The organism is Shewanella gaetbuli (assembly GCF_023284065.1).
Lineage (GTDB): Bacteria > Pseudomonadota > Gammaproteobacteria > Enterobacterales > Shewanellaceae > Shewanella > Shewanella gaetbuli.
Genome location: NZ_JAKIKP010000011.1, coordinates 57,672 through 115,342 on the forward strand (window position 1 = coordinate 57,672; position 57,671 = coordinate 115,342).

At 40.5% G+C, this 57,671-nt stretch carries 61 protein-coding genes (1 of these 61 only partly in view); 30 read left to right on the plus strand and 31 right to left on the minus strand.

The window, feature by feature from the left end; translation table 11 throughout:
- Positions 1–718 carry the 5' portion of a phosphoribosylamine--glycine ligase gene (purD, locus tag L2672_RS13645; RefSeq protein ID WP_248996392.1) on the minus strand. 584 nt of this gene lie to the left of the window's left edge, so the window shows 718 of its 1,302 coding nt (coding positions 1–718); its start codon is at positions 716–718; the stop codon falls past the left edge of the window.
- An 85-nt stretch (positions 719–803) separates the two neighbouring features.
- Positions 804–2,393 carry a bifunctional phosphoribosylaminoimidazolecarboxamide formyltransferase/IMP cyclohydrolase gene (gene purH / locus L2672_RS13650; protein WP_248996393.1) on the minus strand — a complete coding sequence of 530 codons (1,590 nt, stop codon included), beginning with the start codon at positions 2,391–2,393 and terminating at the stop codon, positions 804–806.
- 350 nt (positions 2,394–2,743) lie between these two features.
- Here purH and zntR point away from each other — a divergent pair, with 350 nt between their 5' ends.
- The 4 genes from zntR to L2672_RS13670 all read left to right on the plus strand — a co-directional run bounded on the left by zntR (position 2,744) and on the right by L2672_RS13670 (position 11,446).
- Positions 2,744–3,229, plus strand: coding sequence for a Zn(2+)-responsive transcriptional regulator (gene zntR, locus L2672_RS13655; RefSeq protein WP_248996394.1), 486 nt, complete (start codon positions 2,744–2,746; stop codon positions 3,227–3,229).
- Between the two features lie 18 nt (positions 3,230–3,247).
- Positions 3,248–4,642 carry an SO_0444 family Cu/Zn efflux transporter gene (locus tag L2672_RS13660; RefSeq protein WP_248996395.1) on the plus strand — a complete coding sequence of 465 codons (1,395 nt, stop codon included), beginning with the start codon at positions 3,248–3,250 and terminating at the stop codon, positions 4,640–4,642.
- Positions 4,643–4,996: 354 nt separating this feature from the next.
- Positions 4,997–6,961, plus strand: a complete 1,965-nt coding sequence (locus L2672_RS13665; RefSeq protein ID WP_248996396.1) for a multiheme c-type cytochrome — start codon at positions 4,997–4,999, stop codon at positions 6,959–6,961.
- Positions 6,962–7,384: 423 nt separating this feature from the next.
- Entirely contained in the window at positions 7,385–11,446 is a 4,062-nt protein-coding gene (locus L2672_RS13670; RefSeq protein ID WP_248996397.1) for a beta-prism lectin domain-containing protein, read from the plus strand.
- 121 nt (positions 11,447–11,567) lie between these two features.
- Here L2672_RS13670 and L2672_RS17330 read toward each other — a convergent pair whose 3' ends face one another.
- Entirely contained in the window at positions 11,568–11,693 is a 126-nt protein-coding gene (locus tag L2672_RS17330) for a hypothetical protein (RefSeq protein ID WP_275975048.1), read from the minus strand.
- Positions 11,694–11,948: 255 nt separating this feature from the next.
- On the opposite strand from L2672_RS17330, the gene L2672_RS13675 reads away from it, so the two are divergent.
- The gene (locus L2672_RS13675; protein ID WP_248996398.1) at positions 11,949–12,404 is read left to right on the plus strand and encodes a GNAT family N-acetyltransferase; all 456 of its coding nucleotides are present in this window, start codon (positions 11,949–11,951) and stop codon (positions 12,402–12,404) included.
- A gap of 32 nt (positions 12,405–12,436) precedes the next feature.
- A complete protein-coding gene (locus tag L2672_RS13680) occupies positions 12,437–12,754 on the plus strand; it encodes a putative quinol monooxygenase (RefSeq protein ID WP_248996399.1) in 318 nt (105 codons plus the stop codon).
- Positions 12,755–12,849: 95 nt separating this feature from the next.
- Here L2672_RS13680 and L2672_RS13685 read toward each other — a convergent pair whose 3' ends face one another.
- The gene (locus L2672_RS13685) at positions 12,850–13,101 is read right to left on the minus strand and encodes a hypothetical protein (RefSeq protein ID WP_248996400.1); all 252 of its coding nucleotides are present in this window, start codon (positions 13,099–13,101) and stop codon (positions 12,850–12,852) included.
- Between the two features lie 203 nt (positions 13,102–13,304).
- On the opposite strand from L2672_RS13685, the gene L2672_RS13690 reads away from it, so the two are divergent.
- Both L2672_RS13690 and L2672_RS13695 read left to right on the plus strand, forming a co-directional pair.
- Entirely contained in the window at positions 13,305–14,183 is an 879-nt protein-coding gene (locus tag L2672_RS13690; RefSeq protein ID WP_248996401.1) for a radical SAM protein, read from the plus strand.
- A 134-nt stretch (positions 14,184–14,317) separates the two neighbouring features.
- Positions 14,318–14,821 carry a hypothetical protein gene (locus L2672_RS13695; protein WP_248996456.1) on the plus strand — a complete coding sequence of 168 codons (504 nt, stop codon included), beginning with the start codon at positions 14,318–14,320 and terminating at the stop codon, positions 14,819–14,821.
- Positions 14,822–14,945: 124 nt separating this feature from the next.
- Here the strand turns inward: L2672_RS13695 and L2672_RS13700 are convergent, their stop codons facing one another.
- From L2672_RS13700 to L2672_RS13710, 3 genes are all read right to left on the minus strand, one after another.
- Complete coding sequence (locus L2672_RS13700; RefSeq protein ID WP_248996402.1) at positions 14,946–15,143, minus strand: helix-turn-helix transcriptional regulator; 198 nt, start codon at positions 15,141–15,143, stop codon at positions 14,946–14,948.
- Positions 15,140–15,562, minus strand: a complete 423-nt coding sequence (locus tag L2672_RS13705; protein ID WP_248996403.1) for a hypothetical protein — start codon at positions 15,560–15,562, stop codon at positions 15,140–15,142. The genes L2672_RS13700 and L2672_RS13705 overlap by 4 nt, the downstream gene beginning before the upstream one ends.
- A 226-nt stretch (positions 15,563–15,788) precedes the next feature.
- The gene (locus L2672_RS13710) at positions 15,789–16,622 is read right to left on the minus strand and encodes a mechanosensitive ion channel family protein (RefSeq protein ID WP_248996404.1); all 834 of its coding nucleotides are present in this window, start codon (positions 16,620–16,622) and stop codon (positions 15,789–15,791) included.
- A 182-nt stretch (positions 16,623–16,804) separates the two neighbouring features.
- On the opposite strand from L2672_RS13710, the gene L2672_RS13715 reads away from it, so the two are divergent.
- Complete coding sequence (locus L2672_RS13715; protein ID WP_248996405.1) at positions 16,805–17,278, plus strand: hypothetical protein; 474 nt, start codon at positions 16,805–16,807, stop codon at positions 17,276–17,278.
- A gap of 340 nt (positions 17,279–17,618) precedes the next feature.
- The gene (locus L2672_RS13720; RefSeq protein ID WP_248996406.1) at positions 17,619–18,794 is read left to right on the plus strand and encodes a type III PLP-dependent enzyme; all 1,176 of its coding nucleotides are present in this window, start codon (positions 17,619–17,621) and stop codon (positions 18,792–18,794) included.
- 77 nt (positions 18,795–18,871) lie between these two features.
- Here L2672_RS13720 and L2672_RS13725 read toward each other — a convergent pair whose 3' ends face one another.
- Positions 18,872–19,090, minus strand: coding sequence for an HP1242/YdcH family protein (locus L2672_RS13725; protein ID WP_248996407.1), 219 nt, complete (start codon positions 19,088–19,090; stop codon positions 18,872–18,874).
- 382 nt (positions 19,091–19,472) lie between these two features.
- On the opposite strand from L2672_RS13725, the gene udp reads away from it, so the two are divergent.
- The 4 genes from udp (at position 19,473) to L2672_RS13745 (ending at position 22,777) form a co-directional block, all read left to right on the plus strand.
- Positions 19,473–20,231: a uridine phosphorylase gene (gene udp / locus L2672_RS13730; protein WP_248996408.1), complete on the plus strand. Its 759-nt coding sequence runs from the start codon at positions 19,473–19,475 to the stop codon at positions 20,229–20,231.
- A 185-nt stretch (positions 20,232–20,416) separates the two neighbouring features.
- A complete protein-coding gene (locus tag L2672_RS13735; protein WP_248996409.1) occupies positions 20,417–20,872 on the plus strand; it encodes an NfeD family protein in 456 nt (151 codons plus the stop codon).
- 22 nt (positions 20,873–20,894) lie between these two features.
- Complete coding sequence (locus tag L2672_RS13740) at positions 20,895–21,842, plus strand: SPFH domain-containing protein (protein ID WP_248996410.1); 948 nt, start codon at positions 20,895–20,897, stop codon at positions 21,840–21,842.
- Positions 21,842–22,777, plus strand: a complete 936-nt coding sequence (locus L2672_RS13745; RefSeq protein ID WP_248996411.1) for an SPFH domain-containing protein — start codon at positions 21,842–21,844, stop codon at positions 22,775–22,777. Before L2672_RS13740 ends, L2672_RS13745 begins: the two co-directional genes overlap by 1 nt.
- Positions 22,778–22,947: 170 nt before the next feature.
- Here the strand turns inward: L2672_RS13745 and L2672_RS13750 are convergent, their stop codons facing one another.
- Positions 22,948–23,820 (minus strand): LysR family transcriptional regulator, encoded by an 873-nt coding sequence (locus tag L2672_RS13750; RefSeq protein WP_248996412.1) that lies wholly within the window; start codon positions 23,818–23,820, stop codon positions 22,948–22,950.
- A gap of 216 nt (positions 23,821–24,036) precedes the next feature.
- Between L2672_RS13750 and uvrD the strand changes: the two genes are divergently transcribed.
- The gene (uvrD, locus tag L2672_RS13755; protein WP_248996413.1) at positions 24,037–26,220 is read left to right on the plus strand and encodes a DNA helicase II; all 2,184 of its coding nucleotides are present in this window, start codon (positions 24,037–24,039) and stop codon (positions 26,218–26,220) included.
- An 8-nt stretch (positions 26,221–26,228) separates the two neighbouring features.
- Positions 26,229–27,095 carry a 4-hydroxybenzoate octaprenyltransferase gene (gene ubiA, locus L2672_RS13760; protein WP_248996457.1) on the plus strand — a complete coding sequence of 289 codons (867 nt, stop codon included), beginning with the start codon at positions 26,229–26,231 and terminating at the stop codon, positions 27,093–27,095.
- A gap of 304 nt (positions 27,096–27,399) precedes the next feature.
- On the opposite strand, the gene L2672_RS13765 is transcribed toward ubiA, so the two are convergent.
- Positions 27,400–27,612, minus strand: a complete 213-nt coding sequence (locus L2672_RS13765; protein WP_248996414.1) for a hypothetical protein — start codon at positions 27,610–27,612, stop codon at positions 27,400–27,402.
- 761 nt (positions 27,613–28,373) lie between these two features.
- Between L2672_RS13765 and L2672_RS13770 the strand changes: the two genes are divergently transcribed.
- Positions 28,374–28,796 carry a hypothetical protein gene (locus tag L2672_RS13770; RefSeq protein ID WP_248996415.1) on the plus strand — a complete coding sequence of 141 codons (423 nt, stop codon included), beginning with the start codon at positions 28,374–28,376 and terminating at the stop codon, positions 28,794–28,796.
- 67 nt (positions 28,797–28,863) lie between these two features.
- On the opposite strand, the gene L2672_RS13775 is transcribed toward L2672_RS13770, so the two are convergent.
- The 4 genes from L2672_RS13775 to ubiD all read right to left on the minus strand — a co-directional run bounded on the left by L2672_RS13775 (position 28,864) and on the right by ubiD (position 33,466).
- Positions 28,864–29,442 carry a nucleoside triphosphate pyrophosphohydrolase family protein gene (locus L2672_RS13775; protein ID WP_248996416.1) on the minus strand — a complete coding sequence of 193 codons (579 nt, stop codon included), beginning with the start codon at positions 29,440–29,442 and terminating at the stop codon, positions 28,864–28,866.
- A 59-nt stretch (positions 29,443–29,501) separates the two neighbouring features.
- A complete protein-coding gene (locus L2672_RS13780) occupies positions 29,502–31,040 on the minus strand; it encodes a methyl-accepting chemotaxis protein (RefSeq protein WP_248996417.1) in 1,539 nt (512 codons plus the stop codon).
- Between the two features lie 169 nt (positions 31,041–31,209).
- Positions 31,210–31,908, minus strand: a complete 699-nt coding sequence (gene fre / locus L2672_RS13785) for an NAD(P)H-flavin reductase (protein WP_248996418.1) — start codon at positions 31,906–31,908, stop codon at positions 31,210–31,212.
- Between the two features lie 76 nt (positions 31,909–31,984).
- A complete protein-coding gene (ubiD, locus tag L2672_RS13790; RefSeq protein ID WP_248996419.1) occupies positions 31,985–33,466 on the minus strand; it encodes a 4-hydroxy-3-polyprenylbenzoate decarboxylase in 1,482 nt (493 codons plus the stop codon).
- A gap of 139 nt (positions 33,467–33,605) precedes the next feature.
- On the opposite strand from ubiD, the gene L2672_RS13795 reads away from it, so the two are divergent.
- Entirely contained in the window at positions 33,606–34,169 is a 564-nt protein-coding gene (locus tag L2672_RS13795; protein ID WP_248996420.1) for a hypothetical protein, read from the plus strand.
- A 30-nt stretch (positions 34,170–34,199) separates the two neighbouring features.
- Here L2672_RS13795 and L2672_RS13800 read toward each other — a convergent pair whose 3' ends face one another.
- The 15 genes from L2672_RS13800 to L2672_RS13870 all read right to left on the minus strand — a co-directional run bounded on the left by L2672_RS13800 (position 34,200) and on the right by L2672_RS13870 (position 45,819).
- The gene (locus L2672_RS13800) at positions 34,200–35,498 is read right to left on the minus strand and encodes a diguanylate cyclase domain-containing protein (RefSeq protein WP_248996421.1); all 1,299 of its coding nucleotides are present in this window, start codon (positions 35,496–35,498) and stop codon (positions 34,200–34,202) included.
- Complete coding sequence (locus tag L2672_RS13805; RefSeq protein WP_248996422.1) at positions 35,498–36,487, minus strand: ABC transporter substrate-binding protein; 990 nt, start codon at positions 36,485–36,487, stop codon at positions 35,498–35,500. The genes L2672_RS13800 and L2672_RS13805 overlap by 1 nt, the downstream gene beginning before the upstream one ends.
- A gap of 676 nt (positions 36,488–37,163) precedes the next feature.
- On the minus strand, positions 37,164–37,412 hold the full coding sequence (locus L2672_RS13810; protein ID WP_248996423.1) for a transposase: 249 nt from the start codon (positions 37,410–37,412) through the stop codon (positions 37,164–37,166).
- Positions 37,413–37,456: 44 nt separating this feature from the next.
- Positions 37,457–37,606: a hypothetical protein gene (locus L2672_RS13815; RefSeq protein ID WP_248996424.1), complete on the minus strand. Its 150-nt coding sequence runs from the start codon at positions 37,604–37,606 to the stop codon at positions 37,457–37,459.
- 272 nt (positions 37,607–37,878) lie between these two features.
- On the minus strand, positions 37,879–38,154 hold the full coding sequence (locus tag L2672_RS13820; protein WP_248996425.1) for an HPr family phosphocarrier protein: 276 nt from the start codon (positions 38,152–38,154) through the stop codon (positions 37,879–37,881).
- 23 nt (positions 38,155–38,177) lie between these two features.
- Positions 38,178–39,029: an RNase adapter RapZ gene (rapZ, locus tag L2672_RS13825; protein ID WP_248996426.1), complete on the minus strand. Its 852-nt coding sequence runs from the start codon at positions 39,027–39,029 to the stop codon at positions 38,178–38,180.
- The gene (ptsN, locus tag L2672_RS13830; RefSeq protein ID WP_248996427.1) at positions 39,026–39,469 is read right to left on the minus strand and encodes a PTS IIA-like nitrogen regulatory protein PtsN; all 444 of its coding nucleotides are present in this window, start codon (positions 39,467–39,469) and stop codon (positions 39,026–39,028) included. Before ptsN ends, rapZ begins: the two co-directional genes overlap by 4 nt.
- Positions 39,470–39,471: 2 nt before the next feature.
- Entirely contained in the window at positions 39,472–39,759 is a 288-nt protein-coding gene (gene hpf / locus L2672_RS13835; RefSeq protein WP_248996428.1) for a ribosome hibernation promoting factor, read from the minus strand.
- A gap of 26 nt (positions 39,760–39,785) precedes the next feature.
- The gene (locus L2672_RS13840) at positions 39,786–41,273 is read right to left on the minus strand and encodes an RNA polymerase factor sigma-54 (protein ID WP_248996429.1); all 1,488 of its coding nucleotides are present in this window, start codon (positions 41,271–41,273) and stop codon (positions 39,786–39,788) included.
- A gap of 149 nt (positions 41,274–41,422) precedes the next feature.
- Positions 41,423–42,157, minus strand: coding sequence for an LPS export ABC transporter ATP-binding protein (gene lptB, locus L2672_RS13845; RefSeq protein WP_248996430.1), 735 nt, complete (start codon positions 42,155–42,157; stop codon positions 41,423–41,425).
- Positions 42,154–42,738: a lipopolysaccharide transport periplasmic protein LptA gene (gene lptA, locus L2672_RS13850; protein ID WP_248996431.1), complete on the minus strand. Its 585-nt coding sequence runs from the start codon at positions 42,736–42,738 to the stop codon at positions 42,154–42,156. Before lptA ends, lptB begins: the two co-directional genes overlap by 4 nt.
- A complete protein-coding gene (gene lptC, locus L2672_RS13855) occupies positions 42,725–43,285 on the minus strand; it encodes an LPS export ABC transporter periplasmic protein LptC (protein WP_248996432.1) in 561 nt (186 codons plus the stop codon). The genes lptA and lptC overlap by 14 nt, the downstream gene beginning before the upstream one ends.
- Positions 43,282–43,845, minus strand: coding sequence for a 3-deoxy-manno-octulosonate-8-phosphatase KdsC (kdsC, locus tag L2672_RS13860; RefSeq protein WP_248996433.1), 564 nt, complete (start codon positions 43,843–43,845; stop codon positions 43,282–43,284). The genes lptC and kdsC overlap by 4 nt, the downstream gene beginning before the upstream one ends.
- On the minus strand, positions 43,846–44,823 hold the full coding sequence (locus L2672_RS13865) for a KpsF/GutQ family sugar-phosphate isomerase (protein ID WP_248996434.1): 978 nt from the start codon (positions 44,821–44,823) through the stop codon (positions 43,846–43,848).
- A 33-nt stretch (positions 44,824–44,856) separates the two neighbouring features.
- Entirely contained in the window at positions 44,857–45,819 is a 963-nt protein-coding gene (locus tag L2672_RS13870; RefSeq protein WP_248996435.1) for a calcium/sodium antiporter, read from the minus strand.
- Between the two features lie 248 nt (positions 45,820–46,067).
- Between L2672_RS13870 and L2672_RS13875 the strand changes: the two genes are divergently transcribed.
- The 7 genes from L2672_RS13875 to murA are packed head-to-tail and all read left to right on the plus strand — an operon-like array spanning position 46,068 to position 50,698.
- Positions 46,068–46,874 carry an ATP-binding cassette domain-containing protein gene (locus L2672_RS13875; RefSeq protein WP_248996436.1) on the plus strand — a complete coding sequence of 269 codons (807 nt, stop codon included), beginning with the start codon at positions 46,068–46,070 and terminating at the stop codon, positions 46,872–46,874.
- Positions 46,861–47,646 (plus strand): lipid asymmetry maintenance ABC transporter permease subunit MlaE, encoded by a 786-nt coding sequence (gene mlaE, locus L2672_RS13880; protein ID WP_248996437.1) that lies wholly within the window; start codon positions 46,861–46,863, stop codon positions 47,644–47,646. The genes L2672_RS13875 and mlaE overlap by 14 nt, the downstream gene beginning before the upstream one ends.
- A gap of 37 nt (positions 47,647–47,683) precedes the next feature.
- On the plus strand, positions 47,684–48,157 hold the full coding sequence (gene mlaD / locus L2672_RS13885) for an outer membrane lipid asymmetry maintenance protein MlaD (protein ID WP_248996438.1): 474 nt from the start codon (positions 47,684–47,686) through the stop codon (positions 48,155–48,157).
- A 10-nt stretch (positions 48,158–48,167) separates the two neighbouring features.
- Positions 48,168–48,809, plus strand: a complete 642-nt coding sequence (locus tag L2672_RS13890) for an MlaC/ttg2D family ABC transporter substrate-binding protein (RefSeq protein ID WP_420833166.1) — start codon at positions 48,168–48,170, stop codon at positions 48,807–48,809.
- Positions 48,806–49,126, plus strand: coding sequence for an STAS domain-containing protein (locus tag L2672_RS13895; protein WP_248996439.1), 321 nt, complete (start codon positions 48,806–48,808; stop codon positions 49,124–49,126). Before L2672_RS13890 ends, L2672_RS13895 begins: the two co-directional genes overlap by 4 nt.
- A gap of 47 nt (positions 49,127–49,173) precedes the next feature.
- The gene (locus tag L2672_RS13900; RefSeq protein ID WP_248996440.1) at positions 49,174–49,425 is read left to right on the plus strand and encodes a BolA family protein; all 252 of its coding nucleotides are present in this window, start codon (positions 49,174–49,176) and stop codon (positions 49,423–49,425) included.
- A gap of 13 nt (positions 49,426–49,438) precedes the next feature.
- On the plus strand, positions 49,439–50,698 hold the full coding sequence (murA, locus tag L2672_RS13905; RefSeq protein WP_248996441.1) for a UDP-N-acetylglucosamine 1-carboxyvinyltransferase: 1,260 nt from the start codon (positions 49,439–49,441) through the stop codon (positions 50,696–50,698).
- 53 nt (positions 50,699–50,751) lie between these two features.
- Here murA and degS read toward each other — a convergent pair whose 3' ends face one another.
- The gene (gene degS / locus L2672_RS13910; protein ID WP_248996442.1) at positions 50,752–51,825 is read right to left on the minus strand and encodes an outer membrane-stress sensor serine endopeptidase DegS; all 1,074 of its coding nucleotides are present in this window, start codon (positions 51,823–51,825) and stop codon (positions 50,752–50,754) included.
- A gap of 126 nt (positions 51,826–51,951) precedes the next feature.
- A complete protein-coding gene (gene degQ / locus L2672_RS13915; protein ID WP_248996443.1) occupies positions 51,952–53,301 on the minus strand; it encodes a Do family serine endopeptidase DegQ in 1,350 nt (449 codons plus the stop codon).
- Positions 53,302–53,589: 288 nt separating this feature from the next.
- Here degQ and zapE point away from each other — a divergent pair, with 288 nt between their 5' ends.
- The 5 genes from zapE to L2672_RS13940 all read left to right on the plus strand — a co-directional run bounded on the left by zapE (position 53,590) and on the right by L2672_RS13940 (position 57,557).
- The gene (gene zapE / locus L2672_RS13920; protein WP_248996444.1) at positions 53,590–54,699 is read left to right on the plus strand and encodes a cell division protein ZapE; all 1,110 of its coding nucleotides are present in this window, start codon (positions 53,590–53,592) and stop codon (positions 54,697–54,699) included.
- Between the two features lie 271 nt (positions 54,700–54,970).
- Positions 54,971–55,402: a 50S ribosomal protein L13 gene (gene rplM / locus L2672_RS13925; protein WP_248996445.1), complete on the plus strand. Its 432-nt coding sequence runs from the start codon at positions 54,971–54,973 to the stop codon at positions 55,400–55,402.
- 15 nt (positions 55,403–55,417) lie between these two features.
- A complete protein-coding gene (gene rpsI / locus L2672_RS13930; RefSeq protein ID WP_248996446.1) occupies positions 55,418–55,810 on the plus strand; it encodes a 30S ribosomal protein S9 in 393 nt (130 codons plus the stop codon).
- A gap of 195 nt (positions 55,811–56,005) precedes the next feature.
- Positions 56,006–56,194 (plus strand): DUF2065 domain-containing protein, encoded by a 189-nt coding sequence (locus L2672_RS13935; protein ID WP_248996447.1) that lies wholly within the window; start codon positions 56,006–56,008, stop codon positions 56,192–56,194.
- Positions 56,195–56,261: 67 nt separating this feature from the next.
- Complete coding sequence (locus L2672_RS13940) at positions 56,262–57,557, plus strand: adenylosuccinate synthase (protein ID WP_248996448.1); 1,296 nt, start codon at positions 56,262–56,264, stop codon at positions 57,555–57,557.
- The last annotated feature ends 114 nt before the right edge of the window (positions 57,558–57,671 follow it).

Here is a 57,671-nt window from a genome sequence, read left to right on the forward strand (position 1 = left end):
CTGGAGAGTATGCTCCCATACCGCCAGTATTTGGGCCATAGTCGCCATTGTCGCGTGCTTTGTGGTCTTGGCTAGATGCCATGGCTAGAATATTTTTACCATCAACCATCACAATAAAGCTAGCTTCTTCGCCTTTTAAAAATTCTTCAATAACCACACGAGAACCAGCATCACCAAACTTGTTTCCCGCTAGCATATCTTCAATGGCTGCGTCAGCTTCAGCTTGGTCTTGAGCGATAATCACTCCTTTACCTGCTGCTAAGCCGTCAGCTTTAATAACCACTGGGAAGCCAGTTTTATTGGTGAGTTCAACTGAATAGGCTTTAGCTGGCTCAATTTCAGTGAAGTTAGCGTAGTCGGCTGTTGGGATATTGTGGCGCGCTAAAAAATCTTTAGTAAAGGCTTTAGAAGACTCAAGTTGAGCAGCGCCTTTAGTCGGACCAAAAATAGCTAGGTTAGCGGCATTGAATGCATCAACAACCCCTAAAGATAATGGCACTTCAGGGCCAACAATGGTTAGCTCAACAGCATTTTTTTGTGCAAATTCAACTAATTCTGCAATCGCTTCAACTTGAATGTTAACGTTTTCTAGTTTTGGTTCTAAGGCTGTGCCAGCATTCCCCGGTGCCACAAAAACCGTATCAACTGTTGGTGATTGTGCTGCTTTCCATGCTAGGGCGTGTTCACGTCCGCCACCGCCAATTACAAGTACTTTCATTGGTTCACCCCTAAAAATATCAAAATTAATTATGTTCTTATAACGAAAAAAGCAGCCTCATCGGGCTGCTTATTTCTAATGGTATTTAATGGCGGAAGTGACGCATGCCAGTAAATACCATTGCAATATCATGCTCATCTGCTGCGGCAATGATTTCTTCATCGCGAATACTGCCACCCGGTTGGATAATGCAGCTAATGCCAGCAGCAGCTGCTGCATCAATACCATCACGGAACGGGAAGAAAGCATCAGATGCCATTACAGACCCTTCAACCACTAACCCTTCATCAGCCGCTTTAATACCAGCAACTTTAGCTGAGTATACACGGCTCATTTGTCCTGCGCCGACACCAATGGTCATGCCGTCTTTTGCGTAAACAATGGCATTTGATTTAACAAATTTAGCCACTTTCCAGCAGAACATTAAGTCAGTTAATTGCTCTGCCGTTGGTTGACGTTTTGATACGACTTTAATGTCAGCAACATCGACCATACCTTGGTCACGGTCTTGAACTAATAAGCCGCCATTAACACGTTTGTAGTCACGGCTAGTGGTTTTAGTGTTCCACTCGCCACACTCTAATAAACGTACGTTAGCTTTTGCCGCTACAATGTCACGTGCTGCTTGGCTAACTTTAGGAGCAATAATCACTTCAACAAATTGACGTTCAACAATGGCTTTAGCGGTATCGGCATCTAACTCTTGGTTAAATGCAATGATGCCGCCAAATGCAGAAGTTGGGTCAGTTTTGAATGCACGGTCATAGGCTTCTAAAATATTGTTGCCTAATGCTACACCACAAGGGTTAGCGTGCTTAACAATGACACAAGCTGGGCCGTCAAATTCTTTAACACACTCAAGGGCTGCATCAGTATCGGCAATATTGTTGTAAGACAATGCTTTGCCTTGAAGCTGAGTAGCACTCGCTACTGAAGCTTCATCAATGTTGGTATCAACATAAAAAGCCGCTTGTTGGTGGCTGTTTTCACCGTAGCGTAAGTCTTGCTTTTTCACTAACTGAGTGTTGAAGGTACGCGGGAATGAAGAGTCTTCGTGGCACTCATCTTGGCTATGGGCAGGCACCATTGTACCGAAGTAGTTAGCAATCATACCGTCGTAAGCCGCAGTGTGTTCAAATGCTGCAATGGCTAAATCAAAACGCGTTTCAAGAGTAGTGCTACCGTTGTTAGCTTGCATTTCTGCAATAACACGGTCGTAGTCTTTAGCGTTTACCACAATGGTTGTGTCTTTGTGGTTTTTAGCTGTAGAGCGCACCATTGTTGGGCCACCAATATCGATGTTTTCTACCGCATCAGCCAAGGTACAACCTTCTTTGGCTACGGTTTCAGCAAACGGGTATAGGTTAACGGCAACTAAGTCGATAGGGTTGATGGCATTTTGTTCCATCACAACTTCGTCGATTCCACGGCGACCTAAAATGCCACCATGCACTTTAGGGTGAAGTGTTTTAACACGACCGTCCATAATTTCTGGATGACCAGTATAGTCAGAAACTTCAATAACAGGGATGTTGTTGTCGGCAAGCAGCTTTGCAGTGCCACCGGTTGATAGCAGTTCAACACCTTGAGCATGCAAAGCTTGTGCAAATTCAAGGATTCCAGTTTTATCTGAAACGCTTAATAGCGCGCGACGAATTGGTCTGACAGTATTCATGTAGGTACAGGGTCCACTTAGTAAATTTCAAGGATCTTTCGCAAAATGGATTCATTAATAGATTTACTTAAATCCATTTTGCCAAAGTACCTCGACAGCACAGGTGTCCGTGATTTTTAAATATCTTAATGGCTTTTAAGAACAGTTGATTGACAGTTGTAGCCTCAAAGCGCGCGTATTTTACCGTAAACCTTATAGTTTGAGTGTTTTTTCTGCGTGATTTCACAATATTGAAATCAGAACAAACATAGACAATAAAAAAGATCATCAGACCCTTGACCTTAGATTAAACTCTAAGGTTTATACTCTATCCATAATCAACCACTCTCTTGTGTCAGCGAAGGTGACTTATGTACCGAATTGGTGAGCTTGCAAAGCAATGTGATGTTAAAGCGGATACCTTACGATTCTATGAAAAGCATGGGCTGCTAGCGCCTTCAACTCGTTCAGAATCTGGCTATCGATTGTATAACCAAGATGATGTGGCAAGATTGCGCTTTATTTTGCGGGCGAAAGCCGTTGGGTTTACCTTGAATGAGATCACCGAACTATTATCGATTGAACTTGATAAAGCCAACTGGGCTTGTGCTGATGTGAAAGGCATGGTGGATAACAAACTTGAGCAAGTACAAATTAAAATTGCTGAATTAACCCAATTTGCTAATTCATTGCAGCATTTATCAAATGCCTGTTGTGGCGGCCCTGACAGTGCAGAGCATTGTAGTATTTTAGAAGCGCTAGAATCAGAAGATAAGCAGCTTCATGCCAGAAATGAAACCGCACATAAAGCACAACACGTTAAACACACCAAAACCGTTAAAGCGGCATTAACCTAATACCGTTGGGAGTTTCGTATGTTATTTGAGAACTTTATTCACTTATTTTTAGAGTCAGCCCCATGGTTATTGCTGGGGTTGGTATTAGCGGGTTTGCTGAAAGTGTTTGTGCCTATGGCGTGGATGCAAAAGCAATTAGGGGGGCATGGATTTAAAACCGTACTAAAGGCCGCAATACTGGGGGCGCCTTTGCCTTTATGTTCTTGTGGTGTGATCCCCGCAGCCGTTGGACTGCGCAGAAGTGGCGCGTCAAAAGCCGCTACAACTTCATTTTTAGTTTCAACTCCTGAAACTGGGGTGGATTCGGTCACGGTATCTTATGTTTTACTTGGTCCATTTATGGCTATTGTGCGCCCTATCGCTGCCGTAACCAGTGCGGTGGTAGCGGGTTTGTTAGTGGGCAAAGATGAACAAAATGAAGTCGCTAAGCCTGTAGATGTTGCTGAGACGAAAGCCACTGCTAATGCCGTTGACGGTAACGTTAATGATAAAACTACTGCAGCTAAAAGTCGTTGTTGTGCCAACAAAGAAAGCTCAGTAACTAATGGCTCAGTGGAAGGTCAGGTTAATACTACTCCTATAATGAGTTTACATGCCGCAACAGATACATCGTTAATACAACCTATAACGGCACCGTCAACTAAGGCCACAGCTGAAAGCACCTGTTGCAGTAAGCCTAAAGATGTTGTTGAACCGGTAAAATCAAGCTGTTGTAGCAGCAAAACACCTGTGGCGACAGATGCCGAAATGAAAAGCCAATGTGGGCAAACTGACGAGAAAAATGACTCAGAAAGTTGCTGTGCTTCAACACAAGATATGGCCACTGATTTAAAACAACAATCTATATTAAGTCGAGTTGCAGCAGGGTTGCATTATGCTGCCACAGACTTAGTTAGAGATACCACTTTATGGTTATTAGTCGGGTTATTTTTTGCCGCGTTGGTACAAACTTATGTGCCTGGTGACTTTTTGGCGAAATGGGGTGACGGTATTTTAGCCATGTTAGTGATGGTGTTAGTGTCGGTGCCTATGTATATCTGTGCAACAGCGTCTACGCCCATAGCAGCCGGGTTACTGCTAGCTGGAGTGTCTCCAGGGGCGGTATTAGTCTTTATGATGGCAGGGCCTGCTACCAATATTGCAACCTTAGGTGTTGTCAGTAAAGAGTTAGGTAAACGCGCTTTACTGGGCTATTTAGGCGGTGTGCTAGGTGTTGCACTGGTTGCGGGGATGGTAGTGAATTATCTTGTAGCCAACTTTGGTTTTCAAGTGATGCCTCAAATTGGCCCAGAGCACGAATTATTACCTCAAGGTGTTGTGGCAATATCAGGAATAATTTTAGCGGTGTTAATGCTGAAAGTCTTATGGGATAAAATTCCCCGAAAACAGCAATCATCAGATTGTTGCTCATAGTGTAACATGTTAAAAAAATTAACAATTAAAAGGCCTTAGGGCCTTTTTTTGTTGATAATTTCACCGTTCAACAGCCTTAAAAGGTATTCTATTAAGCAAGTTTTTATCTGGCCCCTTAATTGTAACTCCTTGTATCATCGTATTAATTCTCATTTGGGCAATGTTTGTTTTTATTAGTGTTTACGAAACAAGATCTGCGTCAAAATTCCATCTAAAAAACATCTTAATCACCTCTAGATAACATGGTTTGTGACTATTGTCTCATTGTTAATAAGTTGCACTGTCTATTATTAATTTGGTTATACCTAATAAGTAGTATTCATTAATAAGAAAAATGAAACTGGAGTGATGATTATGAAAGCAATGAACGTATGTAAAATCGCGTTTCTTATTGCAACTGCAATGGGGGTTGCAGCTTGTGGTAGTGACGGAAAAGACGGTGAAGATGGCGCACCTGGTGAACCTGGCCCAAGTCCTTTACCTCCTGTAGTTGAAGCATCTGAAGTAACTAATGTGGAAATGATTAACCACATGATCGAGGATGGCAAATTAACTGTTGAGTTTGGTATTACCAACGAAGACGGTATTGCGATTACTGGTTTAGAAGATGCCTCAGTATATTTAGCCGCAATGACCGAAAACGGTATTCAGCGTAGCCGTGACGGTAGTGTTGGTGGTAGCGCAACAGCAGGTGGCGATAGAGCTACTGAAGGCGCAACGCTAACAGAATTAGATGATGGTAATTATCAATTTGTTGCACCAATGGCTGCGGTAAAAGCCGATACTGAAGGGTTAATTCGTTTACAAGTGGGGGGTGGCGACATTGCTAAATCACCATACTTAATTATCGATAAGCCTGAAATGACTCACACTACAACAACAGAGACTTGTTATTCGTGCCATGTTGATTATGCAACTTCTAGCATTAAGCACTCTGGTTATGTGGCGTTAAATACTGAAGGTGAAGTTGATTTTGTTGGCGGTTGTATGGTTTGTCACAACAACGTTAAGCGTGACGTTGATTCTGAAGGTAACTCTTTAGACACTGGCGGATATGCAAAAAATACTATGCAAATGCTAGGGCATATTAATCACCAGAAGTTTGAAAAAGATTTTGCACCAGCGAATTGTTATACCTGTCATGCTGAACCTGTAATGAACACCAATATTGCTGGAAACGGTTGTACTGATTGTCACTCTGGCTCAAGCGCTAAAGTAGAAAACTTTTATGCTGCAAATGACGACTTTGATGTTCGTGAATTACATGCTAAAGCAGCAGGTATCACTGAGCGTAAAGAAATGCGTGAAAACTTCTACACTGAAACTTCAGCTGTTTACTATGACGCAACGTTAGAATTTACTGATCACAAAGATGTATCTTGGGTTGGTGGATATTGTGTTGACGTTAAACTGTTTGATAACTCTGGTGAAACTCCAGTTCAATTAAACATTGGCGAAATGTATGCAAGCCATGAAGTAACCTACGCTGGCGCTTATGTTAATGCTTACGATAATGAAACTGACTCAATTGTTGCCCGTGTAATTGGTCATGGCAGTGAAGGTTATGTTGAGCGTGAAGACGGTACTCGTTCAGTTTGTTATGGCCAGCTACTTAATGGCCCAGGTAGCGGATATGAAAACGCACATTTAACTACCAGCTCACGTGTTACTTTAGCTGACTCAAACTGGGAAGATAATGACGGTAAGTTTGGTGTTTCTTTCACTGGCTTCTCTGAAGTTGTAGACAACACGCTAACTGCAATCGATAAAGAGTTCTCACGTCGTCACAATGTTGATGCTGAAAGCTGTACAACTTGTCACACCAATGAAACTAACTACCACAAAAACGGTAGTTACAATAATGGTGGTGAATCTTGTATTGCATGTCACAACAATGGCCAAGACCGCCGTTCTAAAAACTCAGCACCAGGCTTTGGTCCAATGGTTCATAGCATGCACTGGGGTGTAGGTAGTTCAGCAATTACTGGTGAGCCTAACTCAGCGACTAGCTTAAATGCTGATAACTGTGTGTCTTGTCATACTGAAGTTGTTGATTTAACTGAAGTACCAAACCGTTACATGCTTTCTAAAGCATACAACGGTGGTACTTCAGGTGTGATGACTAGCCCAATTACTGCAAACTGTTTTGCTTGTCATAACTCAGATAGTGCATTGAGCCACATGACTCAAAATGGTGGTGAGCTAAATACACCTACTACTGCTGAATGGTACACACAACCTACCGCTGAATCTTGTTCAACTTGTCACGCTGAAGGTAAGTCTTTCGGTATCGATAAGTTCCATAACTTCGAGCGTTAATTATATTGATGGCTATCCATTATCACCCTAGCCAGATGATGAGATAGCGTTAATATAAACAATAAAAATGGGAGCCATTAGGCTCCCATTTTTTTATGTGTAAAAATCTTAAGTTAATTTAAACTCTGCTTATATGACTTTTTTATAGCTTGAGTTTGGTGATTTATTGGGGTGATAGATTATTTGTTATTATTAATTTTATTTCTGACGTTAATATTTTAATGGTTATTGTTAGTGTGAGTTTTTACTGTTGCTAATTATATAGCTATCAATACTTTGCAAGTGTTTTAATAGTAGTTGTGTTTAGCAGGCTTTTAATAGTGTCAATCTTTTCTTGTTATATTATTTTGTTCATCTTTCAGTCATAAAAATAATGGACCCTCTAGTGAGTATTTAAATTTACTCATAATTAATGGAGGCATGATGAAACGTTTTTATATATTAATATTATTTGCTTTTACAGCTGATACGCTAGCGATGGTTGGTTTTGAAGCTGGCAGAAATAATCTTCAACACTCAATTGTTATTGATTTAGCAAACAACCCTAATATCCATATTCGCCATGGAGCTGCAATTGATGGGCTTTATTATAACAATGCATTGGGACAAAAAATCTCGTTGGGAGGTACTGGGGGAACAAGTAATCAGCTTCCTATTCAAGCGTTAAAGAAACTGGTTATTTATGAAGGTGACTATCGTTGGGGCGGGCGACACATTGTAAAAATAATTGCCCATTATCAAAATGGCTTGGTGTTGTCTTATGGCAGTGTAAACTATGCCGACAATATCAAGGAGTACACACATTTTATAAAAGATAATGTGAAAAGCATTGAAGTGTCTTCGGAAGGTCGTTTTATTGACGGCTTAAAAGTTAATTATGCAAATGTTGATGAAAATACTTCGAACAATAAATCTTTCGAGTTTTTAGATATTAAGAAAGTGTCATCAAGCTATACCGGCGAAGACTTTCTTTATACCGTTATGCCGTACACTAATAAAATTGGTTTGCTTACTTATAATAGACAAAGCATGTTAAATGTTTCCATAAACCAATTAAATTATGAACGTTTAGAAATATTAGAGTGTGGGCCAAGTGATCAGTTTACTGCTCAGCCAGGAGTCTTTAACCATGAAGGTGAGTTGGGGTTTTCAGGATATGAAAGCACTGATGACTTTTGTCATATCGCCAGAAATAACGAGTTTAAATGGTTGGATGGAACGCATTTAGGTGTAAGCACTTGGTATTCAACTAGCCTTGACGGAGACATACAATGTTATTCAACTAATGGCCGAAATTGCCTATGGTTTCCTGACTATTCAAACAAGTTATCAATAAATACTACTCACTTAATTAATGAATTACGTAATAACTCACAAGGTTTGGCTCAATACCTAGACACTTATAATGAAGTCTATATCAGAATCACCAATAATGATTGGTTGCAAAAAGTTGTGTTACCTGACTCTGTATCTTTTGGTAAAAGAATGTCTGTGGATGTGGATTCTACCCGCTCAGTAAATGTGTATTTACCTACAGGGGAGAGTACTACTGTAGTTAATGGTCAGTTTTATAGTTGGATATATGTTGGAGGGAAATGGATTCAGGAAGGAAAAAACATTAACGATAATGTTGAATTTGTACAGCACGCCGAGCCACTAACGTGTGGTGAGCAGCATAGAGGCTTATACAGTTCAACGGGGTATGACGAAGCAGGACATTGGTGTCAAACCCTAGCGCAACCCAATGTAAGCCATAGCAAAAAAACACTACAAGCCATGATTGACTCAAAGTTAATTCATATAGATAGGCTGTTCAGTCAAATGCAGCATTATCAAATTCAGAAACTTGAACAAGATAACCGTTTTACATCTCGAATAAATATACTTCAAGCCCGAGTTAATGCTAAGAAGCCATTACAAAAGGCTTCGTGCGCTTTTGCTTGGTGGAATGTCCCTGCACTCATAACTTGTTCCATAATTACTAAAGAGCTTAATTCGCTGACTAAGGAATTGAATGCGTTAACCAAAGAAAAGGCGGATAAACACAGTGCAGTTAACATTAATATTGAGCGTGGGCGCAATACCCAGTGGCATCAATTACATAAGCTTTGGGCACAAGATGACGATAGTCATTTTTCTGCGCTAATTAAGGAAGAAAGCACCACCCTTGATGAGCTGATAAAAAACAAAGCCGCATATGAAAAAGATGCTCAACAAGCTTATGCAGACTATCAGCAAGCTATTCAACAATATATGCGTGATACTAATCCAGCCAATCTGTTTATTACTTCGTTAGAGGACCTTCCTATTGTAGGGCCTGAGATAAAGCATATTGTTGATTATGCTGAGCACCGCACTGCTAAAAATTTAAGAAAAATGCTACTGGGTATAGCGGGGCCGGTGGGCGAAAGCATTGAAGGCGATATAGAACTGCTTACCGGTGAAAGCGGGCTAGATTCAGGAGCAATTAAATTCTTAGCGCATGTGTTAGGTGATTTAAGTGATGATGACAGCATAGGAGAAGCACTAGAAGATATTGTCTCGGATGCGATTAATGACTTAGGTGATGAAGTAGTTGAAAGTCTTAGACAAGCTGATTTATGGCGAGATAATCCGTTAGAAGATAACTTTATAAAATCAGATTATCGAAATCTTGTTGATTTTCGTTCACAAATGGAGCGTATTGAATATGATTTTTGGAATGGTAGCAGCGAGCAAGAAATTAATGTTCAAAATGCATTAACTCCTACAGATTTTAATTACGTAAATTACATTCGCAATCCATTAAGTTATAGCCCTACTTCACTTATTGATATGGAATACGCTAGTGGAGGCAGTGCTTTTGAAAATAAACTAGCAGCGATATTTAGCCACGCATTTGGTCAAAATTATAGTCAGTTAATGACTCAGCAGGCCGCTTTTAGCAATTGGAAACAGTCACAAATTAACTTTGAGCTTTATAAAGTGTTAACCTCGCCTGCTTATTTCGAATCTCGTATCCCTTATTGGGTTGATTCTTCCATGATAGGCCAGCGACCTGCGGGATTTATTTATGATGACAATCATGCCTTTATTGTTATAAACCGTGATTTGGTTGCTGAAAGTGATGCTGATTTTCAGAAATTTTATTTTGAAGAACTCGGTCATATGCTCAATTGGTGGCGCTGTAAAATATTTGGGGTCAGTGTTAATTTATGTCAGGTAGCAGGAGATGCTGGGGCGCGTTTTAAAGATGCGGTATTAATTGATCAATCACAGCATGTGGGCGGGTTCGAGTCGTTATTGGCTGAATTACCGCAACATGGAGAGGTTGATATTAATACCATTAAATTTACCGATGATTCTTTTGCGACTTTGGAAGGTTGGCCTAGTTATTACACCATTAATGATCACATTGCAGCCGGTGGCAGTTTTTCCTGGTTAATGAGACTGGGGCTTGATGTAACCAGTGGCGAGTTTAAGTTTGTTAGTGATGAATTTGATTTAGAGGTCAGTATTACCGCACCCAAAGCGGCCATGAAAGGTAACCCTTGGGATAAGTCTGCCAATGGCTACTGTAAAACGGATACTGATACTGACTGTAATATGCCCACTATGTGGGTCTCGGTATCATTTCGTGATGCGTTAAAACTCTCTGTCGCCAAGCTGCCTCAAATCAAAGACAGTCAATTTGCTCAAGTGGGTTTTGATTTATCGCCAAGAATTGTCAGAAAACATGGAGGCAAACTGCCTTTTCAATTGAGTTCCGTTAATGGTACTGATTGGTCTTATAAAGGCGACTATTCTATCTATGCCAAAAAATTTACCGCTGGCTTAGAGGCCAAATTAGACTTGTGGAAAATGGGCCATGCGATCAGCAAGAATACCGCGAGTAAAATACATAAACCTGAGTTATCACTTAAAACAACGCCAGCTTCGGGCAGCTATTTAGTTGAAATTGCTACCCGTGATAAAGCAGACTTTACCGGCTGGTTAGCTGGAGACATAGCTTCAGCCGTATCAGGCTGTGCTGCAGGCTTTGCTATTGGCATAGTAGCTGAAGTTGACCCAGTGGTACTTTGCCATGGTTTTTCTTATTTAACGGAAACGGTAGAGTCAGCATTTCAAGGCTTAGATAAAAAACCAACAATGTTATTTGAAGCCGATGCAAACGTGACTTTGCCTGTGTCACTTGAATATAAATATGCTACCAGTGGAGAAAAGCTGACTCGTCGAGCCAGCTCAACGGCAGCTTCAGGCCGAGCGACATATAATGCAGATACCGACACCGCCGTTAGTACGATAAGTCAGCCGTCAAATGTGACCGCGGTAAATAATCCACAAATAACCTCTTTTAAAAATAAAGCCAGTCGGGCTTTCTCTAAGCTATCAAAAAGCAGTATTTCACCTGTTGCAGTATTTCGCTTTAGAGTGGGTTTTGGCTACGGAGAAAAAATTATTCAAAAAGGAGAGTATGCATTACCCGCAGCGATTGTGGAGGATTAGTGTAACCGAGTGTTCAGCAATTGATTAATGCCAACAAAAACCCCACTTGAATAGAGTGGGGTTTATTTTTTAATACAAAATAATATGCTTTAACCTCATTTGAGGTGACTTATTTTATAGTTTACTTATTCTTGCTTAAAATGCTGGTTTGAGGGGCTTTTTTAGCTTGCTTAACCGCGCGTTTTTCTTTTAAAGAAAGCTTAGGTTGTTTTTTAGCTTCTTTAGAGTTGTTACGTTCTTTGCTCATTTATTGCGCTCCCAAAAATAGTAGGATGAGATTGACACACAATTGACATATTTAAGTGTAAGTCTTTATCTGTAGCCTTACTTTACCTAAATTGTGGCTGCAGCATAGCATGGAATTTTTAATTTAAATCTAGTGTAGATATATAATATTTTCAGCTAACATTAGCATTATTTGTGCTATTCAAATGGCATAGATTTTGGCGGCTTAAAAGCTGCTACAATGCCTATGAAATGACATATTAAAAAGGAGCTTGAAGTGATTTGGCGCTCACTTAGATTTAAGCAATTAACCCCAGATGAACTGTATGAGATCGTTAAATTGCGGGTCGACGTTTTTGTGGTTGAGCAAAATTGCCCGTACCCTGAATTAGACGAAAAAGATCGACACAGTGATGCACTGCACTTAGTCGTAAATGACCGAGAAGGGCAACTTTTAGGCTACTGTCGAGTACTGCCACCGGGGTTAAGTTATCCGCAGGCTAGTATCGGACGCATTGTGGTGTCTGAAGATAATAGAGGCCAAGGTATTGCCCAGAAAATGGTGCAAGATGCCATTGCTAAATGCATTGCCAATTGGCCTGAAGCGGGCATACAAATAGGCGCGCAAGAACACCTCCAGAAGTTTTATCATCAGCTTGGCTTTTACAATAATTCTGAGGTTTACTTAGAGGATGATATTCCGCATATTGATATGATTTATCAAGCAAAATAGCAAATTTTCAGTGATTCTAATAAGGAAAGACCATGTCTGATTTTAGCATTAACAGTACTCAGCTCGTATGTGTGGCACAATTTGTCGCTAAACCAGGAAAGCGTGATGCATTAGTTGCTGCATTAGCGGCTTTAATACCTGATACTCGTCGTGAACATGGCTGTATTCGCTATGAGCTAAATGTGAGTTTAGAGGATGAAAACAAAGTGGCTTTTGTTGAAAAGTTTGTCAGCAAAGCAGCTTTTGATGAGCACTGTAGCAAGGCTGCTATTCAAGACTATTTTCATAATGTTATGCCTGAGTTGGTGGCATCACATCATGTAGAAGTCTTTAGTGAAGTGATTGCATAAAAAAAGGATTATTCCTTTTAGTTCGACATAAATTAATCCATAAAAACGCGAGTGATAACACTCGCGTTTTTTATTAGCTAAATGTGACTAAAAGCTTAGTGAGGTCTTAGGGTGATTTTGGGGCGCAAGTCAACCTCGCCATCTGGATGAATAACGGCAATATCATCTTGTTGAGACACTATAGCTAATGGCCCTTTTAGCGTTTGGCGCACAAAGCGTAAGCGGTAACCGAAACGGTTTAAGTCGTATAAGGCGACTTTTTGATCCGCCGTTAAATTCTCCCAATGCTGTTCGTTACTCAGTGGTGAATCGCGGCGCTCATTTATCTCATGTGCAACTTGGTTCATAATAAACGTTACCCGTATTTGTTATTGTTAATAAAAGGTTAACAAGCTAAATATAACAACAAATTTAGACTTTTAAACTTTTTTAACTAAAAAGTATTACCTTTCTGCTGGGACAGTACGAATTTTGTTTGATTTTCGATCATTTTTACAGCCTTTTTTGTGTGATTTTTGATCGGTTTCACAGGCATTATAAAGGAGCCGTAATGATTAAATATATAGAACCTGTGTTTCGTCCACCGTCTGAGTGGAAGTCGCTTATTCTACAAGTCACTAATGGCTGTAGCTGGAACCAATGTAGCTTTTGCGACATGTATACTCAGCCTCAGAAGCAGTTTAGAGCGCAAAAAATTGAAAAAATTGAACAAGATATTATTGCTGCGGCACAATCTGGAGTGCCTATAAGCCGGGTGTTTTTGGCTGATGGTGATGCCATGAGCTTGCCATTTAATCGCTTGAAAGCCATTTGTGAACTCATTAATACCCATTTACCCAGCGTGACTCGTATTAGTAGTTATTGTTTACCGCGCAATCTTTCTAATAAAACGGTTGAACAGTTGGCTGAATTGAATAACTTGGGGCTGTCGTTAATGTATGTCGGCTGTGAAAGCGGTGACAATGAAGTGCTGCAACGGATACAAAAAGGCGAAGATTATGCCTCTTCATTAGCTGCTCTACAAAAAATAAAACGTGCGGGAATGAAGTCGTCTGTGATGATATTAATGGGCTTAGGTGGGATTAGCTTATCTGAGCAACATGCCATAGCGTCTGCAAAGTTAATGAACGAGGCGCAACCTGAATATTTGTCAACCCTAGTGGTTACATTGCCGTTAGGCACTGAAAAAATGGATAAGGTATTTGATGGTAAGTTTCAACTTCCTGATCAACTTGGGTTGCTAACAGAAATGCAAACACTGTTAAGTCATCTTGAACTACAAAAAACCATTTTCCGCTCTGATCATGCTTCTAATTATTTAGTGTTAAAAGGTGTGCTAGGTAAAGATAAACCGCAATTACTGGCTCAAGTAAACCAAGCGCTGCAAGGGCTGGTTCCTTTAAGGCAAGAATGGCAACGCGGCTTATAATAGCCAACTTGAAAAAGTGCTCACTCTCTTCATACTATGAGTTAACGATTATAAAAATACAGGGAACCAACATGTTGTTGACCATGAAAAGTGGATTGAAAGTCATCTTATTGCTTGTTAGTGCGCTGTCTACAATGGCGCTTAATGCAGCCCCAACATCACAACCTGAAACTAAAGCCCCGTCTATAAACCCTAAATTAGCCGTATTTGCACCTTACCTTGGCACATGGGAAGCCGACTTTGCCGTGCCTGAAGGTAAATCACCTATGAAAGATGTGTCTTTGTGGGAGCGAGCGTTAAATGGTAATGCTATCCGCACCTTACACTCGATTAATGACGGAATGTATGGTGGTGAGTCGTTAATCTTTTTTGATAATAAAAAGCAACAGCTGGTATTTTATTATTTCACGACAGCAGAGTTTTTCACCCAAGGTACTATTGAAGTCATTGATGATAATACTTTTGTTGCTTATGAAGAGGTGTCTGGTAATGATGATGGCATTACCAAAGTGAAATCCACCAGTACCTTATTAGGCAATGAAATGTCAATTTCGACCAGTTACTTTAAAAAAGGTCAATGGACCACGCCTGAAAAGCGTACTTATAAACCCAGCAAGTTAGCGGTAAAATTTAAGTAACTTTAACTAATAATTCACTCATTAGCCGCAAACATAGCGATGGTTATCAAAGCATTATTGCCTAGCTATGTTTGCGTCAAAGTGTAAAAAGGGCATATTGATTTGTGTACAGCTAAGCAGCAAGTTAATACTCATCATCAATAAAAATCTGTTCAATTGTCAGGTTAAATAACCTGGCTGCTTTAAATGCCAATGGCAAACTAGGGTCAAATTTACCTTTTTCTATCGCATTAATGGTTTGGCGAGAGACATTCAATAATTCAGCAAGCTGTGCTTGGGTTAAGTCACGTTCTGCGCGTAATACTTTTAAACGATTATTCACTGATACTTCCTATTACCTAAAAAAATCCCAAACATATAAGTGAAACTCATGATGATCACCAAATGTGATATTTCAGCTTCATGGTTAATAATTCCAGTGCTGTGAAGGGTGGAGTAACTAATCCCCACAATCAAACCTACGCCTAAACATAGTGCCATGGCATTCAGCTGAATTTTTTGTTGAAGCTCATCAAGGCTATGCAAATGATGCTTGTTGGCCAGTAACATGCCTATGCCGACAACAAAATTTACTACGATAAAACTAATCGTTATTGCGGGGCTTTCTGTCCATAGTAATAAGCCGCCAAAGGTTGCAATGGCTAAAGATACGACCCAAGCAAGAGTCCATTTAGCGAGGCGTTTCGTACTGCTACAGCGTTGTTTTGTTAATGAGGGTCTTGTTGGTTCGCTCTGGTTCATCATTCACTCCTTGTTGATTTAAATCAAGCTAGCTTGGCATAAAGCATTGTTAGCTTGTCATTTGGTCAAGCTTACTTGACACTTATATTGGTCAAAAAAAGATCTTATGTCAAGTGTTGTTGACTTTTAATTCAACTTTAGAATGAAGATAGCAATCAAGGGTGATGAGAAAGTTTATATTAAAAAGCTAGGGGCTAAGCCCCTAGGTTGTTGGTAAGTTAGAGAATTATTGCTTGATATGCACTTCTTTAACAGGACAAGGTATGTTTATATTTGCCTGACTCAATGCCGCCATGATCAGTTGATTGGTTGTAAACTTGGTTTGAAAATATTGCGCGGTCGGAACCCAATAGCGTATGCCAATTTCAATACCTATAACATTGAATCCGTTGACTCCTACAAGCGGTGGTTGCTGATCATTTACTGCTTCAGATTGGGCTATGGCTTGTTGAATAATCGCGATAACTTCAGCAGTGTCGGATTGATATTCGATATTAATATTGTTTTCTACCAGCTTGTACTCAAATGAGTTATGTAGAATTTCACCAACAATATGTTTATTCGGTATGGTAATGCGTTCGCCTTCTTCATTTGTCAGTACCGTTAACCCAAGTTTTATTTCTTCAACCACGCCAGCCACACCTTTAATTTCAATGGTGTTACCAATCACAAAAGGTCGAGTTACAATAATGGTGACCCCAGCGGCATAATTAGACAGCATGCCTTGAATCGCTAAACCCGCTCCTAAAGATGCTGCACCAATAGCGGCCACCATTGGGGTGACACTAATACCTAATTTTCCAAGGCAGATCACCGCGACCATGACGATAATAATGATGCGAATTAAGTTAGACGTGAAATTACCTAAAGTGGCGTCAATATTATGTTTGGCAAATTGTTTTGTGACCAAATTAGCCACTTTGTTGGCGAGCCATAAACCCAGTAAAAATATCAGTATGGCGCCGACAAGTTGAAAACTGTATTGCACTAGAAATTCGGTGATGATGTTGTAAGCATTCTGCAGTTGTTCGAGTTCTTGATCTAAACTGGGTTGGTCCATGATATATCCCTATGATTACCAAATAGCGTACAAGATTAATGGTATTTTGTGAGCCACATCATAACAAGTTTAGGCTATATATAAAAAAGCTTATCTTGAAGTGATAATTCAGTTGTTTTTCATTTTAAGTTGTTAGCGTGCGGAACAAAATCTTGTTTTTTATTTTATTCTGGAGAATAAACATGCGATTCACCTCAATGGCTACAGGTCTAGTACTCTCTATTTTATCGTGCTCAGCATTTGCTGAAGATGCGGTTGTAAAAGAAGGCGATACGCTGGCGCCGATTACTTTACAAGATCAATTTGACAAGCCCTTAGTGGTTGATGGCGAAACCAAAGTATTGTTGTTTAGCAGTGATATGGACGGCGGCGAAGTGATTCAAGCTGCATTTGATGAAGTTGCAGAAAGTGATCGCCCTGCTAATTTAGCTTATGTTGCTGACATTAGTGGTATGCCGTCGCTAATTGCAAAATTTGTCGCGATTCCAAAAATGAAAGATTATTCTTTTGTACTAGGTTTAGATAAAGAAGGTGATGTATCTGCATTATTACCAACAAAAGAAAATCAGGCGACGATTATTAAGCTAGATAATCTAACCATTAAATCTATTACTTATGCTGAAGATGCTCAATCTTTAATGACACTATGGAAGTAGTTTAAAGCTAATATTGGCTTTGTTAATAGAGTATGAGGGCGCAGGCTCTCATATCTATTGTGTTCGTTTTTATCCGTTATCATCTTCTGTACCCACCTCCTTTTATGTTTTTCCTCCAGCGATATTGCTTAAATTGTCTATACTTATTTTACCTTGCAAATCGATGTATTTGCTTGGCATAAAAAATTGCAATAATTGAATAAAAATTCGTTGCATCTAAGCGAAAAATAGCGTCTACTTCGCATGTTTTTTAACGTTGCTAATTTGTGGCACAAACGTTAACCAAACTCGCAATGATTTTTAAATTGATTTTGCCCAACTATGAGGAGGCACTGGCCTAATGAGCCAATTTCAATCTATTGATGTAGCTGATTACTATGACAAAGACACTTTCGCGCGTATTGAAGCATTTGCGAAAGACAAACCAACGCCGTTTGTGGTCATTGATACCCAAATCATTTCAAAACAATATGATGATATGGTGAATAATTTTCCATTCGCAAATGTGTACTATGCGGTGAAAGCGAATCCAGCAAAAGAAATTTTAACCTTATTAAGAGACAAAGGTTCTAATTTTGATATTGCATCAATTTACGAATTAGAAATGGTCACGTCATTGGGCGTCAGTACTGACCGTGTGAGTTATGGTAACACCATTAAAAAACGTGCTGATGTACGCTCGTTCTATGAGCAAGGGGTACGTATGTTTGCTTCTGATTCTGAAGCCGATTTACGTATGATTGCTGAAGAAGCCCCAGGCGCTAAAGTGTATGTTCGTATTTTAACTGAAGGAACACATACGGCTGACTGGCCTTTATCTCGTAAGTTTGGCTGCCAAAATGAAATGGCTTACGACTTATTAGTATTGGCTAAAGAGTTAGGCTTACAACCTCATGGTATTTCGTTTCATGTGGGCTCACAGCAACGTGATATTGGCGCATGGGACTCAGCCATAGGTAAAGTGAAAACCATTTTTGATCGCTTAAAAGAAGAGCACGGTATTGTGCTTAAAATGATTAACTTGGGCGGTGGTTTTCCTGCTAATTACTTGGATAAAACCAACACATTAGGCACTTATGCGCAGCAAATTAAGCACTTTTTAGAAGAAGATTTTGGTGACGAACTACCCGAAATTATTTTAGAACCAGGTCGTTCATTGATTTCTAATGCCGGTGTCTTAGTGTCTGAAGTGGTGCTTATCTCACGTAAATCTCATACTGCTTTAGAGCGCTGGGTATTTACCGATGTGGGTAAGTTTTCGGGATTGATTGAAACCATGGACGAGGCGATTAAATTCCCTATTTACACTGACCGTAAAGGTGAGCTAGATAAATGTGTTATTGCCGGGCCAACCTGCGACAGTGCCGATATTATGTATGAACATTACAGCTATGGTTTACCAGTAGACTTAGCCATTGGTGACCGCATGTATTGGTTAACTGCGGGGGCGTATACTACCACCTATTCAGCGGTGTGTTTTAATGGTTTTCCTCCATTAAAAGATTACTATTTATAGTATTGATAAGCCTAAGATAACCACAATAAAGGACGCATTAAGCGTCCTTTATTTTTTAAATGATTGCTGGCTGTGGGCTAGGCCATTTCATTCTTTTTCAAGATATTAAAAATCTCTTCTTTTAAATGGAGTTTCTTAGATTTAAGTATTTTAACTTCAGGAGTGGTGTCGCTGCTGCTATGGGTTTCTAGTTGTTTGATTTCTTCATCTAATTGATTATGTTCGTCAAATTTTCTTAGAAAGTGGGCGTCAGTGGTTTTTAGTTTAGTGATTAAATCGCGATATTCTGGAAACATAGGTTCACTCCTGTGAGACAAATTTAAGGTTTAGGCTTACCGTTATTAAGTGGACTGAAATGGCTAACCTGTTCACTTCAACCTACGCTTTTGCGTCCTTAAAAAACATGACGTAAATCAAATTACATTAACTTTACACGATATTTTAATCTTGCTAATTGTTGTTTCGTCATTACCGTGAATATAAGGCTATTATTAAGGCTGCGGTTATGGTTTGAACGATAATGATCAAGCCTGTACGATCATTGATTTGTAACCAAAGCGTGAAAAAATTTTGACTTGAAAAATAATAGTGTGATCCAGTTAACCTTTTCTGAGACAATACTGCGATACAGTTTATAAAACACAGCGTTTTATTTTTGAAATAATTAAGGGGTTCAGCATGTCTGACGTATTTCACTTAGGTTTGACTAAAAAAATGTTAGCTGGTGCCACGTTGGCAATTGTTCCGGGCGATCCTGAGCGTGTTAAACGCATTGCTGAACTCATGGAAAACGCGACGTTTCTTGCGAGTCACCGTGAATATACTAGCTACTTAGCTTATGTAGACGGTAAACCAGTGGTGGTGTGTTCGACCGGTATTGGCGGCCCTTCAACTTCTATTGCGGTAGAAGAGTTAGCTCAACTAGGCATCACCACATTCTTACGTGTTGGAACGACTGGTGCGATTCAGCCACATGTGAATGTAGGTGATGTGATTGTGACACAAGCTTCTGTTCGCTTAGATGGGGCTAGCTTGCATTTTGCTCCTCTTGAGTTTCCAGCCGCGGCCAACTTTGAATGTACTACCGCATTAGTTGCAGCTTGTCGTGATGCTGGGGTAGAGCCCCATGTGGGTATAACGGCGTCGTCTGATACTTTCTATCCAGGTCAAGAACGATACGATACGGTTTCAGGCCGTGTTACTCAACGCTTTGTTGGTTCTATGAAAGAGTGGCAATCTATGGGCGTGTTAAATTACGAGATGGAATCAGCCACATTATTTACCATGTGTGCCACTCAAGGTTGGCGTGCAGCTTGTGTTGCAGGAGTTATTGTTAATCGTACCCAGCAAGAAATACCAGATGAAGCTACGATGAAGAAAACCGAAGTCAGTGCGGTGTCTATTGTTGTCGCAGCGGCTAAAAAGTTACTTAGCTAAATCCACTATTTCAGATTCATCACTACTTTAATCAACGCCTAATTATACAAATAATTAGGCGTTTTATTTTGCCCCATAAAAATCAAAATTCACTTTGCAATTACCTAGTGATAATGTATGGTTGACATAATATGTCATTTATATTGAATTAAAATAAATGATCAATAACGGTTTTTGGAGGGCATATGGAGCTTGAAAATCCGATAACAGTTTGGGTCTGCTTAGGCATTATTTTGATGCTGTCAGAAATAGTCATACCGGGTGGTATTGTTATTTTATTAGGCTCTGCCTGTTTAATTGTTGCAGGTGCATTAGGAGTAGGGATTATTGAAGGAATCGCCCAAAGCCTCACTCTATGGTTTATCAGTTCAATGGTATTGTTGCTCAGTTTTAGGCATATCACTCAGCGTTTAGCAGGGGGAGATGCCCATGTAGATAATACCGATGAAGAGCTGGACTTATATAATCAAATTGCCATTGTTAAAGCATCAATTGGCCCAGGGCAGCAAACTGGGCGTATTAGTTGTTTAGGTTCAGAATGGACAGCATTAGGAGATGGTTCAGAAATTCAAGTTGGCAGTAAGGTAAGGATTATTTGCCGCGATAACATAGCCTTAGTTGTTGAGCCTTTTAAGGAATAACCGAGTAAAACAAGGATACATTATGTTCACTTTTACGATAGTTTTTTTATTTGTCATTTTTATTTTATATAAGCTGATGTTAATTGTACCCATGCGTGAGGTACATGTTATTGAGCGTTTAGGTAAATTCAGAACCGTACTTCAGCCGGGTTTTCATTTTTTAGTGCCCTTTGTTGACCGTGTGGCTTATCGCCATGATACCCGTGAAGAAGTGCTTGATGTGCCTCCACAAAGTTGTATTTCTAAAGATAATACTCAGTTAGAAGTGGACGGTTTGGTGTACCTAAAAGTCATGGATGGCAAGTTAGCCAGTTACGGTATTGAGAATTACCGTAAAGCAGCGGTGAATTTAGCGCAAACCACCATGCGTTCTGAAATAGGTAAGTTAACCTTGTCGCAAACGTTTTCTGAGCGTGACAGTTTAAACGAGTCTATTGTTCGTGAAATTGACAAAGCGTCAGACCCGTGGGGAATTAAAGTCCTGCGTTATGAAATTAAAAACATCACTCCCTCACATCATGTTATTCATACCCTAGAAAAACAAATGGAAGCTGAGCGTCAAAAACGTGCTGAAATTACCCTAGCCAATGCTGAAAAAGCAGCGATGATTAATATGTCTGAAGGTGAGCGTCAAGAAGCGATTAACTTATCTGAAGGCCAAAAACAAAAACGTATTAACGAAGCGATTGGTACTGGCCAAGAGATTTCAATTATTGCCAATGCTAAAGCGGAAGGTATGGGCATGATTTGTCAGGCTTTAGCGGTAAATGGCGGTAATGACGCCATGAACATGCTGTTAAAAGAGCAGTTTATTGAGCAAGTGGGGGACATTTTGGCACAGTCGCAGGTGTCTGTTGTTCCTGCTGAAATGGCAAAACTAGAAGGGTTTTTTGAAGGAATGGAGCAAGTCACCAGCGCGGTGTCAAATACAGCTTCAACAGCAACCCCATCAGCAAAAGGAGCGCGATAATGATTAATGGTGTAGATACAGACATGATTGTTATGGGGATTTGGGGCTTCATTTTTGCCATCTTTGTAATGAAGCTATTTCAGTCAATTCGTTTAGTGCCGACTAAATCTGCTTATATTGTTGAGCGGTTAGGTAAATACCACAGCACCTTAGATGCAGGGTTTCATGCACTGGTGCCATTTATTGATAAAGTAGCTTACATTCATGATTTAAAAGAAGAAACCATTGATGTACCACCGCAAGAGTGTTTCTCAAGCGATGAAGTGAATGTAGAAGTGGATGGAGTGATTTATATTTCGGTTACTGATCCTGTTAAAGCGAGCTACGGTATTACTGACTATCGTTATGCTGCAATTCAATTGGCGCAAACTACAACTCGTTCGGTAATTGGTACCCTAGACCTTGACCGCACCTTTGAAGAGCGTGACTTAATTTCAGCTAAAGTGGTTGAAGTATTAGATGAAGCAGGCGCTTTATGGGGCATTCGAGTTCATCGTTATGAAATTAAAAATATCACCCCACCTGAAACCGTAAAAAACGCCATGGAAATGCAAGTGAATGCAGAGCGTGAACGCCGTGCATTATTAGCAAAAAGTGAAGGTGATAAGCAAAGTAAAATTAATCGCTCTGAAGGTGTGATGGCAGAAACCATTAACCGCTCAGAAGGTGAGATGCAGCGCCGCATTAATGAAGCAGAAGGTAAAGCGCAAGAGATTTTAACTCTTGCTAAAGCAACGTCTGAGTCTATTGAAAGGCTGGCTAAAGTTATTTCTGCAGAGGGTGGTCAAAGTGCATTGCGAATGCAGTTGGGCGAACAATACTTGAAGCAGTTAAATGGCTTAAGTAAACAAGACAGCCGCATTGTATTGCCGGGTAACTTAGTTAATTTTGAATACTGGATGGATAGTATTGGCTTAAAGGAAGACAAAAAGTAAAGCCAGTTGCAGTTTAACGTATCCAATAACAGTCAGATTTATCTGGCTGTTATTATTTGTGCTCAATGTGATTTATTAACCTAGAGATAAAATTAACACTGACCCCATATTTCAAAATTAACACTGACCCCATATTTCACAGTTAGCGTGTTAATTTTTAATATCTTATTTTAGCTTTTCTGCCGAGTTAAATGCTCAACAAACACTTTAGCTGCTGATGAAAAAGCATGGTCAACAGGGTAAATTAACGTTAAGTCGGTAAAGCCGGCACTCAATTCGGGTAATACATTAATAAGTTGGTTGTTTTCTACTGCTTCTTGAGCAATAACTTGTGGCAATAAAGTAATTCCCGCGCCACCTAAGCATAGGTTATATAAGGAGTTATAATCACTACATACTACTTTATGATTTGCTGAAATAGTATTTTGCTGAAAACGCCATTTTTCTTCAACTAACCCACTGGTACCTCTAAAGCCAAGCAATGATTGATATTGTAGGTCATTAAGGTTTTCAATCACTGAAGACTTCTCTAAATAGCCGGGGCTGGCATAGATTTTCCGTTCAAAGCTTAATAATTTTTTAGCGACAAACTGATTGTCTTGAATGTGGTTAATGTCGATGACTAAATCGAGTTCTAGTCGGCTTATATCTTTATAGCCTCCGGAAACCACTTCAATATCTAATTTTACTTGAGGGTAGGTATGAACAAAGCTCGCTATTTTATGATCAAGGATTTTGTCGACAAATGGCAGTAAACCAACACGGATACTACCTTGAACTTCGTTATAACGATTTTTGAATACCATAGCGGCATTTTTAAGCTGCTTCAATAATGGCGATATTTGTTCTAAGTACAGCTCACCAGAGGGGGTTAACGACATTGCTCGGGTGGTGCGGGTAAACAAAGGCGCACCTAACTGTTTTTCTAACTCAGCAATTCTTCTACTGACTAAGGCGCGACGGGTATTCAATGACTCTGCCGCTTTGGCAAAACTACCTTGTTCAGCTACCAGAATAAATAGCTCCAAATCATTGATATTCAAAATAATCCTATTCCTTAAAATTTCAGACGTTTCATAGTAGTTTTCGGGCCAAATTTTGTCAATTTAACTCAGTCACTCTGGGGTAGCTTGGTCAATAGTTGGTCACCTAGCATAGTCATTGCACTGTTGAGTATCAAGCTGACATTAATCTGCGTCTGTTCATCGCATCTCGGCGGCATTTGAGGATATAATGCCTGCAGATTTCTGGGAGGAAGAATGGACGTATCACGATTATTAGACGGCCTAAATGACAAGCAACGCGAAGCCGTAGGCGCACCTTTATCTAACATGCTAGTGCTGGCTGGCGCAGGCAGTGGTAAAACTAGGGTGTTAACCCATCGTATAGCTTGGTTAATGCAGGTTGAACAGCAAAGTCCATATTCTATTTTGGCGGTGACCTTTACCAATAAAGCTGCGGCTGAAATGCGTGAGCGTGTTGAAAAAGTGGTTGGCAGTAATATGGGGCGCATGTGGATTGGGACTTTCCATGGTTTAGCGCATCGTATACTACGTACTCATTTTCAAGATGCAAATTTACCGCAGAGCTTTCAAATTATTGATTCTGACGACCAATTAAGGCTGTTAAAGCGTATTCTAAAAAGCCTTAATTTAGATGATAAACAATATCCTCCTAGACAAGCTCAAGCTTATATTAACGGCAAAAAAGACCAAGGGTTACGCCCTAAGCATATTGATGCTGGTGGCTTTCCTATTGAACAAAACTTATTAAATATTTATAAAATTTACCAAGAGTCTTGTGACCGAGCCGGCTTGGTGGATTTTGCCGAAATTTTATTGCGCGCACACGAGTTATGGCTCAACAAGCCACATATTCTTAATCATTACCAAGACCGTTTCCGCCATATTTTGGTGGACGAATTTCAAGACACCAACGCCATTCAATATGCGTGGATCAGAGTATTAGCGGGTAATAGTGCTAATGTAATGATAGTGGGTGACGATGACCAATCTATTTATGGCTGGCGTGGCGCACAAATTGAAAACCTCCATCGTTTCTTAAAAGACTTTCCCGGTGCAGAAACCGTCAGGTTAGAACAAAACTATCGTTCTACTGGCAATATTTTGAAAGCATCAAATGATCTGATTGCCAATAACCCAGAACGTTTAGGTAAAAAACTGTGGACAGAAGATAAAGATGGCGAGCCGATTTCAGTCTATTGTGCGTTTAATGAAATGGACGAAGCTAAATTTATTGTTGGCCGCATAAATGATTGGCAAGACAAGGGCGGAAGCCTAAGTGATTGTGCCATTTTATATCGCTCAAATGCTCAGTCTCGTGTGCTAGAAGAAGCGTTATTACATCGGGGTTTAGCGTATCGTATTTATGGTGGCCTGCGCTTCTTCGAACGCCAAGAAATTAAAGATGCTATGGGGTATATGCGCCTCATTAATAATAAAGATGATGATGCGGCATTCGAGCGGGTGGTGAATACCCCAACCCGTGGTATTGGCGACCGTACACTTGAAATTATTCGCTCAACAGCAAGGCAACAGCAACTCACACTTTGGCAAGCTAGCTTGCGATTATTGGAAGAAAAAGTGTTAGCAGGACGAGCCGCTAATGCCGTACGTGGCTTTATGGATTTAATTATTAATATGCGTACAGATACCGCAGACATGCTGTTGTATCGTATGGCCGACAGCGTGATTAACCAGTCAGGTTTACGTGCTATGTATGAGGCTGAAAAAGGCGAAAAAGCCCAAGCTCGTATTGAAAACTTAAACGAACTGGTTACCGCAGCACGTAGTTTTGAAATGCCAGAAGAGCTTGAAGATATGGGCGAGCTAAATGCCTTTTTATCCCATGCGGCATTAGAAGCAGGTGAAGGGCAAGCAGATGCCTTTACCGATGCGGTGCAATTAATGACCTTGCATTCAGCCAAAGGGCTCGAGTTTCCAATGGTGTTTATGGCCGGGGTAGAAGAAGGTATTTTCCCTAGTAAAATGGCCCTTGATGAAGGTGATCGTTTAGATGAAGAACGCCGCCTTTGCTATGTGGGTATGACCCGCGCAATGCAAAAACTGTACATTAGCTATGCGGAATCTCGTCGTATTTATGGCCGTGAAGATTATGCTAGACCATCGCGATTTATTAATGAAATTCCACAAGAATATGTTGAGCAAATACGATTGCAGGCACAAGTGTCTCCCTCAATGAGCAGCCGTTTCCCTTCACGTACACCCGCGCCGAGTTTTTCACAAAGCTCAGCAAATACCACGGGTTTTAGTGTGGGGCAGCGAGTGAAGCATTTCAAATTTGCCGAAGGGGTAGTAACCAACTTTGAAGGCACCGGTGAGAAGGCCAGAATACAAGTTAACTTTCGAGATTTTGGCAGTAAGTGGCTGTTAGTCAGTTTAGCTAAACTGGAAGCCTGTTAGGCAAGGAGATTGGGGTGAAACAAAAATTACACGCTTATGCCCGATTAATGCGAATTGACCGCCCAATTGGAACCTTATTGCTACTATGGCCATGTTTAATGGCGCTATTTTTAGCAGCTAAAGGCATGCCAGATATAAAGGTGTTAATTATCTTTATTTTTGGGGTGGTGATTATGCGTGCCTGTGGTTGCATTATTAACGACTTTGCAGACCGAAAATTAGATGCCCATGTTGAGCGCACCAAAAGTAGACCATTAGTGTCAGGTGAAATTACCGTAAAACAGGCGCTGAGTTTGTTTGTGGTATTAGCTTTAGTGGCATTTTCGTTAGTCTTATTGTTAAACCCTTTAGTGGTGCAATTGTCGGTTGTTGGTATTATTTTGACCATTATGTATCCGTTTATGAAACGGGTAACAAATATGCCGCAAATGTTTTTGGGCGTGGTGTGGAGTTGGTCAATCCCAATGGCCTATGCGGCGCAATTAGGCACGGTACCGGTAGACGCCTGGTGGTTATTTATGGCTAACTGGTGTTGGACCGTGGCCTACGACACCATGTATGCCATGGTGGACAGAGATGATGATTTAAAAGTCGGTATTAAGTCGACAGCCATTTTATTTGGTCGCTTCGACCGACAATGGATTGCTGCATTTCAAATAGCGGCGCTGTGCTGTTTTATTATGGCTGGACTCAGTGCCGACAGAGGAATGGTTTATGCCCTTGGCATAATCACTTTTGTGGGTTTTAGCTCATATCAACAAACACTTATTTATGGCCGAGAGCGTGCCACCTGTTTTAAAGCTTTTTTAAATAATAATTGGGCAGGAATGATTTTGTTTACCACTTTAGCCATGGATTTTTTGGTAAAAGCCTGATTTAGCTTTTATGCAAGGGGAGGGGATTTGCTTATTCCCTTCACCTCCTAACAGCTTTGTTGTTATTGGTTTTAGTTGAATAAGTCTTAATTTGAAATGTCAGGTTTGACTAATAGATCTTAATCAAATCTGAGCGTCTCTTATGTGACAACCAATCTTGGTTGTTCAGACCAACGGTGCGACCTAAACAAATAAAATTAATAATTGGACGTTTAAGCAACTCATTTCAGGACAGAAACGTTTTAGACTACGAATTTTATACTTCATTTATATTGGATCTTTTTCTGAAGTCCATTACGTCAATTTAACCAATTGCCTGCCGCAGGCCTATCGTGTAAGCACGACCGTGACACGCTGCACTCTTTATATAAATCAAAAGGTCCCTGAAAGCTCGGCCATGACGAATAACATCCATGTTAAACAGCCAGTTCAGCATCCATGCCTCTCGCTCAAAGCGTTTCACACCGTGAAACTTCGCCATGTCATGGTCAAATTTGTTCCAGACAAATTTTGACATTCCCACCATCCATGGTGGTCAGTAGTCACCGCCGCGCTTACACCTGAAATTTTCGCCTCTTCGATTTGACCTTATTTACATCTAATTAGACGTAAAAACTTTCAGATTCAATGTGAATTGAGGGCATCGAGAAAAGTTCGTGAGTCTTGGCATGGATGCCACGCTAGCTTACGTTAGGCCACGGTCACTCCTTGGCATCCCTGCCACCGTGACATTTGTAAATCCATTTACTTCAGATACCTATCGGAAGCGTTAGAGAGATTTTGTATTAGCCGACAATGACCGAAAGCAGATACCTACGAAGTTAAAAGCTGGATTAATCCCCATCGAAAATTATGCGTTTTTCAGCATTTTTCGCCTGGGGCGCTGAGGGTTTCCAAAGGGGCGCAAGCGTTTTGCCCCTTTGGTCTGGTGTGGGCGAAGCGCCACGACGTTAGTGGCCGCAGGCCATAGCCTCATACTAATCAATTGCCTGTCGCAGACCTTTGTGCAGATAATCCAGCTAGACGCCGCAAGCACTTCCCTGTGGGCTTAACCAAAACATCCATGTTTTGGATACTCGCTGGCTCATCTGCACCTTGATTATTGTCTCTTCGATTTGACCTTGTTTGTTTCTACTAATCTAAAAACCAAAAGCATGAAATTTTATTGATGACTTCATTTGAATTGAGGGCATCGAGAAAAGGTCACAGCAGGCCATATTCAAACTTGTTTTGGGGCATGTTTGGGTAAAGGTGGTGGCTTGTTTGTGTTTGGCTTTAATGAGTTATTATCTTTTAGCAGGTTGGAGTGAGCTAGTTGCCATTGTTGTGGCTAGTATTATTGGCTATACGTTGATGGGGATTGTGGCTAATCATAGGTTGTCTCGATATTATTCATTATATATTTTGCGAAAAAAGTTAATTATTAATAATGCCTTATGGGGATTTTTGGTTGTAGATTTAGCGAATATTGAACACATTACTAAGATTGATAAAAAACTTGATGACCATGATAAGCCGCAACAGAATAACATTTTGACTATAGGTAATGGCGATGCCAATATTTTTATCAGTTTTCATGCTGATGTTGTTTATCATGGCGCAATGGGGCAATTACCTGAGCCTATTTCTCAAGTGTATTTGTCGGTTGATAAGCCAGCACAATTTATAGAAAAGGTTAATCTGGTTCGAGTTGCGGATTAAGTTAATAAAAAATGCGCAATGGAGCCATTGCGCATGTTAAGTTTAAGACGATTAATAAAAGGGTTATTTAGTCTTTAACTAATTTATCTAGCTCGGCAGGGCGATAATAAACCGATTTTAATACCTTACCTTTACGTACTGTTTTACCCGCCATTTCAACGTCTTTAGCGCACTTTGCAATTAAAAAATCGCCTTTTACACTACCAACAATTTCAACCCCTTGAGTGGCGTAATGGGCAATGGTTTCGTCTAGTTCTTGTTGGTTGCGGCACACTTTGCTCATGTTGCTTGAATGCACTTCATCCCAACATTCAATAAAGTTAATTTCACGGTTTTTAGCGACATTTAAAAGCAAATCAATCAAATAGCTAATTTCAATGCGATCGCTTACCTTTGATGCGCCTAAATGTACTAATCGGCCCATTAATACATAAACAGAATCGACGATGGCATCGGCTTGCTCAATACGAGAGTCCGCTTCAGCCAACTCGGTCATCTCTTCAATAATAAGCGATGTGTGCAAAGTGTCAGCTTGTGAGTCTAAGCTCTCTGGCAATTCAACAGGTAAATCGAATGTGCTGCGAAACTCAAAAATATCGCGATACAGGTGGTCGTATATGGGTTGGGTTAATTGAGTTAGTTGCATGGAGAACCTTTTAATAAATGAATCGTAATTCAGCGTTAATGTATTGATTTATTTTGTTATTAACCAAAAGTGTTACGTAAACCTTTGGCTTTTTCAGCGTGCTGCTGAATGGTTAATGCTGATGATTCTATCACATTTATATTGGTGATATTGCCTTCCGCTAATTCACTAATTTGATGAATGTTTTGGTTCATCTCGGTGGTGACCATTTTTTGTTGTTCCGTCGCTACGGCATTTTGCTGAGTGAGTTGCTGTATTTCACTCATATTCTGATAAACCTGTTCAAACTTTTCTGCAGCGACTGATGTGTCATCTGCACATTGCTTAGCTTGTTGTTGGCTGGTTTGCATTTGAATGGACCAGTCGTGAAGCATGTTATGCATTGATTGGACACTTTTAGAGATCAAGTCTGTAGAAAGCTGAGTTCGACTAGAAAGTGCTCTCACTTCATCGGCAACAACAGCAAACCCGCGGCCCTGTTCTCCTGCGCGTGCAGCTTCAATGGCGGCATTCAGTGCAAGCAAGTTAGTTTGTTCAGCAATACCATTAATTTCTAACATGGCTTTTGACACATTTTCAGCTTCTTCGTTTAGACGATGAGAGTTTTCAGCCGCCACGGTAACAGACTGATTCAACTTTTCAATTTGCTGACGATTAGCTTGCATAGTGGTGCGATTATCAATGCAAATCTGCTGGGCTTGTTCGACATAGTTGGAAGTATCAAGGGCGTGTTGAGCCATATCGGCCACGGTATTATTCATTTGCTCAATTGCCGTGGCTATTTGATTGATTTGATCTTTTTGTTTCTCAATATTGTAAGTCGCATGTTGAGCCGAATCGACTAAGTTCACAGCAATACTATCTAAGTTGTTACCTTGATCTTGTGTTCGCCCCAGTACCGCCTGCATGCGTGCTTGGTTCATGATAAATTGAAAATCGAGCACTGAACTGCTGTAGTTACCGCAATAAACCAGACGACTGACCGAGTCATACTGTTGTTGTAGTGCATTAATTTTTTCAGGAATAGTGAATAACTCTTGCCTGAATAAGTAACCTAAAGCGCCTGCACTGAGCACAATGGCGAGAGTGATATATAGGCTTGAGGTAAGCGCAGTGCCAAGTAGTAAAGCTATTAATATCAATGAACTGATGATTTTTTTCTGAGTAAATTCAAGCGGTGTTTTCAGTTGCGTCCCTTGGTTTATTTTGGCGTATAAACTGGCGGCTCTGGAAATATATTCTGGTTTAGCTTTTATTCTAACAGATTGATAACCAACTATTTTCCCTTGCTCATATAAGGGTGATACAAATGCATCTACCCAGTAATAGCTGCCATCTTTGCATCTATTTTTAACAATCCCACGCCATGACTCGCCTGCTTTGAGTTTATCCCAAAGCTCTTTAAATGCGGCGGCAGGCATATCGGGATGACGAACAAGATTATGGTTATGGGTAATGAGTTCTTGCTCAGAAAAACCTGATATACGAATAAAGGTAGGGTTTGCGTAGGTAATAATGCCTCTAGTATCAGTGATAGAGACGAGTTCGTCTCCGTCCCTGAGCTCAACTTCCTTATTGATGGTGGGCTTATTTCTCATAGGGGTATCCGCTATTTTTATTGTAAATTATGATCGATTTATGAATATCTCTCATTTTAGACTATAAGTTGATTTTGTTCACGATTTTGATGATTTTCAGCATTAACTGAATAAAAAAAACCGGCTCAGTAGCCGGCTTTTTAGGTTCGATTATTTGACGTCGCTAGCGCTATTTTATAAATGCGAAAGCATCGCCATAAAGGTGAGCTTCTTCAATGCCCATTTCTCGGAAGATTTCACGCGCGGCACCTACCATATCGAAACGACCTGCAATATAAACGTCGTAACCATTTAAGCTGATAAAATCTTGTTTAATTTGCGCTAATAAATTTGCCTGTTTACCTTGCCAGTCATCGGTAGCTTGTTCAATTACAGGAATAAATTCTAACCAGTCATGTTGCTCATGCCATTTTTTGGCGATGTCTTGGTAATACATGGCGGCTTCTGTACGACAGCCCCAATAAAGCTGGGTTTTAACCGTTTCGCCAATGGCAATTTGGTGCTCTACGATACTTTTGATATATGAAAACCCGGTACCGCCAGCGATAAGAATGCGCGGTCTGACACTATCTTGCCTAAAATAAGCTTCACCTGCTGGGGCTTCGATATCAATATGAGTATTGGTTTTTAGGCGTTCAACCACTTGCATTGGATAGCTTTCGCTGACCGCCGCACCAATGTGTAATTCTATGGTTTCAGCATTCGGTGCACTTGCAATTGAAAAGGGACGCTTGTCTTTTTCACCCATGACAACGCAAAGGTATTGACCAGCTTTGAAGTCAAAGCGGGTTTCTGGTTTTAGAATAACTTGGTATACCGCGTCGTTAAACGGCGTGATTTTCTCTATCTGACAACGAATGGTTTTCATCTAACGTCCTTTAATCCCTTTCTTTGAAGGTGCTTTTCATATGCGGGTAATCAGTTTGATAGCGGCTTAGTTTACGCTATAGCGTAGGTTGGCCATCAATACCTAACTGATCCCAAATTTGATCAACTTTCTGTTTTACTTTTTCATCCATCACAATAGGGGTTCCCCATTCACGATCGGTTTCACCTGGCCATTTGTTGGTGGCGTCTAGCCCCATTTTCGACCCAAGACCTGCAACGGGGGAGGCAAAATCTAAATAATCAATGGGCGTGTTATCTATCATAACCGTATCGCGAGTTGGGTCCATACGGGTGGTTATGGCCCAAATAACATCTTGCCAGTCTCGGCAATTTACATCTTCATCTACAATCACAATAAACTTGGTATACATAAATTGTCGCAAGAATGACCATGCGCCCATCATGACCCGTTTAGCATGGCCTGGATATTGTTTACGTATTGAAATAACCGCCATTCGGTATGAGCAACCCTCCGGTGGTAGATAAAAATCAATAATTTCAGGGTATTGCTTGCGTAAAATAGGCACAAATACTTCATTTAGTGCCACACCAAGCATTGCTGGCTCATCAGGGGGTCTGCCGGTATAGGTGCTATGGTAAATAGCATCTTTACGCTGAGTGATATGGGTGACGGTGAAAACAGGGAATGAGTCTGTTTCATTATAATAACCTGTATGGTCACCATATGGCCCTTCTTCCGCCATTTCATCTGGGGCGATATAGCCTTCTAAAATAATTTCGCTGGTGGCAGGCACTTCAAGGTCACAGCTGATGGCTTTGCAAACTTCGGTGCGTTCACCGCGAAGTAACCCAGCAAATGCATACTCACTCATTGAGTCTGGTACTGGCGTTACTGCACCTAAAATAGTGACAGGATCACTGCCTAGTGCGACAACAACAGGGTAGTTTTCGCCTGGGTGTTTTTCTTTAAAGTCTTTAAAGTCTAACGCGCCGCCACGGTGATCTAACCAACGCATGATCAGCTTATTTTTTGATAATAGTTGTTGACGATAAATGCCGAGGTTTTGTCTTTTTTGACGAGGGCCTTTAGTGATGGTTAGTCCCCATGTCACTAGAGGCGCGACATCCCCCGGCCAACAATGTTGAATAGGCAGTTTGGTTAGGTCAACGTCTTCGCCAGAGGTAATCACTTGCTGACAAGGTGCATTGCGTACCGTTTTAGGGGGCATGTTTAATGCTTGCTTAAACATGGGGATTTTAGCAATTGCGTCTTTAAAGCCTCGTGGTGGTTCAGGCTCTTTTAAAAAAGCTAATAACTCGCCGACATCTCGTAATGCGATAGGGTCATCTTTGCCTAATGCCATTGCCACGCGTTTTGGGGTGCCAAACAAATTGGCTAAGACAGGCATGGTATGGTTTGTGGGGTTTTCAAATAATAATGCTGGCCCGCCAGAACGTAAAACTCTGTCAGCAATTTCGGTCATTTCAAGATTGGGATCAACTGGATGCGTAATACGTTTGAGCTCGCCATTTGCTTCTAGATGCTCAATAAAGCTACGTAAATCCTTGAAACTCATATTCACCGCCACTAAATGAAAATTAGATGTGGCGCGCACTATAGCATTTTTATAATTGGGGGTTAAGCCATTAATATGGCTTAACCCCGTTATCGGTGTAAACTGGTAAAGTCGGCATGAATCCTGAAGTGAGGCAAGCATGAGAAAGTTAATTATTGCACTATTATCGGCTAGTTTTTTAGTATTTTTTTGCAACTATGCCAACGCTCAAGCGCCTTTACGGTTAGAGCACCTTGATGCCAATGCATCGGCATCACAGGCTAATCGGCACTTGCAACATAAGCCGCAACATAAACCACATCATAAACCCCATCATAGGCCTGACCGTTTTAATCATCGTGATCCTTGGCGCTGGGGGATTGGGTGGAATAATCATTGGGGGCCAAGTGTTGGCATTGGCTGGGGTAACTATTCTAGGTGGGGTAGCCGCTGGGGTTGGCGTGACCCTTGGTATTACGGTAACCGATATCGTTACCGTAATAGTGGTTATTATGATTACCCTAGACGACCTGCCAAAGTTGAGCCTGTAGCGGTGCAACCGGTTCAAAGAACCACCACATCTATTAGCTATGACACAGGCATTAAAAGCTTGCCAGAAAATGCTCGGGCGTTTCAACAAGATGGCAAAATAGTGTATGAATGGAACGGTAAAGTTTATCGTTATGATTGGGCAACAGAAAACTATGTGGTGCTTGATGAATGATGCATGTTTACAAAGCTTTTGATGAAGTGATCAAGATAATTGATTAAAAAAATAGTACTCCGTTTTTGGGTCATTTTTTGCAATATACATGGCGGTGTCAGCTGCAGTTATTAAGCTGCTACTGATTTTTCCATCAGCTGGGAACAGACTAACCCCAATACTTGATCCTACATTAACTTTTTCATTATCAATATTAATAGGTTGTTTGATGGTGTCTATAATCTCATTTATTTTTGCAATAATATCATCTGTTTGTTCGATGTAATCTAACCATATTACAAATTCATCGCCGCCAAACCGGCCAACAATATCGCTACTTCTAAGTGTGGATTTAAGTCGTTGGGCAACGGTTTTAATCACTTCGTCACCAGTATGATGACCTAAGGTATCGTTGATGATTTTAAATTTGTTTAAATCAATAAATAGCAATGCAGCATGTTCATTTCTTCTGCTGGCTCTGGTAATTGCAATTTCTATTTGTTTGATAAATGCCCGTCGATTATAAATTGATGTGAGCTCATCATGTTCTGCTAAATAAGTGAGTTGAACTTGTTGTTCGGTTAATTTTTGGGTTTGTTTCTCTACCTCTAGTTTTAACTGATCTTTTCTTATGGTGATATTTTGTAGAGAGGTTTTCATCATATTGAAGTTGTTAACCATATCCGCAAATTCATCTTGCTGAGGGTACTGAATACGGCTTTCTAGATCACCTTTAGCCAATTGTTTCATGCCTTTGTTGAGAGAGGTCATCCCTTGTTTAAATCTTAACAACGTAATAGATGACCACAAGGTGACGACAATAGAAAGTATGAGTACCACGATGGATATTGATATTAACAACGACTGTTGCGTTTTTTTGGCTTTAGTAATGGTGACCTGCTGTAGACGCAACATGTATTCTGTCATTGTTTCAAGATTCATGCTGTATTTTGATTTAAGTAATCGTTGAGATGACAATTGGATATCTTGAGGCACTTTTAGCGGAATAATTTGAGTATTAAACAGCATTCTAATGTTGGTATTTAATCGGGTTAGATTGTCTAAGATTTCTTTTTGTTCGATATCCCAGTCGATATTTTGTGTTAGCTGTTGTGCCAACCTAGCCTGCCTGTCATTTAATTCTTCGAGACTTAAATTATCTGAGTATTCCTCGTAGAGCCATAAATGGCTTCTTAGGGTATCAATGGCGAGTTGAATCTTCATGGAATGAGTCAATTGTTGATAAATTTTTTGCTGGTATGTATGAGAGCGATATAACGCTTCACCCACTGTAATCGTCAGCAATGCAGATAAAAATGCAGTCAGTTTTAATCGGGTCGACAGTGTCATTAATCTCTGCCCTGATATTGTGCCATAGCGGACTCAAATAATTGTTTATCAATGATGGTTCTAATATCAATCCGGTTATCTTTTGGCACTAGGTTTTTGTCGATTGCCCATTGTGTTTGTAGTTGAATACTGGAAACAAATGCGTTACCTAGCGACAACCTAAAGGAGTAATCTTGCCATAAGTAACTTAATTGTTTCCGCTTCATATTTAATGCTTTACTGGTGATCGCTTGTGCCTGTTCAGGGTGGGTGATAATAAAGTTCTCAGCGTCACGAAGTGCGTGCAATATTCGTTGTTTTTGTGAGGCGTTAAATTCAGATTGCTTTAACCCAAGTAGATTAAATGACAGATTATACAACCCTTTAGTATTCATAATGGGTGCGGTATTGAGCTGCTGCTGTTGTAAATAATAAGCAAAAGGCTCCCATACTGAAATGATATCGACTTCAGCGTTGATAATGGCAGGAACAAGTTGATTGGGTGCTAAATAAACTTTTTCTATTTGGATGTTTGTTTGGTGATAAAGCATTAATAAGCTATCGAAAAAAAACTCACTGGCACTGCCTTTTACAATGCCCACTTTAGCACCTTCAATTTGACTAATATGTTGAAACTTTTCAGGCGATAAGGTTAGTAGTTTTACGTCATTATCTGATTCTACAAAGCTGGCTAGCACCGATAAATTATCATGATAAAAACTATTGAACATAATGACGGTTTCTGACGTGGTAGCAAAGTCGACATTTCCCTCAATCAATTCTTCAAAGCATTTGACCCCACCTTCTTCAAGCACTAAATCAATGTTTAACCCATTACGATTAAAAAAGCCTTGTTGCTCAGCAACAAAAAATGGCGCAGATAAGGGTGTTTTAGATACTGCAATTTTTATTAATGGCTGTGACGATGCCTCAACGGGAGTGTCGATATTTGGCTGGCAAGCGATGATAATTGTGACACTAATAACTAATAATATCGCGGGTAGTTTCATGCTTCGTCATTCATTTGGCTGGTTATTTAAGTGTAGTATCGAATTTGAATTTTGCTACAAAGCTGATTAAAAATAGTTGCTTATGCAAATTTGTCCAGTTATTAGATATATCCTCTTACGAGGACGGTATGTGGTTATAGGAAAAAAATAGAAAGTGGCAAGGGCATTTGTGCGTCACTATTCGGTTCTAGCGCCATATTATTATGTGTGGTTGTTGTTTGCATTAATATATCCCGTTATTGGGGGGTAACAAAATATATCCAAACACCCTTGCCGAAACTGTTTTATGCCGTCTGTTGTTTGTGTAACCTGCATTTAGTTAAGTTGTTGGTTTAACCATGGTTTATTTTATATAAAGTAGCAAGGGCGTTTGTGCGTCACTATTCGGCTCTAGCGCCATATTATTATGTGTGGTTGTTGTTTGCGTTATATATTCTGCTACTGGGGGATAACGAATATATCCAAACACCCTTGCTGAAACTGTTTTATGCCGTGGAACCTGTTATTTGGTTAAGTTGTTGGTTTAACCATGGTTAATTAAATATAAAGTAGCAAGGGCGCTTGTGCGTCACTATTCGGCTCTAGCGCCATATTATTATGTGTGGTTGTTGTTTGCGTTATATATCCTGCTACTGGGGGATAGCTGAATATATCCAAACACCCTTGCTGAAACTGGTTATGCAATCATTTGCAGTTGTTTATTTAAATCTTGAATCTGCAATTGCAATGCGGCAATTTGATCAGCAATTTGCACTTTTTTCTGCTGAGTAGGCTCTTCAGTGACCTTTACCCATTGGTAAACGGTGCGTGAAGCAATACCATACTCTTTAGCCACTTCAGACAGTAGGCGTCTTTTGCTTTTAACTTGGCTGACAACTTCATTAATCAAGCTATCAGAGTAGCGATTATTTATACTGTTTTTCATCGTCTTTTTCTCTACATACATTGTCTAATACCAATGAAACTACGTTAGTGGTTGTCAACTTCCCATTGACTAAAACCAATATGCGATAAAAATAAATATTGTTGATGAATACGTTGGGGGATGTTGCTGGTCCATTCCAAGCTGTTTATTAACGCCGCTTTTATGGTTGTGATTGATAATGCTTTAACTGACATATTCATATCTCCTGACAACATATCCTAAACAACAGAAGTAGTTTAATTTTCGAACTACCTCTTAGTGGGTATGTGTTTATATATGGAAAGAGTGTGCCAAGTTTTGATTTTTTTAAAATCATTTAAATTCAATGGTTTATGCTTTTTAGTTGTTTTGGGGAAATGTTGCTGTGATTCAGTTTGGTGCAATTGCACTAATTTGAAACGTGAAAGTTATTCTGGGAGTGTAGATTTAAGCGGGGAGTTTTTGGCTAAAAAAGCGGGTTAATGCGTTAACATTGTTCATCAAATTTTGCATTAATCAGCGCGCATACCGCTTCAAGTGCCGCTTCAGCATCAGGCCCTTCAGCGCTGATATCTATGGTTTTACCAATACCACTTTCTAACATAAGTAGGCCTAATACACTGGCGGCATTTGCCTGTTTACTGCCTTGTTCTAAGGTAATATTGGCATCAAATTGGGTGGCAAGTACTGCTAATTTAGATGCCGCTCTGGCATGAAGCCCAAGTTTGTTAGAAATAGTCACTTGTCGTTGAATTGCTGTCATATGGGCTTCTTTAATTAATAAGGTTATTTTTTAGCGAGTTCTCTGTGTCTTGCATTGACGGTATGCTTTTTGTCTGCGCCTAAACGTTTAGCCAGTTGGTCAGCTATATATACCGAACGATGTTGGCCGCCAGTACAGCCAATGGCGATTGTAAGATAGCTACGATTATTACGCTCTAAATGTGGCATCCAGGTTTCAAATAAATTTTCAATTTGCCAAATAAACTTATTTACTAAAGGCTGTTTACCCAGAAACTCTTGTACCGGTTCTTCTAAACCCGTGTGCGGGCGTAATTCAACTTCCCAATGAGGATTAGGTAAAAACCTAACGTCAAACATAAAGTCGGCTTCAGTGGGCATACCATGTTTAAACCCAAACGATTCGATATTAATCACTAATTCTTTATCGACGCTGCCCATTAAGATTTCACGTACTTGATCGCTTAACTCATAAATGTTGAGTGCAGAAGTGTCAATGTAGTGGTCAACCATATTGGCGATGGGCTCAAGTAATTCCCCTTCAAGTTTGATGGCTTCTTGGAGTGAAATTTGATTTTTAGATAAAGGGTGAAGACGACGAGTTTCGCTATAGCGTTTGAGTAATACTTTGTCAGATGAATTTAAGAAAAAACTACTGATGCTAGTCTCTTTACCAAGCTTAGATAGCTGGTCTTTAAGCACTTGCCCTTGATTCTCAATGTTGCGTACATCGACACTGATGGCAATTTGATCACGACTGTCTTTAAGTTGATCCAATAAAGTACCAATGAGTGCTACAGGTAAATTATCGACACAGTAATAGCCTAAATCTTCTAACACCCTAAGTGCCACTGACTTTCCTGAGCCTGAACGACCTGATACGATGACGAGTTTCATGTAGTGATAACCTGGTAAAGTTCTTTAGAATCAGTTGTTTTACGCAACTGCTTTAGAATTTTTTTATCTGATAGTTTTTCAGCCATCGATGATAGCGTGCTCAGATGTTGTTGGCATTGCTCTGCAGGTACCAATAAGGCAAACAGCAGGTCAACGGGTTGTTTGTCAATGGCATCAAATGAAATCGGCTCTTCGCATTTTATAAAAATGGCAATGGGCTGATCAATATTCATTAATCTTCCATGTGGTATCGCAATGCCACACCCAATTCCTGTACTGCCCATTTTTTCTCTAGCGATTAAGCTTTCAAAAATCTCTTGTGATGAGAGGGGTGGGTACTGGGCTGCAGCGAGATCGCTGATAAGCTCCAGTACTTTTTTCTTGCTGCCCGGTGTCGCACAGGAAGTACATTCCGGCTGCAGGATGGTACTAAGTTCCATCATTAATGCTTAGCTTGCTTCTCTTTATGTTTTATTACCTGACGGTCAAGTTTATCTATCAGGGCGTCTATGGCGTGATACATGTCTGAATTTTCAGCTGTGGCGAAAATTTCTGTACCGCTTACATGAAGCTTTGCTTCAGCTTTTTGTTGCTGTTTTTCAACATTTAGCACCACATGGACATTATTGATCTGATCGAAATGTCGTTCAAGCTTTGTGAACTTGGTCGAGACATATTCTCTAATGGCTTGAGTAATTTCTAAATGATGTCCTTTGATATTTATTTGCATACTTATCCTCCATTTGCCTGTGTAGGTTATAAACTCTTACGTTGGTTTGAGGGCGGGATCATCATCGCTTCGCGATATTTTGCGATTGTACGACGTGCAACATTAATCCCTTGTTCGGCCAACAGCGTGGCCATTTTACTGTCACTTAATGGTTTTTTGGGGTTTTCTGCCGCAACCAGTTTTTTGATGAAAGCTCTGATTGCAGTTGATGAGCATTCTCCGCCATCATCAGTACTCACATGGCTAGAGAAGAAATATTTTAGTTCGAATAAACCACGTGGCGTATGCATGTATTTTTGGGTAGTGACCCGCGAAATTGTCGATTCATGCATATCGACTGCTTCAGCAATGTCGTTTAATACCATAGGCTTCATGGCTTCTTCGCCGTATTCGAAAAATCCCTGTTGGAACTGCACAATACAATTAGATACTTTAAGCAAGGTGTCGTTACGACTTTCTAAGCTTTTAATAAACCATTTTGCTTCTTGTAGGTGGCCACGTATAAATTGGCCGTCAGATTGGCTTTTTGTGCTCCTGGCCATGGCAGCATATTGTTGATTAATGCCAATTTTTGGCATGTTGTCTGGATTAAGCTCGACAACCCAGCGGCCATTCTTTTTCAGCACAGAAACATCAGGAATAACGTATTCATCACTTGCTGGTGTGATCATTGAGCCCGGACGCGGGTTTAAAGATTGTATCAGTTCAATCGCTTCGCGTAATTCGTCTTCTTTTAATCTGGTTTTACGCATTAATGTACGGAAGTCTCGCCCAGCTATAAGATCTAAATAATCTTTGATAAGCATGGTTGCATTACCAATGTGAGGCGTATCTGCACTGTATTGGGCGAGTTGAATTAATAGGCACTCGCGTAAATCTCTTGATGCGATACCAATAGGGTCAAAATGCTGTACACGTTTCAGTACTGCTTCAACTTCGTCTAATTCAACCGACTCGTCACCCATGGCTTCTAAAATTTCTTCAGTGCTTTGGGTTAAGTATCCGGTTTCGTCAATGGCATCGATAATAGCGGTCGCAATGGCAAGGTCGGTGTCTGAAAATGGCGTGAGGTTTTTTTGCCATTCTAAGTGTTCGTATAAACCCTCAGATGTTTCACCTTGAAAAGGCATATCATCACTGGCAATGCTTCCTGTGCCTGAGCCTGTCATCGGAGAGGCGGTATAGACTTCATCCCAAGTGGTATCCATTGGTAGGTCGTCGGATATTTGCTCTTTTGTTAATGACTCTGCAGTGTCGATGTTTGAAGTATCTTTTTCTGCGGTATGACTAACGACTTCACTAAAATCTGTATCAGATTGATCTTTTGATTGGTCATTTTTGCTGGCTAATTCGGAAAATTCATCTTCTATTTCAAGAAGAGGGTTTGAGTCTAGCGCTTGTTGAATTTCTTGTTGAAGCTCCAAAGATGATAACTGCAATAAGCGAATAGCTTGTTGCAGTTGAGGGGTCATGGTGAGATGTTGACCCATTTTGAGCTGGAGTGAAGCTTTCATTACTACTATTCCCTAGAAGAATTCCGTTTGTCACACTGTGTTTTACTCGTGTTTTCACAAGCTTATACAACAAATAATTAATTATATCATCAGTATTGTGACTAGCATTGTCACTCGACTTTGCGTTTAAAATACCGTTATTTTATTAACTATAGCTTGAATTGTTCACCTAAGTATACTGCCCGAACTTGTTGATTGTTAAGTACCTCATCAGGTGTTCCTTCAGCGATTAAATTACCTTGGCTAACAATGTAAGCTCTTTCACAAACATCAAGGGTTTCACGCACGTTGTGGTCAGTAATTAATACGCCTAAGCCACGGTTTTTCAGTTGTTGAATAATTTTCTTAATATCAATTACTGAAATAGGGTCAACACCGGCAAAAGGTTCATCTAATAATATAAATTTAGGGTTGGCAGCAAGTGCTCTTGCTATTTCGACTCGACGTCTTTCTCCTCCAGAAAGCGCCATACCTTGGCTGTCTCTGATGTGGGTAATGTGAAACTCTTCCAATAAATGCTCAAGTTGTTGAATACGCTCGTCTTGAGTGAGAGATTTACGAGTCTGCAGTACCGCCATAATATTATCGTGAACTGTGAGTTTTCTAAAAATACTGGCTTCTTGAGGCAAGTAACCAATACCTTTGCGTGCTCTCAAGTGCATTGGGTCGTCGGTTAAATCATCGTTATCGATGAGTATTCTGCCGTTGTCACTTTTAACTAAACCAACCACCATGTAAAAAGTGGTGGTTTTACCTGCACCATTTGGCCCAAGTAATCCTACAATTTGACCGGTTTGAACCGTTAAACTGACACTTTTTACTACTTGGCGACTTTTGTAGCTTTTTGCTAAGTTTTCAGCCGTTAAGGTAATTTGTTGGCTCATTGGTTACCTTGTTTTTTTACAGGGATTTGAGGAAGCTTTTGTTTTGGCTTTTCTTCTGTTTGAAAGTTTTCAGGCTGAATAATAGTGATGACTCGGTCTTCACCTTTACCGGTACTTTCTGCCACTAATTCTTGCGCTTCAATATTATAACGAATCACATTACCGGTCACTTGGCTGCCTGATTGATCTAGTTTGGCATTGCCGGTCAGTAATAATCCTGTTGTGGCTAGGTCATAACGAATTTCATTGGCACTTGCTGTACCAATTCTGCCGTCATCCATTTCTTGTGAGAATGTCGCTGGATTACCAATGGCCACTAAAGTTTTAGTTTGGCCATTTTCAGCTGAGAAAGCGCGTAATTCATCAGCATTGATATTAATCGTGCCCTGGGTAATTTTAACGGGGCCATTAAAAATAATTTGGTTGTTTTTGATGTCGGCTCTTTGACTGACGGCAGCAATTTTCAACTCTTGTTGAAGATCACCTTCTTTAGCTGCAACATTGACTGAAAAAAGACTCAGTAAACAGCTAATAACAACAGTACCTTTGAGTAAAGTTGGTAATGTTTTAATGTGGTTCATATGTCCCTTCTACCTGACTAAGTAAGGTAATTTGTTCAGCATTTAAATCTGCAAATAGCCCAACACCTTTAATATCATACCCAATACCTTTTATTTGTACTGGCTCTTGTGACTCACCAATCATGGTATTTAAGTCAAAGGTTACTTTTTGAGTTGCTAAAGATTGTAGCGGCTCTTCTATATCGATGGCATCTATAATGACATCGTTTTCAATGTTAACAATATTTGTTTGTTGGTCCAAAGAAGCGTTTTGCGCGGTAACACGCCACTGAGCCTTGCCGTTTTCTGGGTAGAGTAACAGAATTGGCTGGGTAAACTTAGTGGTGTTGCTGCTAGCGTAATGCTCCATGTACTTAGCGCTAACCTTGCTTTCTATTAAGCCTTGTTCGTTAAACTCTGTGGTGCGCAGATTATTGGCAATATAAGCAGGTCGCTCGATACTTGAATCGATGACCACATGTTGCTGGTTTCGCTTCACTTGCACTTGCCAATACAGCACTAGCGCTAATCCAAAAAAGGCACAAATCGCGACAGTGATGCGGCTCATATACTCATTCCATGAGCTTGTTCAAATTTGTTTTGGCTGAGTAACAGCAAGTCTGTTAATTCGCGTAATGCGCCATGCCCACCACTAATGGTGGTGGTCATATGACAGTGTTGCTTCACATAGGGGTGGCCGTCCGCCACGCATACCGCTAGGCCAACAACTTTCATTACCGGTAAATCAACCATGTCATCGCCAATGTAAGCGACTTCTTCTGCGCTGACGTTATACTTCTTCATTAATGATTCGAACGGGACAAACTTATCATCAATGCCTTGATAAATATCTTTAACCCCTAGCGCGCTCATGCGGTTTTGAACAATTTGAGATTGTCTGCCGGTAATGACCGCAACGTTAAAACCACTGGTCAGTAGTGAACGCACCCCATAACCGTCACGGGTATGAAAGGCTTTGGTTTCTTCACCAGCGTTACTTAAATAAATACGCCCATCAGAAAACACCCCATCTACATCGCAAATCAGCAATTTAATTTTTTGAGCGCGTTGCCAAATATCGTCGCTTACAGGGCCATAAAACCCTTGGTGAGTCGTTGATGATGTCATTTAAATTACCCCAGCTTTGACCATATCTAGCATGTTTAACGCACCAATAGGTTGGTTCGCTGAATTGACAATGAGAAGTCCATTGATGTTTTTTGTTTCCATTACCTGTAATGCTTCGGCAGCCAGAATATTCGTCGAACAAGTCACACAATGTTTGGTCATGACTTGCGAAATTGCCGTAGTACGAAGGTTGACTTCAGCATCAATTACTCGACGTAAATCACCGTCGGTAAAAACTCCGACAAGTGACTGATGGTCATCGACTACCGCAGTCATTCCAAGGCCTTTGTTTGAAATTTCATATAAGGCTTCTGTTATAGAGATATCCTGCTTAACTACCGGTAAGTCAGCGCCTTGGTGCATAATGTCATCGACTTTAAGCAGCAGTTTTCGGCCTAATGAGCCCCCGGGATGTGATAGGGCAAAATCATCTTTGGTAAAGCCTCTAGCTTGTAATAAGGCAACGGCTAAGGCATCTCCCATGACTAAAGTTGCTGTGGTACTTGATGTTGGAGCAAGTCCTAATGGACAGGCTTCTTCAGGTACTTCAATGCATAAATGAATTTGAGCAAATTTTGCCATGTTTGATTCCGGCTTGCCGGTCACCGCAATGACGGGAATTCCCATGCGTTTAATCACTGGAAATAGCGTTAAAATTTCACTCGATTCACCCGAATTAGAGATGGCCAGAATGACATCATTTTCAGCTAAGGCGCCTAAGTCGCCATGACTTGCCTCACCTGGGTGAACAAAAAAGGCTGGCGTGCCTGTACTGGCTAATGTTGCTGAAATTTTATTGCCAATATGGCCTGATTTTCCCATGCCCATGACAATCACTTTGCCTTTGCATTGAATTATCAGTTCACATGCCTGCTCAAACTCAGCTGAATCAACAAATTGATAAAGGTGATCTAATGCTGATTTCTCAATATCAATGACGTTTCGTCCCCATTGACGAAATTGCGTTTCACTTGCCATTTTTATCTCTCTTAAAAAACCTTTAAGCCCCATCTAAGTTGCACTAAAAATCATGTATTGGTACGCAATAAAGGTCAGTAATAATAATACACCGTGCCAGCGTGTGAGCTGCTTCTTTGCGCCACTGGATAACACTAACACGACTAAAGCGGCACTGGTGCCCAGTACCATGTAAAAGTCTCGGCTTATCGCTGTTGCATCCACCGCGCCAGGAGACAATAACCCTGGAATAGCCAGTACAGCGAGAATATTAAATAGGTTTGACCCAACAATGTTACCTATTGCTAAGTCATCTTCTTTTTTTAGCATGCCAGCGATGCAGGCAGCTAATTCTGGTAGGCTGGTACCGACAGCAATAATCGTTAATCCAATCACTAAGTCAGAAAGGCCGTAAATCTTGGCGATACCGACTGCGCCATCTACCATCCAACCCGCTGATAACGGGAGTAAAACCATACCAATAATTATCCATATAATAGCACGGATTGTGGGAACATCCTTTGGTATCTCGCTGTCAACTTCATCTATTAGCGCATCGGGTTCTTTATTCGACATCGCTTGGTAGATAAACCCCATCATGATGACTAAAAAGGCAACAACTAAGATCACGCCTTCAATGACCGTCAGCATTCCATCTTGAATTAAATAGCCCGCTAAAACGGTGGCCGCGAGCATTAAAGGAATTTCTCTTTTTAGGGTTTTTGAACTGACACTAATGGCACCAAACAGCGCGGTTATCCCTAAAATGAGCGTAATATTAGCCACATTAGAACCCAGCACATTACCAATAGCGGTATCATTCATGCCTTCAAGTGATGCGGTTGCAGCGACAAACATTTCAGGTGCTGAGCTTCCCATTGCAACAATTGTTAACCCAATTAACATGGGCGGTAGCCCAAGGTTACGTGCAAAAGCAGATGCGCCGTAGACAAACTTATCGGCACTAAAAACCAAAACAGCTAACCCTACACATAACAATAAAATATTAACTAACATGACATCCCTTGATGATTCAAAACCTGCGTATTTTCGCTGTATTTTATCTAAATTGAAAGTAAGAATAACGACCAATCTGTCTGTTTATACAACTTTAATAAGAACGATTAAAATTAATTTGATTTTATAAAAGGGTATTTTTAATGTAAGCCAGTTGTTAGCTGGGTAACATTGGCGTAAAATTTAATCTTCATTTATTAGCCAGGATGGCGACTATCTCTTCTATTACTTCGTCAGAGACACCGACTGTGTTGCAAAATCCACTTGTAGAAATTAATCACTTGGGCTTTAACCGAGGTGATAAAGTCATTTATGAAGATATTTCTTTGGTCATCCCCAAAGGCAAAGTGACCGCGATTATGGGGCCGAGTGGCATCGGTAAAACCACACTATTAAAGTTGATAGGGGCACAGTTAACGCCCAATAGTGGGACGGTGTTATTTGATGGCGTTGATATGCACCAATTATCACGCACTGAACTTTATCAAGTGCGCAAGCGTATGAGTATGCTGTTTCAAAGTGGCGCATTATTTACCGACATGAATGTCTATGACAATGTGGCATTTGCTCTACGAGAGCACACTGATTTATCTGAAGATATTATTCGTTCAATTGTATTAATGAAGTTGCAAGCGGTGGGTTTGCGCGGCGCGGCTTCACTGATGCCGGATGAGTTATCGGGTGGGATGCAACGAAGAGCTGCACTTGCAAGGGCTATCGCACTAGAGCCTGAAATGGTGTTGTATGATGAACCGTTTGCAGGCCAAGACCCTATTTCAATGGGGATGCTCGTTAAGTTAATTCGCGAATTATCAAATGCTTTGAAGCTCACCTCTGTAGTGGTTTCTCATGATGTGAAAGAAGTACTGGGAATTGCTGATTATGTGTATGTTATCGCAGAAAAAAAGGTTATTGCTCATGGTACACCTGAACAATTAAAACAGTCTGACAACCCGCAACTCATTCAGTTTATTCAGGGCGCACCAGATGGACCTGTGCCTTTTCATTATCCCGCAAAAAATTATCAACAGGAGTTGTTGAGTGAACCCGATTAATTTTATTGCTGCTGTTGGACGCTATGCTATTGCGTTAGTTTACAGCTTTGGTAAAGCTGGATTGATGCTTTGGGGCGCCCTGGCACATTTGCCTAACCCGACTAAAACATTGCCTTTAGTAGTGAAGCAACTTTATGTTCTTGGCGTACGCTCGATGGTGATCATTTTAGTCTCAGGACTATTTATCGGCATGGTATTGGCCTTACAAGGCTATACTATTTTAGTCGACTTTGGCACAGAGGACAGTTTAGGCCCCATGGTGGCTTTGAGTTTGTTAAGGGAGTTAGGCCCCGTAGTGACAGCACTGTTGTTTGCTGGACGAGCAGGGTCTGCCTTGACGGCAGAAATCGGCTTAATGAAATCAACTGAACAATTATCAAGTTTAGAAATGATGGCCATTGACCCGCTAAAGCAGATTATTGCGCCACGCTTTTGGGCGGGGGTGATCAGCATGCCTTTGCTGGCATTAATGTTTAGTTTAGTCGGTATTTTTGGTGGACATTTAGTTGGGGTGGAGTGGAAAGGTATCGATAGTGGTGCATTTTGGTCAATTTTGCAGGCCTCTATCGAGTGGCGACAAGACATTGTTAATTGCTTAATAAAGAGTACCGTTTTTGGTGTGGTGGTGACATGGATTGCACTTTACAGAGGATATGTGGTTCAACCTAATCCGGAAGGTATCAGCAGGGCAACAACCTCAACCGTTGTGCAAGCCAGTTTAGCGGTATTGGCCTTGGATTTTTTACTGACAGCAGTCATGTTCGGAAATTAATATTTTATTCATTTAACAATTTAAGTGGTTTAAGCGTATGTTGACACGGAAGATAGAGTTACTTGTTGGGCTATTCTTATTATCAGGGATAATGGCTTTTTGTGTTTTGGTGTTTAATGTTGCCAATGTCAAAGTCGATACCAGCGACAGCCATTATACTCTGGTGGCAGAGTTTAATAACATTGGCGGCTTAAAGGTTAGAGCGCCGGTAAAAGTAGGCGGCGTGGTTGTTGGCCGAGTTGCCGATATTACTTTAGATGACAGGAAGTTGGTGCCTATTGTGACCCTGAAAATGGATAAACGCTATGATCAATTTCCTGAAACAAGCAGTATGTCTATTCTTACCTCTGGGTTATTAGGGGAACAGTTTATTGGGTTAACGCCTGGTTTTATGGATGATGACATTGCCATGTTAGGCGAAGGGGACAAAGTATTCGATACTCGTGGAGCGTTGATTTTAGAAGATCTTATCGGACAATTACTGTACAGCATGTCTTCAAAAGACAAATAGGAGCGGATAGATGAAAACATGGTTAGTGGGAATGATTAGCGCAGTTACTGTATTTTTTAGCGCTACAATTTGGTCTGCAGAAGTGGATGAAACCGACCCTTTCAAATTAGTTGAGCAGGTGGCTAACCAAACATTTGATCGTTTTAAAAAAGATAAAGCCATTATCGATGAAGATTTGAGTTACTTAAAAGTGATTGTAGCGGAAGAGTTGATGCCTCATGTGGATTATAAATATGCGGCTTATAAGGTAATGGGACAATATTTACGCGAAACAACGGAAGATCAGCGCCTACGTTTTGTAGAAGCGTTTAAAGGATATCTTATTGCTACGTATGCGCAGGCACTGACAGAATATACCGATCAAAAGGTTTCATTTTCTCCTGCAACTGACTTTAGCCAAGAAAAAATGGTTGATGTGAGTGTGAATATTATTGAGCAAGGTCGTCCACCGATTAAAATTCAATTTAAGGCTCGACGATTAAAAGATAATACGTGGAAAGCGTTCGATTTAGTGGCTGAAGGAGTCAGTTTATTGGCCTCAAAACAATCTGAAATTTCAAATTTAATTCGCCAACAAGGTATTGAGTCAGTGATCACTATGTTGAATGATAAAACGCAACAAAAAATTCAAAAAGAGGTTAAAGCAGCGTGATTAAGTTTGAACAACAAGGTAACACTTGTTTGTTACAAGGTCGTTTAACGCAAGATGAGGTCACACAATTGTGGCCAAATCGACATCAACTGTTTACTGAATCGACTCAAGTGTTAGACTTGTCCGCCTTAAATTATGTAGATAGTGCTGGCATCGCGATGTTATTGGCCTTAAAAAAGGGCCTAGCTAAACAGAAAAGTGCTTCAAATGAAGTCAATTCGCGCCTATTAGTTAATCCGAGCACTCAATTAACAAGCATGATTGAGTTATATGATTTAGATGCTTTTTTTACTGAAAACTCTTCAGTATTTGATTAATTTCCCCTAACGGCTAATTTTAGCGGTTGTAATAAAGGTAAAAATTCATGGACTGCAAAGTTATTGAACAAATTCTAGCTGATGCATTATCACTCACTGAAGTACACGTCACTTCAGATGGAAGCCATTATAAAGTAGTTGCAGTAGGTGACTGCTTTGAAGACATGAGCCGTGTTAAACAGCAACAAGCCATTTACGGTCCTTTGGCTGAACAAATTGCCAGTGGCGAGCTTCATGCTTTAACTATCAAGACATTTACGCCGACTCAATGGAAGCGTGAAAAACTTTTCAATATGTAATTTAGAGATTCACGTGGATAAATTAACCATAAAAGCTAGCCAGCCACTAACCGGCAGTGTTGTTATTTCAGGTGCTAAAAATGCGGCTCTGCCAATTTTAATGGCGGGTGTTTTAGCTGAATCTGACTTCTTGTTATCAAATGTACCTAATCTTCGTGATGTCACGACGAGTTGCAAGCTATTACGCTGTTTAGGCGCAGACGTTGACGAATTAGGGGAGGGTAAAGTACGTATATCAACCACTAATTTGAATAATTTTTGTGCCCCTTATGATTTAGTTAAAACCATGCGGGCATCAATATTGATTTTAGGCCCGTTACTTGCCCGTTATGGTAAAGCTGATGTATCACTTCCTGGCGGATGTGCTATTGGTGCAAGACCGGTCAATTTGCACCTTCATGGCCTTGAGCTAATGGGTGCCAAGATTGAAGTAAAAGAAGGCTATATTAAAGCGCATGTTGATGGCCGCTTAAAAGGTGCACATATCTTTATGGATATGGTCAGCGTTGGTGCGACTGAAAACTTGTTGATGGCCGCGGCTCTTGCTGATGGCACTACGGTTATTGAAAATGCCGCTCGTGAACCTGAAGTGTCAGATTTGGCAAACTGCTTAGTCGCTATGGGCGCAAAAATAACCGGTATTGGCTCTGACACCTTAAAGATTGAAGGGGTCGAGCGTTTAAATGGCTGTGAGTATAGTGTCATGCCTGACCGAATTGAAACGGGGTCATTTTTAGTGGCCGCCGCAGTCACTCGTGGTCATATTCGTTGTGAAGCGGCTGACCCAAGCTCCCTTGAAGCGGTATTATCAAAGCTTGAAGATGCTGGCGCAACAATCAATACCGGTAAAGACTGGATTGAGCTAAACATGCACGGCAAACGTGCCAAAGCGGTTAATATCAAAACCGCACCGTATCCGGCTTTCCCTACCGATATGCAAGCACAGTTTTGTGTACTTAACGCATTAGCTGAAGGTACTGGCAGAGTGACCGAAACGATTTTTGAAAATCGCTTTATGCACGTGCCAGAGTTAAGCCGTATGGGTGCTAAAATGGCACTTGAAGGTAATACTTGTATTATTGAGGGAATCGAATCTCTTAATGGTGCGCAAGTTATGGCTACTGACCTTCGTGCTTCAGCGAGTTTGGTTATTGCAGGTTTAATGGCTGAAGGCTTAACAGTTGTTGACCGCATATACCATTTAGACCGTGGTTATGAGCATATTGAAGCTAAGTTTAAAGGCTTAGGTGGCGAAGTGATTCGAGTTTCATAATCAATTGTTTTAATTGCTAATAAAAGAGCCATCACAATGTGATGGCTTTTTTGTTACTGCTCAAATGAGTTCTTTTCAACTATGGTCACTGGCACAGCGACTTTCTTGCCTTGACGTATCACCGTAAGGGTTACATCTGTTCCAGGTGGGGTTTCGGCAATTTTATCCATTAGTAATTCAACTCCTGGAATTTCATCGCCTTCAAATGAAACAATCACGTCTCTGGGTTGTAAATCGGCTTTAGCGGCTGGACCACTAGGGTCAATACCGGTTACCCATACTCCTTTTAAACTGGGTAAATTTAAAATTTGTGCCACAACAGGCGTCAGTGGTTCGCCCGAAATACCTAATGCCCCACGAATCACTCTGCCATCAGTAATGAGTTTGTTCATAATGCTATGTGCGAGCTTGATAGGAATAGCAAAACTGATACCGTTGCCACTATTATCTCCACCGACTTTAAAAGCCGCTGTATTAATACCAATTAAGTCACCACTGGTATCAATTAATGCACCACCAGAGTTTCCGGCATTAATTGCTGCATCGGTTTGTAAAAAATCTAAATAACCCGAGCTTAATCCACTGCGACCAGTGGCACTAATAATGCCTTGGGTAATTGTTTGACCAAGGTTATATGGGTTACCAATGGCTAAGACAACATCTCCAACTAAAGCAGGCGCGGTTAAATTGATCGGCACAACGGGTAAATTGTCACCATCAATTTTCAATACAGCAAGATCCGTTTCTGGGTCGCTGCCGACAACTTCCGAAGTAAATCGGCGGCCATCTTGTAAAGCGATAACAATTTCATCAGCGCGTTTTATCACGTGGTAGTTGGTTAATATGTAACCTTGTTCACTCATTATGACACCAGAACCTAACCCTTGAAGAGAGCTAGAATTGAGCGGTGAGCGTTGATCAATACTCAAACTATAAATATTAGCGACAGCAGGTGCAGCACGTCTTACCGCCTTGGCAAACGAAAGTTCATTGCTGATATTTAAATGTTTAGCGCCATTTTGAAAAAAAGGGGAGTTGCTAGACGTCGCTAATAAAAAAACAGCGGCCATGATCAGACCAAATAAAATGGCTTTGGTTAAATAAATGCCAGTATCTTTTAAGTTCATAGTCTGATGGATGTTGAAATTGGAACGCTGATAGTAGCATATCAAAAAAAATTAAGCATCGCGGTTTAAAGCCACGATGCTTAATTTAACGAGTACTTACATTATCTTAGTTAAACTCATTAGAGGTTATCTGAGAATCAAGTAGCTTAGATTGTTGTCTCTTAATATTTTCAGTGCAGCAGAACCTTTCGAATCTTCCAGTAAATCTTTAAGTTGTTTAAGATTTTTGACGTTGGTACGGTTAAGTCCAACAATGACATCGCCTTTTTGCAACCCTGACATCGCCGCTGGTGAGCCTTGAGTGATGTCTGTGATTTCAATACCCTTGCTGGTATTGTTTAAGGTTGCACCTTGCAACATTGGGTGTAAAGCGCCTGCCGAAGCTTGAATTGTGTCAGCTTCACCCAATGTGGCTTTAACTGTTTCGTTATCTCCATCTCTGATCAAGCCAAACTTAACTTTGACTCCAGCGCCCATGGTGGCCACTTTTGCACGAAGCTCTTGGAAAGATTTAATTTTACGGTCATTCACGCTAATAATAATATCGCCTGCTTTTATGCCCGCTTTATCAGCCGCACTATCTGGCACGACTTCATTGACAAACGCCCCGTGTTGGGTTTCTAAGCCAAATGCTTTCGCTAGCTCTTTGTCTAAATCACGGCCGGAAACCCCTAAAACGCCACGTCTTACTTCACCATGCTCAATAATTTGATTGACTAAGTTGTTGACCATGTTGGCAGGAATAGCAAAACCGATACCGACATTACCGCCATTGGGAGCGACAATGGCGGTGTTAATGCCAATAAGCTCACCATTTAAATTAACTAATGCGCCACCAGAATTACCACTATTAATAGAGGCGTCTGTTTGAATGAAATTCTCAAGCATTTCGATGCCTAAGCCACTACGGCCTAGAGCACTAACAATACCTGATGTTACCGTTTGTCCAAGCCCAAAAGGGTTACCAATGGCGACGGCAAAATCACCCACTCTTATTTCATCTGAATCGGTTTGTTTAATTGCTGTGAGGTTTTTAGCTTCAATCTGCAGTAAGGCAATATCAGACTCTTTGTCTGCACCAATAAGTTTAGCTTCAATTTCACGTCCATCACTTAAACCAATCTGGATGTTATCAGCACCATTAATGACATGGTTATTGGTGACAATGTAACCTTCATCAGCATCAATAATGACCCCTGAACCTAGCCCCCTAAAAGGTCTTTCTTGAACTTGTTCACGTGGTGCATTTGGGCCAAAAAAGTAACGGAATACATCTGGCACTTGTTGTTTAGATACCTGAGTACCTGAAACCGCAACAGAGACGACAGCTGGCGTTGTTCGTTCAAGCATTGGAGCTAAGCTAGGTAAGGCTTGTCCGTCGACTGTTTGAGGTATCGCCGCATGAGAAACGGCTGGCATCATTGTTAATGAAGCGGTTAATAGCGCTGCTGAAAGTAAACTAAGTTTGGTTTTCATTAATAGGGCTCCTTAGGCATTCAAGCGATAATGAAAATATGTGGCTTAGATGCATGAATTCAAAATTAAATATCGTTAATACTATTGTTAATAAAGATAAATCAGTTGCTTGAAGAATTTGTTGGATTAATTTTTTATTAATTGTTGTGGTGATTATTCAGATATAGCGATAATGAAATAGTTCATAAACTATTAACAAAGGTTAATTTAATCGCTTTTAACGGTTACTTCACGTGCAACATTAATGATAAAATGTTGGCCAACTTTTCGTTGTAGTGAGCTTTATTTGTGACCCAATTAACCCCATGGCAGCATTATCAACAAGATCTTTTACGCGAAGATTTTTCTCATGATCCAGCACAAGAGCAAGCAGTAAAGTCTTTACAACGTGTTTACGACGAACTTATAAATGCAGCTGTACCTGTATCAAGTATGGCAAAGGTTCTGTCGCTGTTTGGTAAAAATAACGCTAAAAGTGTCCAAGGGTTATATTTATGGGGCGGTGTCGGTAGAGGTAAAACCTATTTAATGGACACCTTTTACGATGCTTTACCGGACGATAAAAAGCTGAGAGCGCATTTTCATCGCTTTATGCATCAATTACATCATGACTTAGATGAATTAAAAGGTGTACAAGATCCACTTTTAGTTATCGCTAAAAATATGGCTGACCAATATAAGGTCATTTGTTTTGATGAATTTTTTGTCTCAGATATCACCGATGCAATGTTGCTTGGCACCCTCTTTCAAGCCCTATTTAAAGAAGGAGTCGCATTGGTTGCTACCTCTAATATTATTCCCGATGACCTCTATAAAAACGGCTTACAACGCGCTAGGTTTTTACCTGCTATCGCATTAATTAACCAACACTGCGAAATATTAAATGTCGACTCAGGCATTGATTATCGTCTTAGAACATTGGAACAGGCAGAAATTTTTCACTATCCGTTAGATGAGCAAGCTGATAAAAATCTACTAACTTACTTTAACCAACTTGCACCTGAATCTGATGTTAACAGAGAAGCGATTGAAATCGATGGTCGCTCAATTGACATTAGACAGCAGTCTCAGGGCGTACTGCTGGCAAACTTTAGGGATTTGTGCGATGGCCCAAGATCACAACGCGATTATATGGAAATCGCCCGCATTTATCATACCGTGTTACTGAGTGGGCTTGAGCAAATGGGCGAACAGTTAACGGGTGATGATATTGCCAGACGCTTTTTAGCGATGGTTGATGAATTTTACGAGCGTAATGTGAAGTTAATTATTTCTTCTGAAGTTGCCCTTGAAGATATTTATACCGAAGGGTTATTAACTTTCGAGTTCCGTCGATGTCGCTCTAGGCTCATTGAAATGCAATCTCATGATTATTTAGCATTGGAACATTTACCTTAAATGAGTCTTTTGCAGTAAATGATTCATGGCGAACATCAAAAAAATTGCCGATAAAACGATCAAAATATTTGCAGCTTTTTATAAAAAGCAGGTGATTTTTAAAACTTGTTTGCGTATAATCCGCCACCTGCCCTCGTTACTCCGCCGAATTGGGCGGAAGTTTTAAGCCAATATTCATGCTCGAAGGGGCAAGAATCGGTTCATTTTGTGTTATTTACATAATGTGAATAGCATGTGAGACAGAATTTTAAACATTGGGTTTTTGCAAAAAATGAAGACTACATTTACTGCTACACCAGAAACAGTCACTCGTGACTGGTTCGTCGTTGATGCCGAAGGTAAGACTTTAGGTCGTATCGCTACTGAAATTGCTACCCGTTTACGTGGTAAGCATAAGCCAGAGTATACTCCTCATGTTGACACTGGTGACTACATCATCGTGATTAACGCTGAGAAAGTTACTGTTACTGGTAACAAAGCTGCGGGCAAAATTTATTACTCGCATACCGGTTTCATCGGTGGCATTAAGCAGATTTCTTTTGAGAAGCTGCAAGCTCATAAGCCTGAGATGATTATCGAGAAAGCTGTTAAGGGTATGTTGCCAAAAGGTCCATTAGGACGTGCTATGTTCCGTAAACTTAAAGTTTACGCTGGCGCTGAGCATAACCATGCCGCACAACAACCACAAGTTCTTGATATCTAATACGGGAGTAAGCTAATGTCTGCAACTCAGTACTACGGCACTGGCCGTCGTAAAACATCAACTGCTCGCGTATTCGCTAAAGCAGGTAGTGGTCAAATCGTTGTTAACCAACGTCCACTAGATGTATATTTTGGTCGTGAAACTGCTCGTATGGTTGTTCGTCAACCTTTAGAGTTAGTTGAAATGACTGACAAACTTGACATCTATGTAACTGTTAAAGGCGGTGGTATCACTGGCCAAGCAGGTGCAATTCGTCACGGTATTACTCGTGCATTAATGCAGTTAGACGAAGCATTACGTCCTTCTTTACGCAGCGCTGGTTTTGTTACCCGTGATGCTCGTAAAGTTGAGCGTAAGAAAGTTGGTCTACGTAAAGCACGTCGTAAGCCACAATTCTCAAAACGTTAATTCGTTTTTGGAAGACAAAAAAACCCAGCTTATGCTGGGTTTTTTATTGCTTATTATTTGCTATGTTTTTTTGCTGTTATTGTTTGGCGACTAAGTGAGTATTTTAAACATTTAACTAAGGGTCATGAGTAGATTAATTGAGGCTTTTAATTATTTTTACCGATAAAAATATCGAATTTTAATTGAGGAAAAAGAATGACTACGCAAGTTTTTATCATGGCTTTAGCATTGGTTTTGATTGTTGAAGGCTTAGGTCCGTTACTTGCTCCACAAAAATGGAAAAAATATTTATTGGAGCTTTCAAGCCAAAATCAAAATGTTCTCAGACGTTTAGGTGGATCTTTAGTCACTGCAGGGATTGTTTTGTTGATTATTTTTCAATAAAAAACTTGCCTATAACCCCCTAAAATCTGTTAAAATTCCACTTTATACCACAACCTTGCAGCAAATAATGGGCAAAAATGTAGTCGTACTCGGCACTCAATGGGGTGACGAAGGCAAAGGTAAGATTGTCGACCTTTTAACAGAACAGGCAAAATACGTAGTTCGTTACCAAGGTGGCCATAATGCCGGTCATACCTTAGTGATTGATGGTGATAAAACCGTACTTCATTTAATTCCGTCTGGAATTTTACGTGATAACGTAAAATGCCTAATCGGTAATGGTGTTGTATTGGCTCCTGACGCATTGATGAAAGAAATCAAAATGCTTAAAGAGCGCGGTATCCCTGTCGAAGAACGCTTATTGATCTCAGAAGCATGTCCGCTAATTCTTCCTTTCCATTGTGCATTAGACATTGCTCGCGAAAAAGCGCGTGGCAATAAAGCTATTGGTACAACGGGTCGCGGAATTGGTCCTGCATACGAAGATAAAATCTCTCGTCGCGGTTTACGTGTTGGTGACTTATTCAATGCAGAGCTTTTTGCGTCTAAATTGAAAGAAGTGATGAAGTACCACAACTTCATGCTAACCGAATACTACCAAGCAGAAGCGGTTGACTATCAACAAACTCTTGATGATGCATTGGCGATTGCTGATTACCTCAAGAGCATGTGTGTTGACGTGACTGAGCTATTAGATACTGCTCGTAAAGCAGGTGAGCCAATTCTATTTGAAGGCGCTCAAGGTACATTATTGGATATCGACCACGGTACATATCCTTTTGTTACCTCTTCTAATACTACAGCAGGTGGCGTAGCAACTGGCTCTGGTTTTGGTCCTCGTCATATTGATTATGTATTAGGTATCATGAAAGCTTACACCACTCGTGTAGGTGCGGGTCCTTTCCCAACTGAATTAGCTAATGAACTTGGCGATTATATTGGTGAAAAAGGTCAAGAGTTTGGTGCTACTACTGGTCGTAAACGTCGTCCAGGTTGGTTAGATGCAGTGGCTATGCGCCGTGCAGTTCAAATCAACAGTGTCAGCGGATTCTGTTTAACTAAACTAGACGTATTAGATGGTCTAGAAGAAGTTAAAATCTGTGTAGGTTACGAATACCCTGATGGTTCAGTATCTAAGGTAACTCCTTTAGCCGCAGAAGGTTATGAGGAAGTGACACCTATTTACGAATCTATGCCTGGTTGGAAAGAAAACACTTTCGGCGCCACGTCAATTGAACAGCTACCCGCTGCAGCAATTAACTACATTAAGCGCATTGAAGAGTTGTTAGAAACCCCAGTTGATATTATCTCTACCGGTCCAGACCGAAATGAGACCATGATTTTAGTTAATCCATTTAACTAATCTCAATATCAAAAAGGCCGCGTTTAGCGGCCTTTTTAATAAGTAGAGTTTTCAGTGACGTGTTAAGAGCTATAGAATAATCCTTAGCTGCCGATAAATGGAGTATCAACATCG

Coding starts and splice junctions, on each gene's coding strand:
- zntR (WP_248996394.1), top strand. CDS start 2,744: ATGTACCGAATTGGTGAGCTTGCAAAGCAATGTGATGTTAAAGCGGAT.
- L2672_RS13660 (WP_248996395.1), top strand. CDS start 3,248: ATGTTATTTGAGAACTTTATTCACTTATTTTTAGAGTCAGCCCCATGG.
- L2672_RS13780 (WP_248996417.1), bottom strand. CDS start 31,040: ATGAGAAATAAGCCCACCATCAATAAGGAAGTTGAGCTCAGGGACGGA.
- L2672_RS13690 (WP_248996401.1), top strand. CDS start 13,305: ATGATTAAATATATAGAACCTGTGTTTCGTCCACCGTCTGAGTGGAAG.
- L2672_RS13665 (WP_248996396.1), top strand. CDS start 4,997: ATGAAAGCAATGAACGTATGTAAAATCGCGTTTCTTATTGCAACTGCA.
- L2672_RS13900 (WP_248996440.1), top strand. CDS start 49,174: ATGGACTGCAAAGTTATTGAACAAATTCTAGCTGATGCATTATCACTC.
- uvrD (WP_248996413.1), top strand. CDS start 24,037: ATGGACGTATCACGATTATTAGACGGCCTAAATGACAAGCAACGCGAA.
- ptsN (WP_248996427.1), bottom strand. CDS start 39,469: ATGGAACTTAGTACCATCCTGCAGCCGGAATGTACTTCCTGTGCGACA.
- L2672_RS13740 (WP_248996410.1), top strand. CDS start 20,895: ATGTTCACTTTTACGATAGTTTTTTTATTTGTCATTTTTATTTTATAT.
- L2672_RS13805 (WP_248996422.1), bottom strand. CDS start 36,487: ATGAAACTACCCGCGATATTATTAGTTATTAGTGTCACAATTATCATC.
- rapZ (WP_248996426.1), bottom strand. CDS start 39,029: ATGAAACTCGTCATCGTATCAGGTCGTTCAGGCTCAGGAAAGTCAGTG.
- L2672_RS13670 (WP_248996397.1), top strand. CDS start 7,385: ATGAAACGTTTTTATATATTAATATTATTTGCTTTTACAGCTGATACG.
- L2672_RS13735 (WP_248996409.1), top strand. CDS start 20,417: ATGGAGCTTGAAAATCCGATAACAGTTTGGGTCTGCTTAGGCATTATT.
- L2672_RS13695 (WP_248996456.1), top strand. CDS start 14,318: ATGGCGCTTAATGCAGCCCCAACATCACAACCTGAAACTAAAGCCCCG.
- mlaD (WP_248996438.1), top strand. CDS start 47,684: ATGTTGACACGGAAGATAGAGTTACTTGTTGGGCTATTCTTATTATCA.
- L2672_RS13715 (WP_248996405.1), top strand. CDS start 16,805: ATGCGATTCACCTCAATGGCTACAGGTCTAGTACTCTCTATTTTATCG.
- udp (WP_248996408.1), top strand. CDS start 19,473: ATGTCTGACGTATTTCACTTAGGTTTGACTAAAAAAATGTTAGCTGGT.
- L2672_RS13935 (WP_248996447.1), top strand. CDS start 56,006: ATGACTACGCAAGTTTTTATCATGGCTTTAGCATTGGTTTTGATTGTT.
- L2672_RS13795 (WP_248996420.1), top strand. CDS start 33,606: ATGAGAAAGTTAATTATTGCACTATTATCGGCTAGTTTTTTAGTATTT.
- lptC (WP_248996432.1), bottom strand. CDS start 43,285: ATGAGCCGCATCACTGTCGCGATTTGTGCCTTTTTTGGATTAGCGCTA.
- hpf (WP_248996428.1), bottom strand. CDS start 39,759: ATGCAAATAAATATCAAAGGACATCATTTAGAAATTACTCAAGCCATT.
- degQ (WP_248996443.1), bottom strand. CDS start 53,301: ATGAAAACCAAACTTAGTTTACTTTCAGCAGCGCTATTAACCGCTTCA.
- kdsC (WP_248996433.1), bottom strand. CDS start 43,845: ATGACATCATCAACGACTCACCAAGGGTTTTATGGCCCTGTAAGCGAC.
- L2672_RS13865 (WP_248996434.1), bottom strand. CDS start 44,823: ATGGCAAGTGAAACGCAATTTCGTCAATGGGGACGAAACGTCATTGAT.
- rpsI (WP_248996446.1), top strand. CDS start 55,418: ATGTCTGCAACTCAGTACTACGGCACTGGCCGTCGTAAAACATCAACT.
- degS (WP_248996442.1), bottom strand. CDS start 51,825: ATGAACTTAAAAGATACTGGCATTTATTTAACCAAAGCCATTTTATTT.
- L2672_RS13725 (WP_248996407.1), bottom strand. CDS start 19,090: ATGTTTCCAGAATATCGCGATTTAATCACTAAACTAAAAACCACTGAC.
- L2672_RS13815 (WP_248996424.1), bottom strand. CDS start 37,606: ATGTCAGTTAAAGCATTATCAATCACAACCATAAAAGCGGCGTTAATA.
- lptA (WP_248996431.1), bottom strand. CDS start 42,738: ATGAACCACATTAAAACATTACCAACTTTACTCAAAGGTACTGTTGTT.
- purH (WP_248996393.1), bottom strand. CDS start 2,393: ATGAATACTGTCAGACCAATTCGTCGCGCGCTATTAAGCGTTTCAGAT.
- L2672_RS13685 (WP_248996400.1), bottom strand. CDS start 13,101: ATGAACCAAGTTGCACATGAGATAAATGAGCGCCGCGATTCACCACTG.
- L2672_RS13890 (WP_420833166.1), top strand. CDS start 48,168: ATGAAAACATGGTTAGTGGGAATGATTAGCGCAGTTACTGTATTTTTT.
- L2672_RS13775 (WP_248996416.1), bottom strand. CDS start 29,442: ATGCAACTAACTCAATTAACCCAACCCATATACGACCACCTGTATCGC.
- L2672_RS13705 (WP_248996403.1), bottom strand. CDS start 15,562: ATGAACCAGAGCGAACCAACAAGACCCTCATTAACAAAACAACGCTGT.
- fre (WP_248996418.1), bottom strand. CDS start 31,908: ATGAAAACCATTCGTTGTCAGATAGAGAAAATCACGCCGTTTAACGAC.
- L2672_RS13840 (WP_248996429.1), bottom strand. CDS start 41,273: ATGAAAGCTTCACTCCAGCTCAAAATGGGTCAACATCTCACCATGACC.
- L2672_RS13680 (WP_248996399.1), top strand. CDS start 12,437: ATGTCTGATTTTAGCATTAACAGTACTCAGCTCGTATGTGTGGCACAA.
- lptB (WP_248996430.1), bottom strand. CDS start 42,157: ATGAGCCAACAAATTACCTTAACGGCTGAAAACTTAGCAAAAAGCTAC.
- L2672_RS13765 (WP_248996414.1), bottom strand. CDS start 27,612: ATGTCAAAATTTGTCTGGAACAAATTTGACCATGACATGGCGAAGTTT.
- L2672_RS13810 (WP_248996423.1), bottom strand. CDS start 37,412: ATGAAAAACAGTATAAATAATCGCTACTCTGATAGCTTGATTAATGAA.
- rplM (WP_248996445.1), top strand. CDS start 54,971: ATGAAGACTACATTTACTGCTACACCAGAAACAGTCACTCGTGACTGG.
- L2672_RS13940 (WP_248996448.1), top strand. CDS start 56,262: ATGGGCAAAAATGTAGTCGTACTCGGCACTCAATGGGGTGACGAAGGC.
- L2672_RS13710 (WP_248996404.1), bottom strand. CDS start 16,622: ATGGACCAACCCAGTTTAGATCAAGAACTCGAACAACTGCAGAATGCT.
- L2672_RS13800 (WP_248996421.1), bottom strand. CDS start 35,498: ATGACACTGTCGACCCGATTAAAACTGACTGCATTTTTATCTGCATTG.
- L2672_RS17330 (WP_275975048.1), bottom strand. CDS start 11,693: ATGAGCAAAGAACGTAACAACTCTAAAGAAGCTAAAAAACAACCTAAG.
- L2672_RS13770 (WP_248996415.1), top strand. CDS start 28,374: ATGAGTTATTATCTTTTAGCAGGTTGGAGTGAGCTAGTTGCCATTGTT.
- ubiD (WP_248996419.1), bottom strand. CDS start 33,466: ATGAGTTTCAAGGATTTACGTAGCTTTATTGAGCATCTAGAAGCAAAT.
- L2672_RS13870 (WP_248996435.1), bottom strand. CDS start 45,819: ATGTTAGTTAATATTTTATTGTTATGTGTAGGGTTAGCTGTTTTGGTT.
- L2672_RS13745 (WP_248996411.1), top strand. CDS start 21,842: ATGATTAATGGTGTAGATACAGACATGATTGTTATGGGGATTTGGGGC.
- L2672_RS13820 (WP_248996425.1), bottom strand. CDS start 38,154: ATGACAGCAATTCAACGACAAGTGACTATTTCTAACAAACTTGGGCTT.
- L2672_RS13720 (WP_248996406.1), top strand. CDS start 17,619: ATGAGCCAATTTCAATCTATTGATGTAGCTGATTACTATGACAAAGAC.